Origin of the sequence: Legionella impletisoli, assembly GCF_900639875.1 — a bacterium.
Lineage (GTDB): Bacteria > Pseudomonadota > Gammaproteobacteria > Legionellales > Legionellaceae > Legionella_A > Legionella_A impletisoli.
In genome coordinates this window covers 1-55367 of sequence record NZ_CAAAIA010000008.1, presented here as the reverse complement: position 1 = coordinate 55367, position 55367 = coordinate 1, and the positions used below count along the sequence as shown (strand labels likewise).

The following is a 55367-nucleotide window of genomic DNA, read 5'->3' as shown; positions in this document are numbered from 1 at the left end:
GCAGGAATAGACTTCCTTGCCAATTCTAGCGTCTTATATAAACGGATTTTTTTAGCAATTATCGTAATTTTTGCTCTCGCCTACTTCCTTTACCAGTATTGTAAACAAAAGCGATCTAAGAGCTCATGAAACGGTTTGTATCCGAGGTGATAAGCAATCTTAGCTTCTGAATAGTGGGATGATTCACGTCATAAGATTGACCGCCCCATGTTCGAACAGGTATTAATCGCCTTAATGCATTGGTTACAAATAAGGCATTTGCGCTCAGGAGTAACGAATGAGAAATGAATCCCTCAATGAGCCCCATATTGCAGTCTAACGCTAAATCGATGATTCTAGCTCTGATGATGCCTGGCATGAGACCACATTGAATGGAAGGCGTGTATAAGATGTTGTTATGTATCATAAAGAGATTGGCCACGGTTGTTTCTGTTGCATACCCTTGTGTATTAAAAAACAAAACATCGTCCACCCTCTCGGCTTTTGCTAAGCGTTGTGCTTGGATGGACTCCAAATAATTAATGGACTTGAATTGATAGATGGGATTATGTGCATCTCTCACCCAAGGAGCGGACATAAGCGTGAGCGCATTGGGCTTAGCACTTAAAGAAAAGGCATGAAAAATTAAGCTTGAGTCCGTTGCTTCTGCACTTAATTCTCTTGCTCCCCTACCACTCATTAAGACGACTTTAATACCACCATCCTCTAAATCAGCTTCTAAAATAGAACGATGAAGATGCTCATTCCAAGTATCCTGTGACATTTCAAAAGGGATTTTAAGCACGCTAGCTGTTTGGTGCATTCGTTGCCAATGTGAAGACGCATAACACGGTTTACTTTGTTCAATTCGGATAGTTTCAAATAACCCTTCCCCAAGCATCATCCGATGCATAGCCGCTTTAGAATGTTTATGAATAATTTTAGTGGGCATGAACGTTTGAAGTGTGTCGGCTAAATGTCTCTTGCTCATCCAAAGCTTAAGACATTTAGCCAGAGAACTAACTAGTAATCAAGAAAATCATCGAGTTCTTCGCGCAGTCGTTTTTCATCTAAAAGATTTTCCAATCGCCTGCGAGCATCCGATGTTGAGTCAAGACGACTATCCAGAATGATTTCATCGGCGTCGACAAACTCATCTTCTGTCATTAACTCTTTTTCTTCTTCATCATCGTATAAATTACTCATGCTATCCTCTCGAAAGTTAAAATAGCAATATACATCGCTCCTGATCTTGTCCTGGTTAAGGATGGGTGATTCAAAAAGCGAAACCTTAAACTAACTCTGTGTTCCTATAAACGGACCGTGTTTACAGACGAAGCGGTATATACCTCAATTTTTGTAGTTTGCCTAGTTATTTTTTAAAAAATTTTACTCTTAGACTCATAAAAACTGCTTCTATACTTCGCGCGGTCACAATCGCGCAAGGTTTATACCCATGGGAATTGAGCAGACTGGTTTGTAGACCATTTGATTTTTGCCACTTCAAGGATAAGTAATACCAAAGCTTTATTCTAATCTTTGAAGTGAAAATCAGCTGAAAAACAAATGCATAAAACCGTTAACTTCATTTCCAATGCGTATATTGCAATATGAAATACATCTTTGTGATAATCAAGAAAAATAATGAGTAAATCGCAATCCTTTTTTAAGATCTTGCTAACAAGGCCGTCATGAGCAATCAATCAAAAGTCTTACTTAGAAAAAAATTAAAACAAATACGTAATGCATTATCTCAAGAAGAGCAAATGCAACAGTCTCATCGTATTTGCAGCCATATTAAAAATCTAGAACCCTTTAAATTTGCAAAGAAAATTGCATTGTACAGTGCCCTTCCCGGAGAGGTTAACTTAGATGAGCTTTGGCAAATCGCCCTTCATCAAGATAAAATTTGTTATTTTCCAGTACTGCAACCTGATTTAACCTTAGCCTTTCTACCAGTGGATACAAATACAGAATGGACAAAAAACCGTTTTAATATTAACGAGCCTGTTGTTGACTTAGTCCATGAGGTAAAACCAGAGAATTTGGATATTATTTTTATGCCCTTACTAGGATTTGATGAACAAGGCACTCGTCTTGGCATGGGTGCAGGATATTATGATCGAACCCTATCCAACCATATTTTTCCCTTATTAGCAGGAGTCGCTTTTGAGGTACAAAAATTAGATTACATTAAACCTGACACTTGGGATATCCCAATGGCTGTTACAATCACTGAACGCGCGATTTATTGGAGTAAGTCATGACACAATATTGGCTAATGAAATCAGAACCTTCTTGCTTTAGCATTGATGATTTAAAAGCATCTCCTAATCAAACCTCACCTTGGGATGGTGTTCGGAATTATCAGGCACGTAATTTTATGCGGGATAAGATGCAAATAGGTGATCTGGTCTTTTTTTATCATTCAAATTGCAATCCACCAGGAATTGCAGGAATTGCTGAAATCGTTAGTGAAGCCTACCCAGATTATACAGCCTTTGATCCAAACAGCGACCATCCCGACGTCAACAGCACCCCCGATAATCCACGATGGTTTATGGTGGATGTGCAATTTAAAGAAAAATTTTCTGAACTCATCTCGTTAAATGAGTTAAAAACACATCCCGAACTTCAAGGTATGCCATTACTTCGTAAGGGAAACCGATTGTCCGTGATGCCAGTCGGTCAAAAAGAATGGGATTTTATTATGCAGAAACTACGCTAAACGTTAGCTTAACGCATCTTCGTCAACCTCACCGGTTCGAACTCTGACCACGTGTTGTAGATCGTAGACAAAGATTTTACCATCACCGATTTTACCGGTATAGGCCGATTTACAAATTGCATCAATAGCGGCTTCAACCATATCATCGGGCAAAGCCAATTCAATTTTAATTTTAGGTAAAAAATCAACCACATATTCTGCCCCACGATATAACTCGGTATGCCCTTTTTGACGACCAAATCCCCTGGTTTCTGAGATGGTAATTCCAGGGATACCAATTTCCATCAACGCTTCATGCACATCGTCAAGCTTAAAAGGTTTTATGATGGCTGTAATCATTTTCATATTTGCTCCTTAATTTACGTTGCCATCTTATAAAGAATTTGATTGAAATCCCATAGCCGATGTCACTGAACTTTGCTAGACTTTTATCATAACCGCGATAAGGCAGAGGGAGTCGTCATGTTTGAGCCAAAAGATTTTGATGAATTAGCAAAAAAATTGTACGCAGCGTTACCAAGCAGCTTACAAGAAGTTGAAAAAGATATTCAACAGAAATTTCAAGACATTTTAAAATCCGCCTTTAAAAGAATGGATCTAGTAACACGTGAAGAATTCGATGTGCAAGTTAAAGTATTATTACGTACCCGTGAAAAAGTAGAAGCATTACAAAAACAAATTGATGCGCTTTCGAAAAAAAAATCTAAACCGCACTAATCTAAATTCGACAAATGAATCGATTTACATTCAATTACCAAATTTAGGTTAATTAAACATCGACTCCAATCCTTCGATTCGTTAAAATGGCTTGGTCCAATCAGGGAAGTAGAGAATTATCATGAACCTAGCCATTACCAAAACTCGTAGCGCATTAGGGATTGAAGCGCAATCAGTCTCTGTAGAAGTTCATCTATCGAATGGCCTACCCTCTTTTACTATTGTGGGTCTCGCTGAAACGGCTGTGAAAGAAAGCAAAGATCGTGTTCGAAGCGCCATACTGACCAGCCACTTTGAATTTCCTTATCGTAAAATCACGGTCAACCTTGCCCCTGCTGACTTGCCCAAAAGCGGAAGTGGGTTTGATCTCCCCATTGCCATTGGCATATTGGCCGCCTCAGGACAAATACCTCCTGATAAGTTAGATTCGCACGAATTTATTGCTGAGCTAGCACTCAATGGCTGCCTTAGAGGTATTTCGGGCATTATTCCGATCGTTTTAGCCAGTAAACGTGAGAATCAACAATTAATTATTGCTGAGTCCAATGCAAAAGAAGCTTCTTTGGCCAATCAACAAGACGTATTAGCCGCTAATACGCTTCGCGAAGTTTGTAGTTATCTTTGTCAAAACACAGCCTTGAATACGCTGCCAGCAAGACCTTTTATAACCCGCGACGATGCAGAAATTGACTGGTCTGAAATCAAAGGCCAAGCGCATGCCAAAAACGCGTTAGAAATCGCGGCTTGTGGAGGACACAGTGTTTTATTAAGTGGGCCGCCTGGGAGTGGAAAAACCATGCTGGCTTCAAGATTCAGTACCCTATTACCTGAGCTTTCAGAAGAAGAGGCTTTAGAATGTGCGGCCATTCGCTCGATTCGTGGCAAGATCTCTAATTTTAAACATTGGCGTCAACCGCCATTTCGAGCGCCTCATCATACAGCTTCGCCAGTTGCGCTTGTAGGCGGTGGAAACCCACCAAAGCCAGGAGAAATTTCTTTGGCCCATCGTGGTGTTTTGTTTCTCGATGAGCTGCCTGAATATCATCGTCATGTTTTGGAAACCTTAAGAGAACCCTTAGAATCAGGCCATATTTGTATATCAAGAGCTGCATGCCAAATGGAATTTCCTGCTCAGTTTCAACTGATTGCAGCGATGAACCCATGTCCATGCGGCCATTGGGGAAATTCTAAAGGAAATTGCCTATGCAGTCCTGAACGCATTAATCGCTATTTAGCTAAACTTTCCGGCCCTTTACTTGATCGGATCGATATGCAACTCACGGTCCAAGCTTTAAGTGAAGAGGAACTCATTAAACCCAATCAGGCTCCAGCTGGCGAAAGCACAAAAATACGCGAAAAAGTAGCCCTGATACGCGAACGGCAACTCAAACGACAAGGATGTATTAATGCTAAGTTGTCTGCCAAAGACTGTGAACTTGTTTGTGATCTAGGCGAGAATGAACAAACGTTTTTAACTCAAGCGATGAGCCAGTTAAAACTCTCTGCTCGAGCATTTCACCGTTTATTGAAAGTTGCAAGAACCATTGCCGATCGGCGTGATGCAGATACGGTTCATCTTCAAGACTTGCAATTAGCTTTATCGTTTAAACAAACCTTACGAGCCTCTTAATGTTCAAACTTTCTTCAATAATTCCTGCCCCGAAAGTTCAGTGCAGGCAAGGTCTACCTGCTAATTATATCTTAGAGTTGGGCGGGAATTGTTAAACTTTCTTCACAAAGGGTTAGATTGAGAGCGTTTAGTATAACAGCGCTTGCAAAATGGCCATGCGAGCGAACACCCCGTTTTTAACTTGTTGTAAAATAACCGATTGTGAGCCATCAGCCACTTCACTATCTATTTCCACCCCTCGGTTCATTGGTCCTGGGTGTAGGACAATTGCATTAGATTTTGCGATGCCTAAGGTTTCTGACGTCAATGCAAACATATTGCGATATTCATCTAAGTCTAGGCTTTCTTCTTCGTTTAATCGTTCGCGCTGTACCCGAAGGCACATCACAACATCTGCGTCTTGTAAGCCTTCTTTAAGGGATGTGGTCACCTGTCCATAATGAATTGTTTTAGGTTGCCAAACCTTAGGCGCAATCAGTGACAACTCACCCACTCCCATCAGCGAACAAAGGCTTTGAAATGAGTTGGCTACTCGCGAATGAAGTAGATCTCCGATGACTGCGATCTTTAATTGGCTTAAATTGGGTTTATGTTCAATAATGGTCATCATATCCAAAATAGCTTGACTTGGATGGGCATACTGGCCTGATCCAGCATTAATGATGTGAACATCTTTTGGCATTTCTGATGCGACCTCATGTGGTAACCGGTCGTGAGAATGACGAATAATAAACACTGAAATTCCCATCGCAGATAATGTTTTCACTGTGTCTGCAATCACTTCGCCTTTTTGCTCAGAAGAACGTTGTAAATCTAAGTTAATGAACGGGAGCTTTAAGTGGTGAGCCGCTAACTGAAAACTCACTTGTGTGCGAGTGCTGTTTTCATAAAATAAATTGGCTGCAGTAAATTGCGAATAGGAGGGATAGTTAAGGCTTGTTTTAAAACTTAAAGCGGTGTGAATTAAAGACTCTGCTTCTTGCTGAGATAACTGACTGATTTCAAGAAAATGTTGCATTCGCTTACTCTCGGCAGAAAATTTAGGGGTATTGTATGCGATGAATTAAATTTGTCTACTGCCACTTTAATGCACATTATCCCAGTTAAGCGTGCTGCAACCACTGTTCTAAAATAATACAAGCAGCAATGCTATCAATTTCAGCTTGGCTTAGCTTACGATACCCCCCCTTTTCAAAGAGAAAAGCGCGAGCCTCTTTAGTTGAGAGTCGCTCATCTTCGAGATAAACAGGCAAGGAAAAGCGTTTGTTTAATTGATTGGCAAATCGGCGACTAGCAGCCGTTGTGTATAATTCAGCGTTATCGATTGTTTTTGGTAATCCGACAATTAAGGCACTTGGTCGCCATTGATTAATGAGTGATTCAATGTTTAGCCAATCAGGCACGCCTTGTTTGGCAGGTAAGGTGGGTAATGGGGAAGCACTTCCTGTTAATCGCTGACCCACGGCTACCCCAATACGTTTATATCCAAAATCAAACCCCAGGAAAACGCCTTCAGGCATGTCCAGAACCTGATGTCAATTGTCTCATATCAACCCCAATGCTTGCACCCGCATAGAGCCAGCGATCTTCAAACGGTACGTCATACATAATTTCCGAGTTAAAAGGGCATACTAGCCAGACATTATCGAGCATTTCCTGTTCCAATTGATTCTCACTCCACAAGGTATAACCTAGAGTTACTAATACATCTTTAGGGCCATGGTCTTCGGCAATAGCCCGAATAATATCATTCGAAGTCGTTACCGTCACGTCATCTCGTAAAGCAAGGCTTGAACGCCAGCTCCCAAAAGGTCTATGAATAACAAATCCTCTATCCGGTTGAATTGGTCCACCATAAAGCAAAGGCATATTATTTTGCTCACGTTTCGTCACCTCGATCTGTAGTTGATCAAAGACAAACCCTAAAGGGAACTCTAGTGGGCGATTGATAATTAGACCTACCGATCCTTGAACATGATGCTCACAAACATACACGACTGACTTTTTGAAGCTTGGATCATTTAAGGAAGGCATAGCAATCAGCAAGTGATTTGCTAATGATGTATTAATAGCCATGACTATGCCTCCTTAATCTTTTTCCTCTACTATAAGTATATACCACTGAGAGAAATCGATTTTTGTAGGGAAAAAGATTTATACGCTTTGAAGATAGAGGCGCGGTCAACTTAGACCTTACTAACACCGTGATTTCAATACAGGCTAAGTCTGTATTTATCATCAAGCTAACGGTAAGATAGATAGATGAAAGCCTCCATGCCCATAAGCAATGAACATGCGAGATTTTAGGCTTCTTGATTTTCTGTTTTAAATTAAAAACGAGTAATAGCAAGCCCTTATTGGAAGTTTTTAATTAAAAGAGAAGCGGCAAAAGTAAACCATAAAAACGTATTTTCATTGACCATGGGTATATAAATAAGGATAGAAAGTGGATTCTATTGAACTAAAGCCAAGTGATATTTTTATTTTACGGGCCTGGGAATTCGATGAGCTACTGTGGTTAATTATTGGCATCAGCCTAATAATATTTTTGTTTACTTTATACATTTGGGATAGAACTCAAAAGCGTCACACGATTCTTAGAAATTACCCCTTAATTGGACATTTTCGATACATTGGTGAATTTTTAGGCGAATATTTAAGACAATATTTTTTCGCTAATGACCGTGAAGAATTACCATTTAATCGCGCTGAACGAAGCTGGGTTTACCGCGCAGCCAAGAATGTCGACACCACTATCGGCTTCGGCTCCACAAGGCCTTTACATAATACCGGAACGGTTTATTTCGTAAGCGCCCCTTTTCCCCCCCTTGCACGCGATGAAGCTGCCATTCGTCCAGTCACCATTGGACCCTTTTGTGAAAAGCCATATACCTCAAATCATATCTTCAATATTTCAGCTATGAGTTATGGGTCGATTTCAAAACCTGCAATTCTTGCATTATCTAAAGGCGCCAAGATGGCTGGTTGCTGGTTAAATACAGGTGAAGGTGGCGTATCTCCCTATCATCTTGAATATGGATGCGATTTAGTTGCTCAAATCGGAACGGCAAAATACGGTTTCAGAGACGTCAACGGCCAATTATCAGATGAGCAATTAAAGCGCTTAGCTGAAAAAGAATCTATCAAAATGTTTGAAATTAAATTAAGTCAAGGCGCCAAACCAGGAAAAGGCGGGATATTGCCTGCGATTAAAGTCACCAAAGAAGTTGCCGAGATTCGAGGAATTCCTGTAGGGGTAGACTCGATTAGTCCAAACCGACACGTTGATATTAGTAATGTGGAAGAGCTATTAGATCAAATTCAGCATATTCGAGACATCACTGGAAAACCAGTAGGATGCAAGTTTGTTTTAGGAAGTTATGACTGGGTTCATGATTTGTGTTTGTCGATACACAGACGCGGGATCATTCATGCTCCTGATTTCATCTCACTGGATAGTGCTGATGGAGGAACGGGGGCATCGCCTCAAGGGCTAATGGATTACATGGGCATTCCAATCCAAGAAGCCTTACCCAGGCTTGTGGATATTTTAGTTTTATACAATCTTCGAGACCGAATTAAAATTATTGCCAGTGGCAAATTAATCACACCCGCTGATGTCGCCTGGGCATTGTGTGCTGGAGCAGATTTTGTTAATTCTGCGCGAGGTTTCATGTTTGCCTTAGGATGCATTCAAGCGATGAAATGTCATAATAATACTTGTCCAACTGGCATTACCACACATGATCCTCGTCTACAACGCGGCTTAGTCAGCGAAGACAAGGCGATGCGAGTTTATAATTATGCCAACAACATGGCGCACGAAGTTGCGATTCTTTGTCATTCTTGTGGGGTAGATGAACCACGTCAGCTTCAGCGATCACACGCTAGAATCGTCCGTGAAGATGGCTTTTCCGTTTCATTGGCTGAAATATTTCCAGATCAAGAACCACTAGAAGAATATAAATAACATTCAATAGAAATCATATGTAGGAATAGGGTAAATACGTTTAAGTAAGAAAAATTGCGGGAAATAAGGAATTGTTAATGAAAATCAAAGGAAAGATGTCCTCAATATTTTGGAAAGGCTTATTTACCCTGCTTCCGTTGTATTTAACGCTTTATTTTCTATTTTGGTTATTAAAAAACATCGAAAATACGTTTGGAGGGACACTGAAATTAATCCTTGGAAATTTTTATTTTCCTGGAATGGGTTTAATCGCTGCCTTGATTTTGGTATTTACCTTTGGCATTTTGCTTCAAATCTATATTACTCGCTACATTAATGACTTAATCAATCGTTTTATTAGTAATTTACCCGTCATCGGGGAAATCTATGATTCCTTACGATCAATCATAAAATATTTAACTAAACCCTCTACACCTGGTGGTGAAGAAGTAGTCATGGTCGAGTTTAAAGAAAATAATTTTAAAATGCTTGGTATTGTAACACGTAAAGATTTTGAACATGCACCCAAGGGTATTGGAGAAGAAGGTTGGATTTCAGTGTATCTTCCCATGAGTTATCAAATTGGTGGGTTTACCGTTTATGTTCCAGAAAAATGCGTAACCAAAGTTAATTTAAACTCCAAACAAGCGCTTAAATGGGCATTAATTGGAGGAATTAAAGATAACCATTCCTAATGTTCATGCGTATTGGCATGACAAAACATAATCTTAGTTTTTCAGCTAAAATTAAATTAAATAGGTTATCTAAAGGGAAATGAAATGATTTCAGCAAAGGACAAAATTGCAAATCCACTAAAGTTTTATACCACGCCAAGCGAAGTGGAATTAGATAGTGAGCTTAGTGTTGATGAGAAAGTAAAATTGCTAATTAACTGGTTGGATGATATCAATTTAAGAATTATCGCTGAAAGTGAAAATATGCCTGCAAGAGAAGAAGAAACGCGTTTCTACATGGCGGAAGTCGAGCGCTTACTGCATAAATATCAACATGAACAGGCTCAACAAAAACGCTAGTCAAATGCTTGTTTCGAACATGCAAAAGGGATAAGTTAAGAACCCCATGATTCATTTAGGTTTTATCGGAAGAGGAACGTTTTAATAAGTTTTTCTCCTGATCGACACGTTCTATTCGACGACCTTGTTCTTGAAGTTCTTCTTTATCACTTCCAAGTCCCCCTTCCGCATTCGTCACAATGTTTGAAGACTCTTTTTCTTCAATCTTTACTTTTTCACGTTCTTTTCTCGTGTGTTTCTCGGGCAATAAAACCGAAACTTCATCCAGCATACTTAATTCAATAATCTGTCCAGGCATTGAGATATTAGCCTTCTGGAAAGCACCTTTTATTAAGCGAATAACAGATGAGCGGACTTTTCTCCAATGATACTCTGTCCCATCGAGCCAAAAATAGATTCGTAAATTAACGGTAGAAGCGGCTAATTCATCCACTAAAATCCAAGGCTCTGGGTCTTTTAGAACGGCGGGATGCTTTTCGAGCACTTGAAAAGCGACTTCTTGGGCATGAGAAATTGCCTCTTCATACCCAATACCCACTACAAAGCTTTCACGACGCTTAGGATTACTTGTAAAATTACAAATATTATTTTTATAAACCGTAGCATTCGGTATTTGAACCTCATGCCCATCTAAAGTGATTAAAATTGTACTGCGAATCGTCAGTGCCTGGACATAGCCAATAATATTGTCTACTTCAATCAAATCCTCGTTATTAAAAGGCTTTTGGACGCTTAATAAGATGCTGGCGAGTAAGTTTTCTGTGATATCGCGAAACGCAATCCCAAGAATAATACCTAATACCCCAGTACCACCAAGAATAGTCAATGCGATGGTCGTTAAGCCAAGAACTTGTAGAACAATGTATAACCCGAATAAAATACACAATAAAGCCACTCCACGGGAGATCACATCCGCCAGTAAAGGATGTAGGTCTCGATTTAAAAGTGATTGGTGTGCATATTTGGAAGATAAACGAGCAATAAGCCAAGCCAACACAATAATTAGAATGGAAACACCTACAAAAGGCAGAATTCTTAAAAAACTTTGCCAGTGATCTTTAACTCCTGTCTTAAATTCCGTTATATACCATGACGCGGGGCTAACAATCTTAATTTCATTCACAACAGCAACCACACCTTCAGTTTTATTGGCAAGAACCTCCGCCCATTCTTTATGTTTTGCCGTTTTTGTTTCTCCGCGCAAGAATACTACGCCATCATTGACTTTAATGTACGTTTTTTCATACCAGTCGGTGGCTTGCATAATGCTTTCTAGACGCTTTTTTATTTCCTTATCTTGCGCAGATGGTTTGATTTCAACTGGTTTTGTGATTTCTGGTGCATCTTTCTCATCCGCTAAGACTTTATTATTATCACTGGGTATTGCCTGAGCGCCATAAGCGCTCAGAGTTAAACAGAAACCCAGGATGAATGTTATGACGAATTGTAACAGACGATGCATGGCCAAACCTTGAGCGTTAATAGCGATAAATAGCTGCTAAACCACTATCGGTTGGCATTTTATCGCTGGGAACAACAATCACATCGCCTTGGCTTTTTAAAACGAGCTCCCCTAAATCATCCAGTAGATCATCCACTTCTGGATTCAGCATTTCATCCAACTTATATTCACCCGTTTCATGATCGATTTGACCTGGTATTCTGCGATCCGCATCAATAAGCAAGGTCTCAATACGTCCTGATACAGCGGCTCTCGCCACATCTTCTAATTCATCGGATCCTTTATTGTTTGAACTGAGATCACCAAAACGCTCAACGAGTGCATTTAATTTAGCGAGATAATAAGGCTCGATCACCTTCCAAGCGCGCTTTCGAATCTCATCAACCGTTAACTCTTCTGGATTTGCTCTGATGTCATCCGGTAAAAGATAAGGATTTTGGCTGATTTCATGAAACATATGATGATATTCAGGCAAAGCTGCAAGCAATAAAGGTAATTTAGATGTTTGGGAGTGATGCTTCGTAATTGCTTCATCGACTCGTCTGAAATATCGTTCAGCGTCCACGTCTATTTCATCTTTTCGGCCTCCATGCCCATGATGCATGGGCGGACCCTCTGTGCCTTTCCCATAAGCCGAAACCGTAAGACGAGGCTCGGTTACTTCATGCCCAAGGGCCTCGGTCAATGTTTTAGGCACTTCTTTATGCAAGGTTACTTCTTCTAGTGCATCACGCGTTCCTTCATATAATTTCACTTGTCGACGAGTTAAGGCTAATACTTGAAAGTGCCCTGCTGATTGCATGATGCGAATCAAAGGCTTTATGTGAAAATTATCCGCCACAACAGCTAGTTCAGGAACTTCACGCGGAAGTTTATATAGTTTAAAAAGATCTTCATTCGCCAATATGGCTAATCCATTTTGAACGTGGGTCCAAAACGTATGATTATTCATCAAGTCATAAAAGGGTTTCATTAAATGGGTCGTTTCGCGACTGGAATAATTCTTTTCTAATGAAGATTCGATTTTCTTCACTAAGTTTTTAAACCGAATCACATCTTGCTCCCTATCGGGATGAGCAGGATGTGTTGGTTGATAGAGGGAAATACAGGGTGTTTTGGATGAGTTTAGAAACAGTTCTGGATAGTCTTCAGTCAGTACACTCATTATTCTTGCTCCTTCCTTAAGCTTTTTAGGAAATTCCTTGGTATTTTTCACAGTTCTTTTAATATTATAGAACAGCTTGAGCATAACCTGGGTTTTTTTAAAACTTAAATTCGGCCGTTGAATCTACTTCGAATAGCTCCTACACCGAATCTAGGTTAAACATTATTCCAGATACACAAATTAATAATAAGGATTTTTATGTTAGAAGCCCTACAACCTTTTTTTCTTTCTTTTATGATTGGATTACTCATTGGTATTGAGCGTGAAAGAAGCCAAGCTGAAGGTGTAAAAGCTATTGGGATGCGCACATTTATCTTATTTGCCTTACTGGGGACTTTAAGCGCTGAAATTCATAAACCTTTATTAACCCTTGCAGTCGGGTGTTTTATTTTTGCTGCTTTATTATTAAGTTATTTGCGCGCCACCCGAATGAGCCGAAGAACTGCTGATATTGGAATTACAACAGAAATGGCCGCCGGTACCGTGTTTCTTCTTGGGTATTTAGTCATGGAGCAGCGTTTAATGGCAGTATGCATTGCAACGGCCGTATTGCTCATTTTACATGGTCGTCGAAGTTTGCATCGCTTTGCAAAAGAACGGATTAGCGCGAAAGAAATTGAAGCCGCCATGACGATTCTTATCATTTCCGTAGGAATTGTATCTTTTTTACCTGATAAAACCGTTGATGCATGGGGGTTATTTAATCCACAACAATTTGGCATCATTGTGTTGATTTTGGCCGGACTACAGTTTGGTGGTTATATTATGATCCGGGTATTTGGCGAAAGGCTGGGGATGATTTTAGTTGGATTTTTTGGTGGATTTGTCTCTTCAACCGCTGTATTTGCCTCCTTAGCGCAGGCTAAAAAGTCTACTAAGCAATCCACAGCGTCAGGAGTAATAGCTGGAATCTTTGCTACCATTGCAACACTCACAGCGTTTCTAATAGTGGTTGCTGTCGTTGCTCCAGGCTTACTTCAGTACATTGCCTGGCCGGTTTTAGCTGCAATTTCTTTAGGAGGAATTTCTTCCTGGTTATTTATTAAATCCAATGGCCACAAGGATATTGCTATTACGTATCAAAACCCTTTAGATATAAAAGCCGTTGTGAAACTAGCGCTTCTCATTATGGGAATCTTGTTGTTTGTTGGGGCAATTAAGCAATATGTGGGCATTAAAGCGTTACCTATTGCAACCTTTATTACCGGCTTATTTGAAATTCATGCCGTTGCATTTGCCATCGCCTCTTTGTATAAAGAGCAGGGACTCACATTAATGCAAGCTTCTCATTTACTCGGGATTGTGGCTGTAGCGAGCTTCATTTCCAAATTTGCCTTAGTATGGATTATTGCTCATAATCGCTTTGCCGTCGTTATTAGCTTTTATTTGGCCGCAATGCTGGCCGCAGGATGTGGAATTTATTTTTTAATCCTTCCCCAAACCTAGAACATATTACGTTTTTGTAATTACACCATAAGCTCACCGCCGTTTGGATGAAGAATTTGTCCTGTAATAAACTGGCTGTCTTTGCTCGCTAGAAAAATATAGGTTGGTGCAATATCGGCAGGCTGAGCTGGTTTATTCATAGGTGATTGCGAGCCAAACGCCGCTACTTCTTCTTCCGAAAAGCTAGCTGGGATCAAAGGAGTCCAAACCGGGCCGGGAGCAACACCATTTACACGAATTCCCTTTTTAATTAACAATGTTGCTAAAGAACGAGTTAAGGAGACAATCGCTCCTTTAGTCGCTGAATAATCAATTAAATGTTCGCTGCCACGAAATGCTGTAATCGATGTGGTGTTTAAAATAACGTCGTCTTTTTTTAAATGGGGTAATAGTTCTTGAATCATAAAGAAGTAAGAAAAAACATTGGTGGCAAATACTTTTTCTAAATCGGTAGGTGAAATGCCTTCTACATTCGTTGTTGGATATTGAACGGCGATGTTATTGATTAAAACATTAACTTCTCCAAAACGATTCAAACATGCTTTAACAGCGTTTTTACATCCTGAATGAGAGCTTAAATCCTGTTTTATAGCGACGGCTTCACCGCCCATTTCATTGATTTCATTTAAGGTTGTATCTGCATCTGCTGACTCATCAAGATAAATAAACGCCACTTTAGCGCCTTCTTTAACAGAATGATAAGCCACGGCTCGCCCAATTCCACTATCGCCGCCAGTAATGACGACCACTTTATTTTTAAGTTTTTCAGCCGCTTTATAATCATCGTAAATGGAAATAGGCTTAGGATGCATTTTATTTTGCAACCCAGGTTGCCTCTTTTGATGTTGTGGAGGGTTTATTTTAGACTCATCTTCCTCAATAAGATCACAGATATTTTTTATCGATTTAATCTCAGGATGTAATTTCTTCTTGCGGCTCATTTATGACTCCATTCATAGCTGTTTTAAAAGTTATAGCAAATAATATTTGATCCTGCCTGAACTAAGTTCGCCCCCTAAAGAGCAGCTCGATAATTAGCGATTCATCTTAAACAGTTGATTGAATTGGAAAAAAATAGTGTTTACAACTACCTTTGACTTATACCCAATAAGCCTATCTGATATACTTTCGAAGAATAGCCAATGCGGTTTAGGGAGCGGTGATGGGAATTAATAAGAAAAATTTACCCGAAAAGGAATTGTCGCGACTTCTTTCCGAAGCCAGTGTGAACTCAATCGTAAAAGAGGTTGATCACTCATCGCCTGAACGCCGTTATCAGATATTTAATTTATTATCTCCTCAAAAAGCAGATAAGGTTTTTAGTTACTTAGAGCCTGTTAGCCAAGCGGATATCATTAATGAAATTGATAAGAAAAAAGCGCTTTCTATTCTTGAACAAATGGAGCCGGATGACAGAGCGCGTCTTTTCGATGAACTTCCGAGTGAAATAGCCCATCGATTTTTAAAACGGTTAAGTGCTAAAGAACGCCGTGCTACCTCGCTGTTATTGCAATACCCTCCTGAAACAGCCGGGCGAATTATGAGCCCTTTTTTTATCCCATTATACCCCGACATGACGGTTGAGAAAGCACTGCAAATCGTTCGCAAAGATGGCAATGAAGCGGAAACGATCTACGTGCTTCCGGTAGTCGATGAGGATATGATTTTAAAAGGCGTAGTAGAACTTGAAAAATTGGTAATGGCTTCTCCCTCTACTAAGATTAGTGAGCTGATGTATAAAGAGATGAAATCTTTTTCAGTCAATGATGACCAGGAAAAAGTTGCCCGCTACATCCAATCAACCGACTGGCTTGCCGTTCCAATTGTTGAAGAAGGAAAGCGACTGGTGGGGATTGTCACTATTGATGATGCTATGGATATCATGGAGGAAGAAGAAACGGAAGATATTTTCCGTGCAGGTGCATCGGGACCACTTGGAAAACCTTATCTATCCGTTCCCATCTTTAGATTATTACAAATTCGTGTGGTTTGGCTTGCTTTGCTTGCATTTGCCGGAACATTAACGGTTAATGTTTTAAATATGTTTGAATCAACTTTAAATGAGGTCATTGTATTGACCTTATTTATTCCCTTGCTCATTGGGATTGGCGGTAATACTGGATCTCAATCCTCCACAACCATCGTTCGTGCTTTAGCCGTTGAAGACGTCCGGGTCAGTGATTTTTTTATCATCGCTCTTCGGGAAACCAGTGTCGGAATTTTGTTAGGAATGACGTTAGGCGCCGCGGCTTATCTCGTGGTATGGTTTATTTTTAGGCAAAACATTGCGTTGATCGTCTCCTTGAGTTTGGTTGCAATTTGCACCATGGCGGCTCTCACTGGATCAATTATGCCTATACTTGCTCGAGTTTTAAAACTTGACCCAGCCGTAGTCAGTGCGCCCTTTGTTTCCACTGTTATTGATGCAAGTGGACTTTTAATTTATTTTATGATCGCACGCACTGTATTAAATTTTTAAACTTATACAACCCCAGTTCGGAGTTTATACAATAAACTTATCCCATCGACCGTAAGAGCATCGAATGGTTCCTTTAGGAATGGATAAGATAAATAACAATCCGCCAGCAATAAAGCTTGCCATCATAGAAATGAAATTCGCATCATACATAAACGGTGTAACGAACAAGGCAAGAGCAAATAGTAAATTTAAAAGACGTAATACACGTACTGATTCGGCTAGAGCTGTGACTGTAACCGTCACCACGAGCGAGCCAATGAGATGATCGGCATTAGCCATCCCGCCTGAAGCATCCAAGGTGAGTCGGGTGAACATTAACCATATCCCAATAACCAGACATAACATTAAATTCCATGGTAATGTTATCCCACCACTGAGCATTTCTTTCACAATTGCTCGAGGCGACTGTTCAAAATTATCTTCAGCAACCTTTTCATTAGGCTCATCACTATCTCCAACGAACAGGATAAGCAACAAAGGACGTCCTGCTTTCCATCTTCGCCATAAAAACGTACTGGTCGCAACTAATTCGTCAAACGAATAGGGGACCTGAATTAACATGGCGACGGCTGCAATAAGACATAAGGTACACCAGGTATTCAATAAAATCGGTTGAATCACTATGAACGTGATAGATACCACCCCTAAAGGGACGATCATAATGCCAAATAATAACACCAACCAAGGCATAGTTCGCCAACGACTGGAGCCTCCAATAATTCCTGTTAAAATTTCAAGAACGTAGACCGTTGCACCTAAACCCGCATCGGGCACTGGCCAAGCTTCGGAGACATATGAAGTAATAATTTCTTCTGTTCCATTTTTAGCATCTGGTAAATAGCCTGCAAAAAATGGATCCCAAACATTATCAATATGTCCTAGTTGGTAGGCCGCCATATAACGAGAGATAAATAAGCCAATAAAGGCCAAAATGATAATCGGCAATCGCTGGAACCAGCTTGAAGGGGAGAAATCCCATCCAGGCGGAACATCAGGTCCATGCATCGCTGCATTCGGAGCTACCCCTACAGACGGCCTCACCAGAATAGCAAAGCCCATCACTAAAGAACCAACCAATGTATCATTTAAATAAGCCGCCGCTGTTGGCGCCCAATAAATTAATGGTGCAAAAATCAACCATAACCCGATCAATGCACATCCGAAGCGTGCTGGAGCTAAACGCCAAGATAAACTCAAATAGGCCAAACAAACCAATAAGACCCCACTTACAATATCACTGATGATTAATGGGTAAGACTCATATCCTAACGTTGCGGGTGAAGTAATTAGCCAAAATCCTAACCCGATATTTAGAAAATGAGCCCATAAGTTTTGCTGGTGCTGTTTTCTAAATTTACGTTCATACGCTAAGCGGGTTTCTTCTGGATTGTTATCCGAGATGGCTGCCATCCAATCAGGTTGGGTAATTCTATGTGTATCATACCAACCATCTGGATCCTTTTTTAAAGCGCCAATTATCGAGGGTAAGGTTTCGTCAATTCTATGTTTAGGTTCCCAATTAAGTTTTTTTTTCGCTTTGCTTATATCAAGCGCATAATGATCGGAAGCCATATCAATCATAAAGGGCCTAATAAAAGGTGCTTCCCCCTGATCAAAATCATCGGGGATGATAGGTTCGGACTGCTCTTCTAACCAAGACCCGGCTTTCGCGAGGCTTGGAGGAATCGTTGTTATCTCTGCTTCTTCGCCATGAATTAATTGCGTGATCTCGTCTTGAAGATTTTTATAGCTAATGGCTCGCGGCTCACCAGCTAAGATCACTTCCTCTTCGGGCAGATCATTACGATGCTTTAAGGCTTGTTTAAATAAATCCATTAAATCATCTTTATGAATAAACGATTGACCTGCATTTAAATTTCCCGCATAAAAATGACTTTTAAAATCCCGTTCATAAACACGTGCAATTTGGTTCGCCAACGTTGGAACACAACTTTCATCATCATACATTCCTGCAAGACGAAGAATTAGGTAGGGAATATGACCATGGTGCAAAGCAATGATTTCTTCCGTTTCGGCCTTTGAGATTGGATAAGCCCATTTAGGTTCTATGGGCGAGTGTTCATGAATCGTTTCACCTGGTTGACAAGGTTGATGTACGAGCATCGTGCTTGTATAAATAAATCGTTCAACCTCAAAGTTTTGCAGAATTTTTAATAGTTTTTTAGTTCCCTTTACATTTACGGCATCATAAAGAGGAGACTCTTTCCCCGTAAAATCAAAATAAGCGGCCAGATGAATCACTGCAGCTATTTTTTTACCGTAACGCTCTTTAAATAATTCAAATGCAGTGGCTAGGGAAACGTCTGACGTGATATCAAAGGGAATATCGCATGCGCCTGGTACTTGATCAAAGCCTACGATCGTATAGGTATCCCGTAAAGACGCTGCAAGGGCTCTTCCCATCTTGCCAGAGGAACCGGTAATGATCACAATTGGTTTGGCATTTCCCTTAGCCATATTATTCTCTCTTTTTATTCTTAATTGATTGGATTATCGAGAGTTCATGAAATCATTCACTGCTTTTTTAGCTTCTTCTTTCGTATACCCATAATGCTTTTGTAATTTACCAAGAAGCTCTTCTTGATTACCTTTAATTTGTTGCAAATCATCGTCAGTCAGCTTTCCCCAAAATTGTCTTAATTCACCTTTGATTTGCTCCCAGTTGCCTTCAAAAATATCCTTATTCATGATGTCCTTCTCCTTTTAATATCGCTTTCATCTTAAGCTTAGTCTAAAAATTTTGAAAAAAAAAAGACTTTGCCAGCTCATGTCGAATAGGCACGACAGCATACGTAAGGATTAAGCTGCCTGAACCCAGGATTTAGTCACGGTAATCGTCTTTAAATTTCAGACCGCCTTTATATTTTTATTCCCATGCTTGACTGATATCTAAAGGAGTCACCGCAGTAGAATGATCAAAGTGGATAATGCCGTCGAATTGATAGGGCAGCTTAGTAAAAAAATAATGGCTCATACGCTCTGTTTCAGGACGATAGATAACGCCAATTGCTCGCTCTAGTCGAGGAATTTTCAGATAATGTTCAATATCTTTATTATCGATTAATTTCAGAAAAAATTGATCGTATTTCAGATCATGAAACAGGGCCTCGTAGCTGCCTTCCATACCAGGAACAACCTTTTTTCGTTCAACCGGCGCATCCCAATTGGATGCCGCAGCGACAGTTCCCTCATACGTTGAAAATCCTATGATGTAAGCATCAGAACCGTGCTCTTCACGAATTAGCTGACCGATATTCCACTCGCCACGCTCTCCCATTTCCGTTGCACGGGCATCACCCACATGTGAATTATGTGCCCAAATGATCAACTTGGCCGGTGAATTAAACCGCTTCTCCAGATGAGAGGCAATTCCATTCACCGCATCTGCCATATGCCTGTCACGAACATTCCATGAAGAAACACGTTCTTCAAACATCGTACGGTAATAAAGCTCAGCGTCTCGAATAAGCTCAGCATTCTGTTTAGCCATAAAGTATTCTTCTTCGACTTGAAGACCATCTTTTCCTAAATATTGATGGGCATCATGCTGCAGTTCGAGGAGTTGCTCCAACGCTTCTTTGATACAAGCTTTTTTTATTCCCGCATTAATTAGATACCCATAAGCCTGTGGGTCCACACCCATATGATTAAAGCAGTCGTAACGTTTTATTGCCCGCTCGGCTGCATCCGGATCATTTTTTTTCAAATAATCAATTACTGCCTGCATGGATGAATTTAAACTATATAGATCTAACCCATAAAATCCGACTTTTCTTCGAGGAGCGTCAAGGGTGTCATTAAACGTTCGAAGCCAACTTAAAAAAGGGGGCATGGTGGTATTTCGCCACATCCAAGTTGGAAACCGCTTAAAGTCATTTAAGGCTTCATGGGCATTATCATCACTACCTAATCTCATGACGTAGCGATGAATACGATAAGCATCTGGCCAATCCCCTTCGATGGCGATAGCCATAAATCCTTTTTTTTCTATCAATAATTTAGTTAATTCGATACGAGCTTGATAAAACTCATGCGTCCCATGCGTGGCTTCACCCATTAAAACAAAACGGGCCTCGCCGATGTCGTCTAAAATGGTTTCGTAATGTTCATTGCTCGGCATTGGAACGGCTGCTTCATTTAATAAATGAATTAACTTACCGTATACTTCCTTGACCATTCTTTTCTCCCAGAGCTTTAAAATCCTTGTTCATTTGAAACAGTTTAGTTCTTGCATGAACCATTTGCCAAAATGTCATAAGAAACGATCCGTATCGAGCAGGAATTTCTGGCACCTTGCTTAAAAAATTACTATTCATTTTTTAGGTTTTGCGGTTTTTTCTAAAAAGATCTTGAGATTTAATTCAATTTTAGGTTATGTTGGATTGAACCATTAAAAAAATGGTGTTTTCAATTGTCATTTATGGAGAAATGCAATTGCTCAGCTGGCAAGCTGTAACCTGATATCGCCAGTCGACGATTGATAGCTTTAGCAAAAAGGAGGAAGCATGGCTACAGGCGAAGTAAAATGGTTTAACAATGCCAAAGGATGGGGTTTTATCGTTCCTGAAGGCGGCGGCGATGATATTTTTGTTCATTTTTCCGCGATTCAAGGAACAGGTTATAAAACTCTCGTAGCCGGCCAAACGGTAAATTTTGATGTAGAACGTGGCGAACGAGGCTTACATGCAGCCAATGTTACAGCGCTAGCTGAAGAAGCCGAATTAGCCTGATAATGCCCTTAGGTGGTTCCGCCTGAATGGACTGAGTCGATGACATGACGACTATAAGTCGTCGTGTCGCCTATTTTTTCCCAAATTAATCATAAAATCATATATAATCACACCCTAGTTTCTCGCCAATAGACTTGGCTTCACCAAGTTTTAAACCAGGCATTACGGATTATTGATATCTCATAATGAAAAAAGGCTTATTACTCATTAACATTGGTACCCCTAAAGCGCCTAAACCTTCAGACGTTAGGCTGTATTTGCGGGAGTTCTTATCTGATAAGCGCGTGGTTCATTTACCTGCTCTTTTGCGCTATATCTTGCTCTATGGAATTATTCTGCCTACGCGACCAAAGCGCTCTGCGAAAGCTTATCAAGCCATTTGGACGAAAGAAGGCTCGCCGTTACTCATGCATTGCGAAACATTAACCAGAAAACTACAAGAAACACTGAGCGATACAAACATTGTGCTCGGCATGCGATATGGAAAACCTAGCCTCGAATCAGCACTGGATGAACTCGCGGATTGTGAGCATATCATTATTCTCCCACTTTACCCGCAATACTCTTCTGCCGCAACAGGAAGCAGCCTCGAAAAAGCCTTACAATTAATCCAGCGTAATGCAATTATTCCCTCTTTAACCATCATTCGAGATTTTCATCAGCATCCAGCCTTTATTAAAGCGCAAGCAGAATTAATTAAGCCTTATATCGATGATCAGGATATGATTCTTTTTAGTTACCATGGCGTACCAGAAAATCATCTTCTCAGAGGATCTTGTAAATCTTTATGCAGCCAGGGTTGCTCCATCGATTCCTCACAAAATCCAAGCTGCTACCGTGCTCAATGTTTACGTACAACCGAGGCTATCGCCAAACAACTTGAATTATCAAGCACGACCTATCTCACCTCCTTTCAGTCTCGTCTTGGCAAAACACGATGGATTGAGCCTTATACGGACAAAGTTCTGGTAGAGCTTGCTGAGCAAGGGGTTAAGAAATTAGCCGTTACTTGCCCCTCGTTTGTTGCAGATTGCTTAGAAACATTAGAGGAAATTGGAATTCAAGCCCAAGCTCAATGGCAGAAGCTGGGAGGCGAGACGTTCACATTAATACCTTGCCTGAATGCAAATGAAGCCTGGGTTGAAGCGATCACACAGATCATACAATCCCCCACCTCAATATCACCTAATGGTTGATAACAACCAGACTTTAGTACAAATTACCATCTAATTGATTGTTTATTGCAAATAATAAAATATGTGCTATACCCACATAAAGTACTTGTATCCGTTACACCCAAATGAGGATATGACGCGATTCATGCTCAAGATCACACGGGGAGGCATCATGGGCAATAGACAATTTTCTGAACGACTCAACAAAGAATTGGATGAGATTGGTGTTCCTCAAAATCGAGAAGAACGCGTAGAAGTCTTTGCCAAACTATTAAAAGTTCCTAAATTTAAAGCAGAAGCCATTCTTAATGGTAATACCAGCGTCTCAGAACCCCTATTAGATATCTTATCCGATGAGTTGGAAGTCAGCTCTGATTGGTTGCTTGGGAAAAGTGATAAAAGACACAATTAATTTAGCTTAAATTTAACCTATGCACCCTGAGCACAACATGATATTTTTATACATCTTTCAACAAACGATTTGCCGGATGGTCAATTCTCAAAGGAATGGCTTTGAATCAAATAAAATTCATCAGAAACTTCCAGATACCCAAAATTTGTTATATTTTTTTTCTTCCGGTCTTATTGAGTATGTTTGTGATGCGATCGACTTTGGCTTTTTCTTCTCCTCCTACCACAGCACACGTCGTCATGGTGCCACCAGTAGGCTTTGAATATAACCATCAAACTGCCAAAACAAATGCTTATCAGCAAAAAATTCATGATGAGAATTATCATGAGAACGTGTTGCGAGAGTTTAACAATATGGTGCAACGCCTCGAAGAGCATGACGTTATGGTCATGTTGTTAAATGAAAACGCCCAATTTGCCGATGCTGTATTCCCGAATAACTGGTTTTCAACGCATATTGATGAAGAAGGAAAGCTTACGGTTTTGCTCTATCCGATGTTAACGGAAAATCGCAAGAAAGAAGTCAATCCTGAAGGCTTAAAAGCGCTGTTGGAAAAGCATCAGATCCAGATTAATCAATTCGTGGATTTGCGAATTGAACAGGAAGGAGTATTAGAAAGCACAGGAAGCATGATCTTCGACCGAGAACATAAGCTAATTTATGCTTCTTTATCTCCCAGAACGGATAAAGCCTTGGTTAATACAGTAGCCAAGCTTTTAAATTATCAAACCATAATATTTACCAGTTACGGAGTGAATAGCCAACCGATATATCATACTAACGTGATGATGGGGTTAACAAAGCACTGCGCTGTGGTTTGCCTTGAATGCATCCATGACCCAAAAGAACGAGAAAATGTTAGGCAATCACTCATGACCACACATAAAAACATTATAGCCATTACGAGCGAGCAAGTTAGCCATCTCTGTGGCAATATTATAGAACTGACAAATCGTCAAAACCAAAGCTTACTGATTCTGTCACAGCAAGCTTATGATCATTTTACCCCAGAACAACGCTCGCTCTTGAAGCAATATTCAACACTTTTGCCTATGGAGTTGACTACCATAGAAACGATTGGTGGTGGAAGCGCACGATGTATGATTGCTGAAATATTTCCACCACTTGTTTAGAAAGACCCAATGCCTTAGCCTTGGAATCGCTTGTTACTCCCTAGGGGTTTAGCATGCTTTTCAATGTAATGAATAATTTCACCTGCTATATTCACGCCCGTTGTTTTTTCAATCGCTTCTAATCCCGGAGAAGAATTGATTTCTAACACCAGGGGACCATGGTTTGAACGAAGAATATCAACGCCAGCTACTTTTAAACCCATTGTTTTGGTGGCTGCAATAGCTAAAGCTCGTTCTTGTGAGGATAATTTTATTTTAAATGCATTCCCACCTTGGTGAACATTGGCACGAAACTCCCCCTCTTTCGCTTGGCGCTTGATTGCTGCGACTACTTTTTCACCTACCACTAAGCATCGAATATCTGTTCCATGAGATTCAGCAATAAATTCTTGAACGAGTATATTGACATGCATACCCTTAAACGCGTTGATAATACTTACCGCTGATTTATGACTATCTGCTAGAATAACGCCTTTTCCCTGAGTTCCCTCAAGTAATTTAATAACTAAAGGAGGGCCTCCAACCATCTGAATCAAACTATCCGTATCGTCTGGGGACTGCGCAAAGCCTGTTAAAGGCATTGGGAGGCCTTTTCGGGCTAATAATTGGAGAGAGCGAAATTTATCGCGAGATCTAGAGATAGCAATGGACTCATTTAGGGTGTAAATACCCATCGTTTCAAGATGACGTAATACAGCTGTACCGTAAAAAGTATTCGAAGCGCCAATACGAGGAATCACTGCATCAAATTTTGGTAATGGAGCGCCGCCACGATAATACACTTTGGGATTGGATGCTGCGACGTTCATATAACAAGATAAAAAATTAATGATTTTAATCTCATGTCCTGCAGCTTCCCCTGCTTCTTTTAATCGCTGATGGGAATACAAATTAGGATTTGTCGCTAATATAGCAATTTTCATGACTACTAAGTTCCTTTAATTGCAAAGCCAAACCACTCCCCGACTGTTCAGTATTGACTTGATACACCAAGACGGCTCATTTGATGGATACAATGAGGACGCTGTTTCCTTATGGTATACATACAGTTTAGATCAGGTTTATATGGCTCGCAGATATTTTGAGAAGAATATTTATAGCCCAGGAGCTTCAAGAAGAAGGTCCTGGGGAAATTATTTCGCTTGTTCTGTCACTGGTCCAAAGAAGTTTATTATCAAGACGTTAACATAAGATAATCTTCAGCCAAGTTATTTGCGTTTTGAGGGGAAGTAAAAAACGCACTTAATTCACCTTTCGGATTAAACAACAAGACCGTTCCGGTATGCTCTATATCGTAATGCTCTGGATCAATATTATTATTTAAAGCCACTTTCGCATAAGCAATTCCTAATTCACGAGTCATCGCTTTAATCGCTTCTTTATCGCCTCGAGCACCCTGAAAATCAGGATGAAATGCCTTAACATAGTTGCTCAAGATGTCTAAGCTATCTCGATCGGGGTCGATGGAAATCATGACGACTTTAGGTAACGTTTTCACACCTTGACTCTCAAGAACACGATAAAATTTACCGAGCTCTGCCATGGTGGTTGGACAAAGATAACCACAGCGAGTAAATCCAAAAAACATCATGGTCCACTGATTATTTAAACGAGCATTATTAAATGGGCGTTGATCCGTTCCTGTTAAATCAAACGGATTAACATCACGTGGCTTACTCAATAAAGTGCCGTGAAAGTGACTTAGATCAGGCTTTGATTCCTTAAAGAAGTATTGTGAAACAAATACTCCCAATACAAGTGCTGCAAATGCTATCAATGCAATTACAGTCAAGGTTATACGATTTGATTTGTCAGGCATATGAACCCCTTAAATATAATGATCAAGCAATAAAAAAAGAAACAACAACATTAAGTAAACAATCGAGTAACGAAACGTACGCATAGCAACTACGGGTTTATTCGAACGATACAACACAATCGCCCAATATAAAAATCGGCCGCCTAACACTAAAGCGCCTGTTAAATACAGCCAGCCGCTCATCTCGACAAGAAAAGGCAGGCAGGTCACAACAATCAGTAAGATGGTATATAACAAGACGTTTAATTTAGTGAATCGAATTCCATGGGTAACGGGTAACATAGGAATTTCAGCGTCCTTATAATCTTCAAAGCGATAAATCGCTAAAGCCCAAAAATGCGGCGGAGTCCAAGTGAAAATGATGAGCACTAATAATAAAGCATGAGGATCCAACTGATTGGTTACCGCCGTCCAACCTAACAAAGGAGGAGCAGCCCCAGCAAGCCCACCAATCACAATATTTTGTGGTGTAGCACGTTTTAAATACCCAGTATAAATTCCAGCGTAACCAATTAAGGTAATAAATGTGAGTATCGCTGTAAGCGTATTAACAAAAAGACTAAGAATAATTAAGCCTACACTACCTAATGCCATAGCAAACCAAAGTCCTTGTTTTTCTGACAACCGCCCTCGCGCAATGGGTCTTTTTCGTGTCCGAGCCATGATGGCATCGATTCGCTTATCGACCAAATGATTTATAGCGGCTGCACTGCCAGCACAAAGCCCAATTCCTGTAAGAGAAGCCACCAAGGTTTCTACAGCAACCCAACCCGGTACAGCAAGATACATCCCCACTAAGACCGTCAAAAGCATGAGTGCTACAACTTTTGGTTTACAAAGTTCTAAATAATCCCGCCAGGATGCGGTTAGTGGCAAATTAAGTTTGAGGTGCATTCGATTTGCCTCCTCTTGACCGGTAAAACAAACTCAACATAGTAGCAAACAGTAAGGCCGCAACCCCATTATGAGCCACTGCTACCCATAAGGGCAGCAAATAAACCACATTTACTATGCCGAGGATAAATTGGATAGATATAAGTACTAAGGCAAGGCCAGCTATTAATTTTATCGAAGTGTCTCGCACCCGCGCAATCAATAGGGTGGATAAAATAACAACGAACCCTGCAGTAATGAAAGCACCCAATCGATGAATAAAATGAATAGTGATTCGAACATCAATATCTAACAGCCCACCTTGATAATTCGCTCCAATGGGGGATAAGAAATTAAATGCTTTTTTAAGATATAATTGTGGCCAAAATAAACCATTACAAGTGGGAAAACCAACACAGGCAATACCGGCATAGTTAGAACTCACCCACCCACCAAGCGCTATCTGTAGAAATACAACCATCACAGCACAACCAATCCATTTATGCCACACGCTTAAGTTCTGAATAAGGTTTCTTTCGTCATGACTGATCTTTGTTGACAAAGGTAGCTGGCTAACAGGTCGTAAGCAATCTCGAGTGTTTATGTGACTGAGCTGCCACCGAAAATAGCATAGAGTTGTAAAAATCAACATGCCACCCAAAAGATGCCCCATAACAACCGGTGGAAATAACTTCAACGTCACAGTCCACATGCCTAACATCGCTTGAAAAAAGACAAACCCCACTAACATAGTGGGCGCCGTTTTAGGAAGGTTACATGATTTACGACGAAGCCATATCGTTTGAAAAAAGATTGCTGCAATCAGTAACCCTAAGCTTCCGGCAGCATAACGGTGAGCCATTTCCGTCCAAGCTTTTCGCTCTTCTAATTGGAGAGCGGGAAAATTGGCTTGTGCTTTTGTCAATCCATTAACAGCGGTTGGCAAAACCATATGACCGTAGCATCCTGGCCAATCAGGACATCCTAAGCCTGCATCGGTTAATCGCGTGTAAGCGCCGAGCATAACCACCATTAAAGCCAAAACTAATGCCATTGAGGTAAGGCGTCGTAAAAAGTTTACATTCATCGATTACTTACTCTTTCACGTTTAATAAATGCTTTAAATCTTTATGAATAGGTTCTGGCTTCGTTTGGGAGGAATAAGCCAGTACTAAATAACCCGTAGGATTTTCAATATATAATTGAGAATAATGAGGTAAATTCGCCCCAGATTGACTATGAGACTCATTCAGTCGAGCAATTAAAATATCATGGTCTTTTAACTTAGAAATTAAATTACTCGATAAGGCTTCTGCCTGAGGACCTAACAACAGTTGCACGTTCACTTCATAAAGCCGTCGCCCTAAAGCCAAGCGAATTCGAGCTAATGCCTCCAGTTGATGCTCACACGTCTTATCACAAACGCTTGGAGCCCAAAGTACCAGCTGCCATTTGGAAGGATGAGGAGCATTCTTGATAGCAATTGGCGGCTGTAGCAGGATCCCATGATTAAGCTTTGTTCCAGCTAACCACTGCGGGTGATGATAGAACACATAGGCTGCAATTCCGGGGGAAGCAAACAGAAATACCAAGATAATTGGCACAAGATAGCGACGGTTGTAATTCATGGTTTTTTCTTAAGATTTAACCCAATAAATAAAATCAATATGACAAAAGCCATAGCAAACCATTGAAATGCATAAGCATAATGGCGCTCTGGCGACATAGAAACGATAGGCCATTTCCTTATAAAACCGTGCGCTTCATGTTCATCAAGGCGAATAATAAACGGATAGACCGATTTATGCAAAAAATGACTGATATCTTGTGTATCTATCCATTCTATGATCGATGCGCGATCTGTTTTTTTTTCGACCATATCGCCTAAAACAATACGCTTTTGGGAAGGGAAATAAGCAACCCCTATAATTTCCTGAGTTTCTCGAGGAATATTAATGTTCGGAAGCTCGTCACGCCCGCGCTCATTCGGGATCCATCCTCTATCAATTAAAACCAATGCTCCATTTGCTAAACTTAAAGGAGAGAGAACATGGTAGCCTACACGGTGGTTGTGATGTTGATTATCCAAGAATAATAGATCGGGAAGATAATAACCGGTTAGTTTTACTCGCTGGTAATTTAGAGGATATCGTTCGCCTGGAACCCAGGATATGGGGGCAATCGACGCGTATTTTTTTTCATTCGCCAACATCGCTTTTTTTTCACTACCGCGAGCAATCTGCCAAAAACCTAAACGTAAAAATAAGGTCAAAACCAAAAGCGCGATGATCGTCATCCACAAGCTTGGGGTGAAACGGCGGTTAAAAACAGTTAAACTAGGCATCTTTTGTCAATTCATTGAATGAAACATCTCAGGTTGTGGAGTATAACAAATGTTCACTAAAGCATTCATCTTAATTATCATGTTCATGATATTAGTTTCTCTAGGAAGCGGGATTGTGTTTCTTGTTCGAGATGAAGGTAAAACCAAACGAACGGTCAAAGCATTAACTTGGCGAATTGGATTATCTCTCGGACTATTTGTCTTTTTAGTCTTGGGATTTTTATTTGGATTTATCTCGCCTCATCCCCTTTAATAGAACTTAAATCCCCTCGGTCTCCGTAAGAACGGTGCTGTTTTAAAATCGATTTAATTTTTCGTAACAATGTAGTATCGTTATCAATGGACATTTAACCTTTTCTCATAAGGATCCAAGGATGATCGCTTTGATCTTTTTCTTTTATTTTATTCTTGGCGTGCAAATTATCTTTTGGCCTAATCGATTCATCAAATTGCAGCTTCTATTTTGTCTTTTTCTTAGCATGATTAGTTTCAACATTCACAGTCACTTGTTGGGATATTTATGACCGAAAATAAATTTCATGTGGTGGGTAATTATTTTGGCGTAGTGATCGTCTGCTACATCTTAATAGTTGCTTTTTTGGACCAGATTTTAAAACATGATGTCCCTTGTCCACTTTGTCTTTTGCAACGAACCGCGTTCATTGGTATTGGTCTTTGTGCCTTTCTGAATATTAAAGTAGGCATTAAAATTTCTCATTATGGCTTTATGCTATTAACCTCGATACTTGGGTTTATGATTGCCTTACGTCAGGTTTTTTTACATATCGCGCCTGATGACCCAGGATATGGCCCTGTTTTTTTTGGTTTGCATTATTACGTTTGGTCTGCCATTTCTTTTGTATTCGCTGTTGGTTTGATTGGAGTCGCCTTACTTTTGGAAAGGGGTTTCATCCCCAAAGCCCGTCCAATAGGAAAGCCTACCTATGCCTTAGGCGTTATTTTTTTAGGCTTGATTCTCGCTAATGGAATCAGTACATTGCTTGAATGCGGATTGATTATTTGTCCGGATAACCCAGTTGAATACCATTTATTGAGTGAGCAAGAAACCTTGCCTATTGGATAACCTGCAATTGATCATTTAGAGAGCGAAGCTATGTATCGTTTTATTTGTTTGATGTGCTTACTGATCCCCATTGCCAAAGCCGACACAATCGATCATTTTATGAACATTGCAAGTAATATTCCTAAAATGGAGATGAAAGCCGATCCTCAATCACAAGCCTGGGCGCGTTCAGCAAGGAATATTTTAACGTTAACCAGTGAGTGCATCGCCGAATCATTAATGCTGGCCAACGAATCCGCCACAGCCAGAGGTGAGCCGTTATTTTGTTTACCTTCCGGTGGAAAAATTGACGCTGAAAAATTAACCTCTCTCATTCAACAAACCTATCAAAACCTCTCTGGACTTCAGAGTGATAAAGATAAATTAACGGTTTCACAGATTGCGTTAATGGGGTTAAAAAAAGAATATCCTTGTCAATCACAGCCACAAGCCGCTTCATCCAACCCGTTTCAGCAGAGCAATCCTCAAACGAGCCAAGCCAATCAAAATCCATTTTATAGGCCTCCTAGCCCGATGCAACATCAAGATGGCTTACCAGCGCTTGGATAAAAAGCTTAGGCTCTATTTTACCCACCATTTTAAGGACTGTCTCTGTTACCAAGGTCAAAAACGACCCAGCCTACTTCTGGGGAGTAGCTCATATTGACCATCGTTATTTATGCTCTCGTTACGATCAAGGTAATTGGCCATTGGCACTCAATTATCTTAGGTAAAGTCAATTGCTCCAGTTGAGGCTTAAGCTCCGTATCAATTAAAGACAAACCTGTCTCTTTGGTGAACGTATTAACCGCTGACCATGTTGAAACATAGGCAATCAAATCTTCTTTGCTTAGATATTTTTTAATGTTAAATGATGGCGTTTTTAGTTTTGTAAATGGAATGGGTATATCTTCGTATTTATTATCAATATATTGACGCTCGGGCTCCCAGTAAGGTGCCGTTATCTCGGTGTAAAATGTATGTATGATTTGATTGAGTTCGCTGTTATTTGTTCGCACTAAACCATAGCACCATACGGCTAAAATGCCCCTTGGTTTCAGCACTCGTTTAACCTCTTTATTAAACCGAGTATGATCAAACCAATGTAAAGCCTGCGCAACAGTAATTAGATCAATACTCTTATTGGGAAGATCTGTTTGCTCTGAAGGTGTTTGCTTATAAATAATTTTGGGGTGATGACTTGCATGAGCTAATTGAGCGGCATTCACATCAGTAGCTATAACCTGATCAAACTTATCTGCTAAAGCAAAAGCAACCTGTCCAGTGCCTGTGCCACAATCCCATAAAGATTTATGCTCATAGCATTGCTTGACAATCCAATCTAGCATTTCTCTAGGATAATTGGGGCGAAATTGTGCATATAATGCTGCCTGCTGAGTAAATAAATCGTGTATTTTTTTCATCGGATTCTAATAGGAGTAATACCTATAAATTATAGCATCGTAATTTTACTTGCGATCGATCAATTTTTTGCAGAGCAAAGAGATTACTTGGGATTTTGGAATAAAAAAGAGTGGTATCGAATGCCAGGCTAGCCACCCCGTCATGAGGGGTCAAGAAAATATTCTCTTCGATGCGATTCTTTTGCCCAGGGCTGCCTATCTTCGAAGACAGGCAACCCACCATCACTCGTAATGGGTTCATTTGCATAACGACATATCTATTTGATAAATAGCATTATCACCATCTCTTGAGCGAAATGAACGCGATGTTTATCAGCTACTCACTTTTACAAAACTACCACGCACCCTTTTAATTTGATTTAGTTTGGTGGCGAATCAATACGAAAAATCCGTTGTGCTCAGGGTGATAAACATTCAGCGATTCTATTGTTATGCTTCTAATCTTTTTTAAATTCTTCAAAGGCTTCTAATGCTTCAGCAGCATACATCAGAGAAGGGCCTCCTCCCATGTAAATAGCCATGGCGAGGGTCTCTAAGAGTTCCTCACGGCTGGTATTAAGCTTTACTAAAGCTTGGGAATGAAACCCGATACACCCAGGGCAATGATTGGCTACTGCTAACGCCATAGCAATCAATTCTTTTGTTTTTTTATCCAAAGCGCCTTCTTTGGTGGCTGCCTTTGACATCGCTGAAAATCCCGCCATTAAATCGGGCATCTCTTTGTGAAACTTCCCTAGCTGTGCACTGATGTCTTTCGTAATTTGAGCGTATTTATTATCGGACATATGAATTTCCTTTTATGATGAAAAGTCTTAGAATTTTTGTTCTAATGACTGGTGAAATCATGGAGGATCTATCCCGTAAAATCAAAGATCCGTGGCATCCTCAGCCGGTGAATGGATCACCGTTGGCTAAGAGTAGCAAAATAATTTCTTTTCTAAAAATATGATTAATTATTAATCAAATTGACTTTATTTTATTTTATGGTATACTATTTTTTTCGAATTTCGTAGGATTTTTTATAGATGTCTACTCCCATGCGTCGTCCCTATGGTAATTGGATAACCATTCAGGGTGAAGTTGCCGAGACTCTGACCCCCTCTCAACAAAGAACGGTGGAGGCACCTAGCTTTAAGCTTCATTTAGCTTTATATAAATCAGCTTATGAGAAAGGATTTCAGACTGCAACGAGACTCCGAGAAACATTAAATGAAATGCTACAAAAAGCGTTTGAGGAAGATGAGCATACAAACTCAACTCAAATGGTTTTAGCGTGAAGGTCTAGGACTAGAATCTGGCGTTGGCTCCTCGGGCGCTTTTTCTCCTGTGGTTAATTCTTGTTTATAATAATCGTAAAACTCTTTCCCCATTTCACCAAGCTCTTTGGGCTTAATTTGCTGCAAACCTTTTACTTGTAAGTTCGCGTCGGCTTCTATGGTGAAACATCTACTTTTTCCTTCTTTATTGAAGGCGACTAAATCATAGGCTTCCCACTTTTCTCCTGTTTCCTCCTTGCGACGAATATCGACAAGATAAAGTTTCACGGTAGGATCTTGATAACACTGCTTGAGTTTTTCGGCAGCCGGCGCGTTTGAGGTTTCCGTAAAATAATTAAACAATGCCAAATTCAAAAGCCTGGCTTCTCCACCTTCTTTTCCACCAGATACGATGACTTTGCCCATAAAGAACCTTGATTAAATGACTCTATTCAAACTATAGCACACGCAGCATGGGCAATATATGAATGGATAATCGACAAAAATTTGAACGCGTTTTTAAAAGCGTTCATTTAAAATTTAGCTTAATCTGTTAAACGGCGCTCTGTTTGCTTAAACCAGCGCTCAGCACACCAGAAGGCTGCGATTAAATAAGGAAGGGCTCCAGCTACCCACATGATTAATCCAGCCAATTGCTGACTCTGAAGCGAGCGATGATGACCATATAATGAAACCTGAGCAAAGGTGAGTAAAGCGCCTAAAAATCCCGTGTGCATTAAGGTAAACAACAAGGCTAAAAAGGCCCTAGCTGTTGTAAAATACGTACTGCGCAATACGGCCCACCAAAAAAATCCTGCAGTAACGATAAAGCAAGCATGCTCAACCACATGCCACCACGGATTTTCCAATGCAAGCAGATACAATCTAGGAGAATGCCAAAGCCAAATCATTGTGGCGTGCAAAAACGCCGCCAACATGGGATAACGAACGATACGAAAAAAAGGTAAAAAAAACCAAACCAACCATCCACCACTTGCTGCGGATAATTGGGGTAAAGGCTGAGATAACACCCAAAGCGGGGCAATAATAACCATCATAGACATGTGTTGAGTCATGTGCGCGGCCGTATTCGTTTCCGCCCATTCATCTAAAGGGCCAAACACGCTGGCTACGAGCAAAAGGGTAGTTATTTGAAATAACCCCCATTTTTTTATTCCCGGCCAAACCTTCCAAGAACCAATGCAATATAAAAGCCATAAGACAAACACTAAAATGGCACTGAGAATAATAGGCAAATTTGATTGTTCTGTGGTTGCAAAAGGATCATGCGCAAGCCCAAGAGAGGGCATGAATACCAAAAGCCATAAAGAGAATCTTAGTTTCATGCGTTTTATTCCTTTAAAGGCATGGGGGAAAAAATAAAGACATCAATCCAATGCTGCCAGTTGTCCCCATTGCAACCAGATAAACTCCAAAACTTAACCAAAAAATAAACCGTGCAGAAGCGGTTTTCTTCTTTAAATCCTGACGATTTTTAATCCAGATCCGGTAAGCTAAACCAATTAGAACAGCTAATGTGACGAGCGTAAATCCAAACAATAAAAGATTGATCCAATTAAAAGAGCCGGTTAGGTCGACAGACGCTTCACAGGATATCGATAAAGCAGCATAAAGTATAACAAACCATACAGCCCATATGACCAACCCAAATACCATGTGTATCGGATGTTTCATAACCATTTAACTAGTCCATGACATTGGAAATAATACCACCGCCACATACGTCACCCAGTAGATCACTAAGGTATAAAACCACCATTGTTCCACGACAACGGGTTCATATAAAGCCTCTTTCCCGATATAGCCATAATAAACCCGCAACGCAAGAACTACTGTCATTAGGATGGCTAATGCGCTATGAATTAATTGATACCCTAACATCACCGAAATCACCGCATCATGAGAGAATTGCGAAGCATGCAGGTTAGCATTCAATAAGATCCATAAGGTCACGCAAAAGTGAATCAAACCTAGAACACTTACACCCCAGAAATTAATTTGGAGGTACTTAATATGATGGTTTCGTACTCGCTTGATTAAGTACTTAAACCAAACTGTAGCTAAGGTTAACCATATGCCACTTACAATCCAGAGCATATTAGAAAAGACGAGATGTTTAGGGATTTGCCAATTGGGTGATGCGGTCCATAAGTAAAACCATCCAAACAACAACGCCATATACAAAGCTGCATTGGCGAGTAAGCTCACCCCCATCCCCCATAACCCCGGCCCATCAAATGTGCGTGAATGCAAAGGAGGATCGCCTGGTTGCGTTTCAGCATCTGGAGCAGCTTTAGGATGGGCTCCATTTTCCCAAGACCAACGCAAAGATAAGGCCATAAATAAAATAAAAGCGGCTCCTGTAATGACATACACACGTATCAGAAGCGTTACAAACATTAGCGCGAGAAATAGCGATGCGAAAAATGGTAACCATGTATTTCCAGGCAAATGAATAATCTCGCGAACCTTACCAGAAACAGGATCGGTTCCCCATGTTTCACGACGACCATGATTTGCCACAGCCAAGGCATGCTTTCCTTCTGCAATCGTTTGTTGTAGGTTGGGATGTTCCCACATAGGATGCCTGGTAGAACATTCCGGTAAACTAATAAAATTATAAGGATTCGGTGGCGTGCCAGTAGCCCATTCTAACGTATCAGCATTCCAAGGATTCGTTGAGCAGGGGCGTCCATAGCGAAAATGAATCACGAAATCTGTGATGATCATCGCAATACCTGCAGCCATCAGAAATGATCCCACCGAAGAAATTAAGTTTGGTAAATCCCAACCAAGACCTGCATCATAGGTATAAATTCGACGAGGCATGCCCAGTAATCCGGTCCAATGCATGATTAAAAACGTCGTATTAAAACCAAGAAACGTGAGCCAGAATCCCCATTTAGCAAGTCCTTCGGAAGGCATTCGCCCTGAAAAATGCGGTAACCAGTAATACATTCCAGCAACCAAAGGAAACAGTAGGCTGCCAATCATCACATAATGAAGATGAGCCACCACAAAGTGAGTATCATGTACTTGCCAGTCAAAAGGCACCAACGCAAGCATAACGCCTGTTAACCCTCCTGCAACAAAAATAATTAAAAAACCGGTGATCCAAAGCATAGGTATTCGAAATATAGGCCTACCGGATAAAAGGGTTGCAAACCAGGCGAATAGTTGAATACCTGTTGGAATGGCAATTAACATACTCGCCACAGAAAAAAATGCTTGAGCTAATTTAGGTATACCCACCGTAAACATATGATGAACCCAAACACCAAAACTTATAAATCCCGTTGTAATGATGGCTAAGACTATCCAGCGATACCCCACCATTGCTCTTTGTGCAAATACGGGAATAATCGTAGAAACAATCCCTGCAGCGGGTAGAAAAATAATATAAACATCAGGATGGCCAAATAGCCAAAATAAGTGTTGCCAAAGAATTGGATCCCCGCCGCGATGAACATCAAAAAAAGGGAAATTAACGGCGCGTTCTAATTCTAATAAAATACTCCCAAGAATGAGAGGTGGAAATCCAAAAACAATCATTAAAGCCATAGCCAAAACATACCAACAATATAGCGGCATTTGATGAAGTGCCATTTTGGATGTTCGAGTTCGAGCAATCGAAACCACTAATTCAATGCCGGTCACAATGGCAGATATTTCAACAAACGTGACGCCTAGAAGCCAAAAATCAACGTTTCTTCCAGGAGAATAAACTGAGTTCGTTAAAGGGGTATACATAAACCACCCTGTATCGGGGGCAATGCCTAAAAAGAAGCTGCTGATAATAATAAGGCCACCAAATAAAAAGCAAAAATAGCCTAAAACACTGACCCGAGGAAACACGAGATCGCGCGCGCCAATCATTTTAGGAACAAGATAAATGGCAAGTCCTTCCATCATAGGCACGGCGAAAAGAAACATCATAATTGTGCCATGTAATGTAAACAGCTGATTATAAACTCCCGCAGTAACTAGGGTCTGTTCCGGCAATGCCAACTGTGTTCGAATAACCATGGATAACAGCCCACCGATGATGAAAAAAAACGCGGCAGTTACCATAAATCGAATGCCAATGGTGGTGTGATTCACAATGGTTAGGGCCCGAAATCCTCTTGGATTCCCCCAGACTTTATTAAACTCATCGTGTTTTACTTGATGATGTTCGATGTTTTGATTATTCATATGCCATTAACATCCTGTAATGAATTGATAAAGCGATCATCACGCATTTGATTCACTCATATTCTGAGGGTTTGGGAAGCGTTATCTTAGAGGGCATGTTTTTATTAGTTTCTAGCCAGGATGAAAAATCATCCTTGGGGTGAACCACAACGTTGAGTATCATTTTTGCATGCCATTTCCCACAAAATTCCGCACATTGTCCACGAAAACGACCAGACTTTGTGGCTTTGAGCCGAATAATATTCGTATATCCAGGAATCATATCGATTTTGCCATTTAATCTTGGTACCCAAAAAGAATGGATCACATCGTAAGTCGTTGCATAAATATCCACGGGTTGGTTAAGCGGTAAATGCAGCTCATTGATGAGCGTGACATTACGATCAGGATAATTTACTTTCCAAAACCATTGATGGCCAATCACATTGATACGCAAAATAGGTTCGTTTGATTCAGGAGATGGCAACATGCTTTGCCCAATAGGGATCCCAAATGAAAGGAGTACGATAATACTTACTGTAGGTAAAGCAATTCCTCCCCACACAATTAAATAATCTCCTAACTTCTTATGCTTAAATGCTTTTTTGCGTGGCTTGATGGCATAAAACCAGATCCCTGCAATAGCTAAAAAGACGAGAGTAAAATAGATAAGCATCCCCCACCAGAGCCTTGCCACAGACAAAGCCGCAGGTCCTGCGGGATCAAGAATTGATTGAGGGCCTTTACAACCTGCTAATGGCAAGGCTAGGTATAGTGGCAAAAGCCATGCTACCCTTTTATTATTTAAACTCATGATCAGGGAATTAAGATGACCTTTGAACCCATTATCAGTCGCATGTCCATAGCGGGACACCCTATCCACCCTATGTTGATTCATTTTCCTGTGGCAGCCCTGCTTGGCCTGATTGCCACCGATTTGACCTTTTTGTTTACCCACCAATTTTTTTGGGCTAAAGCAGGGTTTTGGTTGCTTGTGGTTGGAACTCTGGGCGGTGCTCTCTCGAGCTTGATTGGTCTCATTGATTTGTTGACTGTCACTCGCATCCGTCGCTTGATAACCGGGTGGTGCCATGCCATATTTGCAGTCATGATGCTCTCCTTGGCGACCTTCAATTGGATGCTTCGAATCCCAGACCCTGCGATGTACATCGTTCCCGCAGGAATTTATATGACCTTCTTGACGGCTTTTTTGATCTTTTTGACGAGTATTATGGGTGGTCACCTGGTTTATGAATATGGTGTTGGGGTTGATATTAAATCCTAATGACTCTAACTCTTTTTTCATGCCAACTGTCCTATATCAGGCTTTAACAGCACCAAAGAAATAATCGCTGTGATGAATAGGAACGTAACGATTCCTGTCAAAAGGCATAAACGATTTAAATTTTTTTGCGATTTTGATTCCATTTTCAGGATTAACCAACCATTGAATGCATGAATCATGACAAGAACCGACACCAGGCTAAGCTTGGCCATTAACCACATTGCGATGGTATTTTGTTGCACAAAAATGAAGGTTCCAGAAATAATCGCGATTAAGGCTATAGGAGTGAGGATATGAGTAAAAAAAAGACGTGGCAAGATCACCTGCTCCTTGGCCTCAAATGGTATGCCTTGTCCTGCAGAAATGGATATTAAAGCTGGCATATACAGTAAAAACCCACACCAACCAATCATTGTTGCAATATGCAACAATAATAACCAACGCATAGAACGTCCTTACTCTACGGTATCGATACATCGCGATACGTTTTGTCCTAAAGTCATGAAATTTAACACTTTAACAGGTATAATTCAAAACAACTACTCGGAAGCGATTCTAAAATAGCCCCCTATCTGACCCGATTGATTTGGATCATCTAAGAGATGGCCTGAACAAGTCAGGCCAGGTAGATGGGGGCTAAGTGGTTAGGTCAGTGTTGGACTCACCCCCCTACCTGACCCGATTGATTCGGGTCAGCTCAGGAGATGGCCTGAACAAGCCAGGCCAGGTAGGTGGGGGCTAAGTGGTTAGGTCAGTGTTGGACTCACCCCCCTACCTGACCCGATTGATTCGGGTCAGCTCAGGAGATGGCCTGAACAAGCCAGGCCAGGTAGGTGGGGGGCTAAGTGGTTAGGTCAGTGTTGGACTCAATCCCTCCTACCTGACCCGATTGATTCGGGTCAGCTCAGGAGATGCCTGAACAAGTCAGGCCAGGTAGATGGGGGCTAAGTGGTTAGGTCAGTGATGGACTCACCCCCCTACCTGACCCGATTGATTCGGGTCAGCTCAGGAGATGGCCTGAACAAGTCAGGCCAGGTAGGTGGGGGCTAAGTGGCTAGGTCAGTGTTGGACTCAATCCCTCCTACCTGACCCGATTGGTTCGGGTCATCTCAGGAGATGGCCTGAACAAGTCAGGCCAGGTAGGTGGGGGGCTAAGTGGTTAGGTCAGTGTTGGACTCAATCCCCCCTACCTGACCCGATTGATTCGGGTCATCGAAGAGATGGCCTGAACAAGTCAGGCCAGGTAGGTGGGGCTGAGCTGGACATGAAATGGCAACAGCCCCTAAAATAAACTCAAATTAATACTAAGACAGAGGATGTCAATCTTGAATCTCAACGTTTATCTTTACTTCTCTCAGCGATGATTATTATAAGTCTTATGCTGCTGCCTTTTTTGACTGCTTTGGTTTCGCTATATCTCTTTAAGCAAATAAAGGGCAATTGGTTGGGTTGGTTATTAGGAATTATCCCCTTATTGATGCTTATGCTCTTGCTATCGCAAAGCTCATATATTGCTGAAGGTGGGGTCATTTCTCTGCAATTTCTTTGGTTTAAGGCATTAGGAATTTCTTTCTCATTTCGCATCGATGGGTTAAGTCAATTACTTCTCGTTTTAATTTGTGGAATAGGTTTTCCCATTGTCATTTATAGTAAACCGTATTTTAAGCAACATCCTTATTTAAATCGTTACTATTGTTTGTTGTTTCTCTTTATGGTGTCAATGATAGGTGCTGTCAGTGCCGATGATTTAATCACTTTATATGTATTTTGGGAGTTGACGTCGATTTGTTCCTTTTTATTAATTGGACTTAATCATCAACAACGTAAAGCCAGAAAAGCTGCCATTGAAGCCTTATTTATTACGACTTTAGGAGGCTTAGCCTTATTGGCTTCTTTTATTTTATTGGCAGAGGCAGCAGGAACCCAGGCCATTAGCGCTTTAATTAGAAATCCAGCGACAATCCTTGAACACCCTTATTTTCCTTGGATGTTGTCATTGTTTTTAATTGGCGCGTTTACGAAATCAGCCCAATTTCCTTTTAGTTTCTGGCTACCAGGAGCTATGGTGGCCCCAACTCCCGTAAGCGCATATCTTCATTCCGCCACCATGGTGCAGTTGGGGATTTACCTCTTGGCACGTTTTCATCCCCTCTTTGCCGAATCAAACCTATGGTTTATCAGCCTCACCACCATCGGCAGCATCACCATGTTAAGCAGTGTGATGGCAGCCTTTAAGCATTTAGACATGAAATTAATTTTAGCTTATACCACGATCACTGCTTTAGGCTCCCTTGTATTTATACTGGCTGGGAATGATCCCGTCGTCATCAAAGCCTCTGTATCATTTTTATTGGTCCACGCATTATATAAAGCGAATTTATTCATGGCTATTGGCGACATCCAACATCAAACCGGGACTCGTCATTTAAAATATGTTGGTGGCTTGCATCGTGTCATGCCCATTACATTTTTGGCAGTATTCGTCGCTGGCTGTTCTATGGCAGGGCTTCCTCCTCTTCTGGGATTTTATGTAAAAGAACTGGTTTACGAGGCCAGTTTAGCTGCGCCAAGTGCAACCTATCTACTTACCTTTATTGTCGTTCTCGCGAATATGGTGATGGCTGCGATTGCATTTACTCTCGTGTTAAAACCTTTTTGGGGAGCACAATATCCTTCTCGAGTTCGAGAGGCGAATTACAATATGTCTGTAAATGCCTTGTTGTTGGCAATCATTACCTTGTTTTTTAGTATCTTTACGCAAACGATGAACGTGTACATTCTTTCCCCTGCGGCCAAGGCAATTTTAGGCCAAAGTGAACCTTTTCGAATCGTTTCCCGAGGAGAGGCAATGTGGCCATCGCTTATACTCAGTGCCATTACTCTGAGTGGTGCGGCCCTCTTGTATATTGGGCGACGTCCGCTTCGATTTACTCTGCTCAAAACGAACAAGCTACGTTGGATATTCCCGTATCATATCTTGCAAGTCCTATTAATCGGGAGTGTCAATATTGCAAATAATTGGACGAATAGGCTACAAACTCCAAATTACAACCGTTACTTCATCATTACCTTTTTAACGCTTTGTTTAATATTTGGGTTTTCACTGTTGCCTCACGCATTCCCCTTGGCGTTTAGTAAACCGACTTATCTTCTATGGTTATTGCTTTTTTGGTTACTGGGCTCTGCTACCTCTTTACTGTGGGTTAAACAATTTATCACAGGACTAATTGGACTCAGTGTATTTGGCTTAATCCTTGCGCTCTTTTTTGTGATCCAAGGCGCGCCGGATCTGGCAATGACTCAAATCTTAATTGAAACCTTAATGGTCATTTTAATTGTATTTAGTTTATCAGGATTAAAAAAATGGCCCAGGATACAGCAAGAAACCTTTTGGCATCGCGTAATAAGTGGAGGGATTGCCATTTGTTTTGGAGCTTTTATTTCGTTGACTTTAGATGCGTTATTGGTAAGCCCATTTAATGACAAGGTGGGTCGTTATTATATTGAACATAGTTTGCCTCTGGGTAATGGCCTCAACGTGGTGAATGTGGTATTAGTAGATTTTAGGGCCTTAGACACGTTAGGAGAAAGTGTTGTTCTTTTGATCGCTGCTTTTGGAATAAAAATATTATTGAATCGTCGTTCGGGAAGAAGATGATGCAATCTTTAATTTTACAAACCATCGCCCGCTTATTGTTAGGATGGATGTTTTTGTTTTCTTTATGGGTATTATTTCGTGGCCATAACGCGCCCGGGGGCGGTTTTCCTGGTGGGTTAATTGCTGCTTCATCCCTTTCTTTATATTTATTAGCCTATGGCGTGCCAAGATTGCTAACCATTATAAAGTTTTCTCCTACGGTCTGGCTTTGTGCAGGACTAATACTTATGGTGTCTAGCAGTTTGTGGGGACTATTGGTCCATGCCATCTTTTTAAGCCATGTTTGGCTTAAAACTTGGGATGGATTGATTAATTCTGTGTTGTTTTTTGATGTTGGCGTCTATCTTGTTGTGTCTTCTTCCGTTTTGATGATGATCATCGCTTTGGAGGAAACTTCATGAGTTCCATGGCCTTAACCATTGGTATACTCATGGCTCTTTCGCTTTATTTGCTTATGAGCCAGCAACTAAGTCGTTGGCTTTATGGGTTAATTCTATTTTCATCCACCATCAATCTTTGTCTTTTAATTGCGGGTCGCGTTTTTTTAACGGATCCAGCATTTATCAACGGTAATCAACTGGTTAAGATGGGTAACCCGTTACCCCAAGCTATGGTACTTACAGCGATTGTGATTTCATTTGCGCTGATTGCCTTTTCGTTGATTATCGTTCGAGAATTGCATAAAGAAAATTACAAGAACCCTGAAATAGACTCCCCTACCTTACCTTCAAACACACAAGGTGATGATGAATAACCTAGCTTGTACGCCCATATTGGTTAGTTTGTTAATTGGGTTAATGTGTTTGTTAGTGCAGTCTAACGAACGTTTACAGCGAACGACCCATTATTTTGGTGCTGCCAGCTATTTACTCATTGCGATCATTTTAAACTGGCAAGTTCAACGTTTAAATCTTCTTTCCCTAAATGTAGGGGGATATCCTTCAGGCATTGCCATTACTCTGAGACTAGATACCTTTTCAAGTTTGATGATTTTAGTTACAGCCATCACCGTTCTTGCGGTATCTATATATAGTGTTGCGGATACAACCATCCGTAACATCACTTCTTTTTATCCCGCGTTCTGGTTTTTAGTGACTGGCGTCACGGGAATATTTTCTACTGGTGATTTGTTTAATCTATATGTTTGGTTTGAGATAATGCTCATTGCGTCGTTTGTTTTGATGACCTTATCCTATGAACAAGACCGGTTAAAAGGGACTTTACATTACATTTCTTTAAACCTGTTAGCAACCTTAATTTTATTATTATCAATTAGTTTCTTATATGGCGTCAGCGGTACACTGGATATGACCCAGTTAGCACGATGGGCGCAACAATCGCCTTCATACCACCAGTTCTATCCATGTTTTGTCATGCTCATGGTTGCTTTCGCCATTAAAGCCGCCTTATTTCCCTATTATTTTTGGTTGCCTGCGTCTTATCACTTAACCAGTGTATCAGCCGGGAGTATTTTTGCGGGTTTGCTCACTAAAACTGGAGTGTATGCGTTAATACGCATGGGAACTTTATTTTTTTCGCCAGAGTCTCAATTTCTACATCTTCTTTTAATTATTTCTTGTTTGACCATGTTAAGCGGGGTCTTTGGCGCGATGAGTGATTTTCATATCCGTCGCATTTTATCCTTCCATATTATTTCTCAAGTCGGTTATATGACCTTAGCATTGGCTCTAGGCACAACCGTAGCACTCAGCGCGGGAGTTTTTTACATCATTCACCACATCTTGGTCAAAACAAATTTGTTTTTTGTCGCAGGTATCGTAAGTCGTTATAATCAACAGGTTGATATTCGGCAAATGGGCGGGATTTTTAAACAAAAACCACTCTTAACGTTCTTATTTACCATTCCCGCGTTTTCTCTAGCAGGTCTTCCTCCTTTTTCAGGATTTTGGGCAAAATATCTGCTATTACAGGCAGCTTTAGTTGAAAATTTTTGGATAACGGCGTTTATTATTGTGGCCGTTGGGTTTTTCACCTTATTTTCCATGATAAAAATATGGCGATATGTATTCTTACAACCCACGACTAGTTCAATTTTTTGTCTAAGCGTAAAAGAGAAAGTCTTCCTATACTTGCCCGTTATATTTTTAGGCTCTTTAACTTTGCTCATTGGATTTTTCCCACAATGGTTGTATGAAGCTTCGGAGCAATCTGCATACGCGATACTACACCCCTACGCTCACCTAGGGGCTTCTAGTGGAGGATTGTAAGTGAAGAGTTTTCAACTGATATATCGAATAGGGTATTTCATTTTATTTTCTTTTTTTGTTTTATATGAAATCGTCTTGGCAAATCTTCGAGTTGCTTATGCCGTTATTATGCCAAGCTTTCGAGGGAAACCGGCATTAATCGATTATCCTTTAAGTTGCACCAATGATATACAAATTACAGCGCTAGCCAATATTATCTCATTGACTCCTGGAACGTTAACATTAGAAATTTCTAAGGACAAAAAACACATGCTTCTACATGTGATGTTTTTTTCAGATAAGCAACGCCTTATAAATCAGTTGCATACAAAATTTGAACGCCCCATTATGGAGATTTGGCCGTGAGTATATTATTCTGGCTTGCTTGCTTATTGATTATCTTGGCAGCCATCTTTTGTTTTACTCGCCTAGTTCTTGGCCCAGGGATCCCTGACAGAGTGGTCGCACTGGATTTAGTGGCCAATGTAATCATGGCATCGATAGCCTTATATAGCGTCTACACCCACCAAGCCATCTATTTAGATATCGTGGTTGCTTTGGCGCTGGTGATGTTTTTAAGCAGCACCATGTATGCTTATTATTTAGAAAGAAAACGCAATGTAGGGAAAGAGGATGATAAATTTTTTGAGTGACTGCTTTTTGTTTATTGGATCCATATTTATTTTTATTGCTTCCTTAGGAATTGTGCGAATGCCTGATCTATTTCTTCGTATGCATGCCTCAGCCAAAGCCGGTACATTAGGAGCAGGATTAATCTTATCTGGCGCAGTTATTTATTTTTCATCCTGGGCGGTGGCACTTGAAGTGCTCATAGCGATACTATTTCTCTTATTGACCGCACCTGTCGCCTTTCATCTGATTGGAAGAGCGGCTTTTCGCCATGAAGTGAGACTCTATCCCAAAACCCAAAAGGAAACGGATTTAGTTTATTTTTACGGGCGAAACAAAACCTGATGGTTTAAGTGCTAATAAAGAGCAATCAATTTTTTGCAAAACGTTTTCGGCCGTATTTCCGATGATAAAACCAGAAATTCCCGTTCGAGCCAGAGTCCCCATAACTAAAATATCAATGTGTTGCTCATCGATAAAAGATGGGATCTCAACTTCAGGACGCCCTTTTAAATGATTAATTTTATAGTTTGTCCCGTTGTTTTTAACTTGGTCTAGCAAGCTTTTTAACGCATTTTCACTGGTATTTTTTGCTTCTTGCAGCATCTCATTTAATTCATTACTAGAAGTTTTATCGAACACACTATTGCGAAAATAATTTTCAAATGCAAAATGCCAACATGCAATGACATTAAGCTGTCCTGAATACTGTTTTGCGAGGGATTGTGAGATTTCTAATAAATTAAGCGAAAGCTGCTGAGCTTGTGGTTCTTCTTCCATTGGATCAACGGCTACGGCAACCTTAACTTTTGGATATTCGTGTTTAAATGGTCTACTGATAAATAAGGCACAAGGGCATTTATGTAATAATTCCATTTCTAATGCATCAAACCCTTTATTTTCACTCTGTTGGGCATGCTTAATCACAAGATCATAGTGATGTTTTAACACATGGCGAACCACACGAATGTCCAACATATCCCCGCTTTCTAATTCAATGTTAATTGATAATTTATTTTCTGGGATATCTAAATCCACCCTTGCCTCTTTAAGCATTTTCTCAATGCACTTCAATAATGATTCTTTATAACAGTCTTTATAGTCATTTAAATTCTCTGGAAAAGAAGGTGAAATAATAAGAACGCTAAGGGTGGCTTGATTATATAAAGCCAATTCCATAGCTTGGCTTGCCACTGTCTTTTCAGTATCATCGCCTTGCATAACGAGTAAAATATTTTGAAATCGTTCCATTTCACGTCCTTAAAATGTTCTACCCATAACAATCAATTAGTCATTCCTCTTTCTTAGGGTCTTGCCAAAAAAACTTCTTAGAGCCTTAGGCAGACAAACCTTTTTTGATTAAAACGTTTGAAGCAGGAATTTCTAAAGTAAGTGGCCCTAGTTTCCTATCTTTTATCTATCTTCTAAACTTAACCTTAGCACATGGATTGCAATAGAAGGAATATTATGGTGCGTCTTAAAGTTTGGCTTGCCATTTTGGGAGTCGTTATCATCCTGGCTGGGCTGGCTTATTACTATGGCCAAAAAATTATCCCTTATTTTTTTCAACCCACGATCACCAGTGTAAAAGCTGGAACCACCCTAAATTCAACTAAACCTGAAACGGTTGTAGAGGGACTAACAGTCCCCTGGGAGTTGGTTTTTTTGCCTAATGGAGATCTCTTAATTACCGAGCGCCCTGGACAACTAACCCAAGTAGGTAAAATGACTAAAACTCAGACTATCCCAAGGGTAGCCCAAGTTGGAGAAGGAGGATTGCTAGGCATGGCACTTGATCCAGAATTCTCACAAAACCGATTGTTGTATTTGTACAGAACCACGCGTAAACAGGGTGAGCTTTTGAATGAGATCGTGCGCTATCGATACGATAGTCATGGTGTGTTGAGCGACGAAACCATTCTCCTCACCAATATTCCCGCTGCTCGATTTCATAATGGTGGGCGTATTGCATTTGGTCCTGATGGCTATTTGTACGTTACCACGGGCGATGCGTTATCCAAGAACTCAGCGCAGAATAAACATTCCTTAGCAGGCAAAATTTTGCGCTTAACAAAAGACGGCCAACCCGCACCTAAAAATCCTTTTAATTCACCTGTCTATTCCTATGGTCATCGAAATCCACAAGGATTAGCGTGGGATAACCAGGGCCAGTTATGGGAAACCGAGCATGGGGAAAGCGCGCATGATGAGATTAATTTAATAAAGCCCGGCAAAAACTATGGCTGGCCTGTGATTCAAGGGGATGAAACGAAACCCAACATGGTCACACCGGTTCTTAACTCAGGCAAAAATGAAACCTGGGCTCCTGGTGGAGCAATTATCATGAATGATGATTTATTTTTTGGTGGATTAAGAGGACAAACGCTCTATCAAGCCACATTGAACCCCAATAAGCAAACCATTCAAACGTTAATCGGCCACTATCGAAAACAGTTTGGGCGCATTAGACATGTGGTAAAAGGCCCTGATGGCTATCTATATTTCATGACGTCAAACCGTGATGGTCGAGGCTGGCCCCAAAAAAAGGATGACCGAATTTTAAAAGTCAATCCTGAAGCGTTCAAAGACTACTGAATACATCAATTTGGGTATATACTCTTTTTCTTAGAGTTGATCTCAATAAAGAATTTCCAGAATAGCTAATAAGGACGTACACTATGAAATTTTTTTCTCCATCAGAAAATCTACTTGATTGCCCCATATGTTTTGAAACTCAAGATAAAAAAGAAAATATAATGTTTTTAGTAGAAAACAGCACATACTTTTTTGGGTGCGTTGGATGTTATTCCAATCTTGATGAAAATCCTTTTACACGAACTAAACTTTTTAAAAAAATACCATTTAATGAGTTAACTCCCGAAGAAAAAATCCAATTTAAAATAGCATTTTCACTTGCTGCCCAATCCAAGATAGAAACTAAACAGATAAATAAAATTACAGATATTGAGCATGATCAGCACTGCTGTAAATTAATGTAAATAGGTTGGTTGCAGGGGGAAACAGTTATTCGAGATGTTCTTTCGTCTTGTACAGAGGAGCTGAGTCCAGATTATTAACCTAAAGTTTAGTGGATGCTCGTGGTAGCTTGAGTGGCCAACTGGCAACTTTTTCATAGTGTGTGGTATTTGAAGCCGTACTGGATTTGATGAGACAAAATTCCTCTACAGGCCATAGAATGGCTTGAATTGTCTGAGGCTTAACTGGCTTATCCCATTTACGTGCGATCGTTACATGTGGGGTAAATGGGGATTTTTCTGGCCTAAACCCTGCTGAAATTAATTGTCGATTCAGTCTCAGCACTAAGTTTGTTAATTCTTCTGGTAAAGAGTCGGTCCCAAGCCAAAGCACTTTTGAGCGTAACCAAGCATCCATCACATTGATTTTTAAATCAAACCGTTTTGCTTTTATTAGTGCAGCGATTCTCATGGCCTCTTGCAAAAAATCGGGAGGGACATTGCCTAAATAAGCCAAGGTAAGATGTAACTTGGATTTAGGAATGATTGGATAGGACTCCGAATGAATGAGCTTTTTTGCTTGCTTATGTAAATGCTCAGCCGTATTCTCATCAGGGTATAAAGCAAAAAAATAGGTTTCTTTACTTCTTTTGGTAAGCTTAGGATGTAATTTTGGATTGCATCGTTTAATTAAACCCTCTAACGCAGTTTGCACCGCTTGATGCCGTATAGCAGGACGATTACCCACAAAATGATAACACTGGCTATAGGTAGGCTGCATATCGCCCGCCCAAGCAATCCAAACAGTTCCTATCGGTTTATCTTGACTTCCTCCTCCAGGACCTGCAATTCCTGTAATGGCAGCACTGACATGAACATCGCTTTGAGAAATAACCCCTTCAGCCATGGCACGTGCAGTTTCTTCACTTACAGCTCCATGAGCGCGCAGAATTTTCCCAGGGACCCCAAGCATTTGCACTTTAGAGGAGTTGCTATAGGTAATATATCCTCGATCAAACCATTCAGAGCTGCCAGGGATAGAAGTAATCGTTCCAGCCAAACTGCCTCCTGTGCAAGATTCAGCTACGGCGCAGCGAATGTTTCGAGAGGTTAAAACCTCACCAAGCTCTTCTGCTAGTTCATAAATAACGGAACCATAGGTCATGATGGTTCCTTACTTATGCAAAAATTTCGTTTAAGAAGTCTTTCATTGCTTGCCAAGCACGGTGTTCAGCTTGTTCGTTATAGACCGTTCCTAATTCTTGATCATGAGCCTTGGGATTAGTAAACGCGTGCTTGGTATTACCATAAATATAAACTTGCCAATCTACCTTGGCATTTGTCATTTCTTGGCAAAATGCATCGACTTGTTCAGGAGGAACCATGGGATCATCATAGCCATGCAATGCCAAGATTTTTGCGTGAATCGGCTGCTCTGGTAACCCTTCGGGGTTGTTTAATAAACCATGAAAACTTACTGCCCCTTTGAGGTTAGCTCCACTTCGAGCCAAATCAAGCGCACATAATCCACCGAAACAAAAACCAATCGCGGCTATTCGTTGATTATCAACCTCCCCCATTTGAACCACGGCATCAAGCCCCGCCTGTAACCGCTTCAACAACAATCGGCGGTCGTTGGTATACGGGGACATCAACGCTTTCTTTTCCTCTAAGGTTTCCCCCAGTCTTCCCTCGCCATACACATCAACCGCAAAGCCAAGATAACCCATTTCAGCCAATTTTTCTGCTTTTTTACAAGCAAACTCATTTCTTCCGGACCAATCGTGCATGACCAACACTACGGGCCTAGCTTTTTTTACCGCTTCATCATAGGCCAAATACCCATGTAACTCCTGCTCACCATCATGATAAAGGTAGTTTGTTGCGTGCATCAGGTTCATCCTTGTGTGTTTTTATTTTATTAATCAACAGTCTAATCGCCTTTTATGAAAAGTCCAGTCTGCCTGGAGGGTAAACCGCATCTAATCGAGTCAAATAAAATCAAAATGTCTACGTTCAGCACTTTATGGGCGGAATTAGGCTTTGAACTTCATTCAAGAACGATTGAATGCCCTGCATAAAGCAGGGCAAGTAGGCAAAAAAAAAGCGTGCCATGTTCAAAAATGAGATGCGTTTGCCCCGAGACTCTGAAGAAATTTCAGCTTCTATAAGTCCATCAGACAAGAAAATAATTTACTTTCTTGCGATCATGGTTGCACCAGCTTGAGCAGTGGGCATAATCAGAATCTCACTGATATTGATGTGTTCTGGTCGTGATGCGCAATATAAAATTGCATCCGCTATATCTTCTGGCATTAATGGTTGAAAGCCCTTATAAACCGCTTTTGCTCTTTTCTCGTCGCCTTTAAATCGCACTAGGCTGAAATTCGTTTCTACAGCGCCTGGATCAACACTGCTGACTCGGATTTTTGTGCCGGATAAATCCAATCGTAATCCTTGAGATAATGCATCGACTGCATGTTTTGTCGCGCAATAAACCGCACCCTTTGGATAAACTTGATGACCGGCTATGGATCCAATATTGATGATGTGGCCAGAGTCTCGTTCAATCATGTTCGGCAAGACCGCGCGGGTCATATAGAGTAGACCTTTGATATTCGTATCAATCATTGCATCCCAATCTGCGCTATCACCCTCTTGTATGGTGTCTAGCCCTGCGGCAAGTCCTGCATTATTGACTAAGACATCGATGGATTTCCAGGCCTCCGGTAGACTCTGGATTGCATGATTCACCTGCTGCTCTTTCTGAACATCCAACTCAAAGGTATGGATTGGTATGTCATATTGTGCTTGAAGCTCATCTGCTAACTCCTGAATAACGGAAAGACGACGAGCACACAGTAGAAGCCTGGCTTTCGCTTCAGCAAACTGTTTTGCAGATGCTTTTCCTATACCACTGGAAGCACCGGTAATCAAGACTACTTTACCACTTAATCGTTTCACTTTATTTCATCCTTAAATAGGGTAAGATGTGGGAATGAACTTAGTTTGTATAGAATTGTAATGAAACTTTTTGAGAAAATAAAAAAACTTGAGGAAGAAGCCCAGGCTCTTGGTTTCTGTTGGCAATGTCCGGAACAAATTCTACAACAAATACAAAGTGAAATTCAGGAAATCCAAGTGCATTTTAATCCTGTTGATCCCCTTCATCGTTCAGGGTTACAAGAAGAAATTGGCGATTTGATGCATGCTGTGATTTCACTCGCCCTATTTTGTGGATTCGATCCAGGGCAAACGTTAGATAAAGCGACGACGAAGTTTGAACAACGATTTCATCATGTGAAACGAATTGCTCATGAATCGGGATTTACGAATTTAAAAAATTGCTCAGACGAAGAATTATTGCATATTTGGCAGCAAGCAAAGCAAGCCATCGAGACATCTAGCACCTAATCTAACGTTTGGCGGTATCGTTTAAATCCAATAACCATAACCACTACCATGAATATTAATATGGGTATTATTTCTTTCCATACATCAAAAAATCCATTACCTTTTAAGAGAATTCCGCGAACAATAATCAAAAAATGTTTTAAAGGTAATATATTTCCTAAATATTGCGCCCAGATTGGCATGCCTCGAAAAGGAAACATGAAACCAGAGAGTAAAATAGAGGGTAAAAAGAAAAACATGGCACTTTGCACGGCTTGAAGCTGATTGCTCGCTAACGTTGAAAACGTTAATCCCATGCTTAAATTAGCTGCAATAAAGGGTAAACACATAAAAAGCAATAAGAATATACTTCCCTCCATCGGCACATTAAATAATACTTTAGCCATCAATAAGATTAATATCACTTGAATATATCCCACGATAATGTAGGGCAAAATTTTACCAATCATGACTTCTAACGGTTTTAGTGGAGTCGCCAGCAAATTTTCCATCGTTCCTCGTTCATATTCACGTGTAATAGCAAGTGCTGTGATAACAACCATCGTCATGGTGAGTACCACACCTAATAAACCTGGAACAATATTAAACGCTGTGATAGCTAGGGGATTGTAAACTTCATGAACCATAGGTTGGTAAGGTGGAGGTGAGGGATTGAGGTAAGATAACAATCCGGTCAATTCTTCTTGTAAAGACAAGCTGGCTAGTTCAGCAAATACCGAAACGGCGCGGCTTGTTGCTGCTGGATCGGTTGCATCAGCCTGTAACAACAATTGCGGTTTAAGTCCTTTTATCAAATCCTGTGAAAAATTTGGCGGAAAATTCACAATAAATTGAACTTTTCCTGCTTTTAGGAGATGCTGCGCTTCTCTTTCGGTCATGGCCGGGCTAATAAAATTAAAATAAGTAGAATTCTCCATGCTTTTAAGAATTCTACGAGCAACCATGCTCTCATCATCACCAACGATTGCCGTAGGTAAATGGCGAGGGTTCAAATTGATTGCATAGCCAAATAATATAAGCTGAATAAGTGGAATGCCAATAATCATGGCAAACGTAGTCCTGTCGCGACGCATTTGGATAAATTCTTTAATAATCACTGCGAGAAGATGAGAATTTGTCCAAGATTTCAACTCTCGACTCCTTTTGTTTCTTTAACAAGACGTAAAAATGCATCTTCTAACGTAGAATCAATTTCATGCCAACGGATGTTAAAGTCCATGCGAAGTGACTCTAGTCCTTCTTTAATTGCATCTTCCTTAAACCCACACACATGAATTTGTCTGCCAAAAAGGGCAGCTTGTGTAACCCCATCTATCTTTTTAATTTCATGCAACAATTTTGGTGTAATATCTCCCCGAATTTCCCAGGTTTTTAACCCCGTACTTTGAATAACTTCATCCACTGTGCCTGTTATAATTAATTTGGCATTGGCAATATAAGCTAAACGCGTACAACGCTCCGCCTCATCCATATAGTGTGTCGTCATTAAGGTGGTTATTCCTTGTTCACTTAACGCATGGATTCTATCCCAAAAATCTCGACGCGCAATCGGATCGATGCCTGCGGTTGGTTCATCCAGGAGCAATAAATCCGGATCATGTAACATACAAGCAGCCAGCGCCATTCGCTGTTTCCAACCTCCTGAGAGCTCCCCGGCTAACTGATTGCTTTTATCGGTTAGTCCAAAATCCTCCATGATCTTTTTGATTCGGTTTTTAGCATTCTTGATGCCATAAACACTAGCAATAAACGATAAATTTTCTTTGACGCTCAAATCCGTATAAAAACTAAAACGCTGTGTCATATAGCCAACACGGGCTTTAATTTTTTCTGATTCTTTGACAATATCAAAACCAAGGCAGGTACCTTCGCCAGAATCTGGTGTTAATAAACCGCATATCATTCTTAAGGTCGTCGTCTTGCCACTGCCATTAGGTCCTAAAAATCCAAACACCTCACCCTTTTTGACTTGCAAATCAACCTGATCTACCACGACTCGGTTATCAAATGATTTAGTAAGCTTTTGAACGTCAATTACGTTTTTGCTTGTCATGATCAATCGCCGTTATCCAAATCGGTTGTCCTGGTTTAAATCGTGTTGAATTGGTTATTGCAGCGTTCACTCGAAAAACTAAATGCTCACGATTTTCATGACTGTAGACTAAGGGTGGAATAAATTCAGCCTCGGGTGATATATAACTGATACGTGCTTTGTAATCTTGCTGACATCCTTCACAAGTAAAACTAACCGTTTGATCCAAATGAATAGACGGTAGTTGCTGTACGGGAACAAAAAATTCAATTCGAACGTCTTTGGGTGCTAATAAAGCTAATACAGGTTGCTGACTTCCAACAAATTCTCCTTCTTGATAATAAGTATCCTGAATAACACCATCCTCTGGTGCAAACATGATTTTTTGTGATAGTTGCCACGTAGCTACTTCAAGTTTCGCTTCCATAGCTTCTATCTTTGCTGCTTGTGCGTTAATTTGCTCTTCTCGGCTACCAAGCTTTGCTAATTGTAAATTAGAAAGCAGCTCGGCTTTGCGGTGTTTGAGCTGCTCTTGTCTCGCTAATGCTTCATCAAGATTGTCTTTATTTGTTGCCTTTCTGTCATATAACGTTTGATAGCGAGTAACACGAATCGCAGCGAGTTCTAGCTCCGCATCCACTTGTTCAATCTGAGCTTTAATCGATTCAATTTCAGGTGTGCGTTTAGGATTTAAAAGATCTTGATAGATCTTTTTAGCCTGCTCTAACTCTGCTTTTTGAGCTTTAATCTCTAAGGCCTCGGGATTACCAGCCAAGCGAAACAATTGTTCTCCTTTTTTAACCGTTTGTCCGCGACGAACAAAAAGATCAGTTAATTTCCCAGAAAAAGGCGAAGCTAAGTAAATAGCCTCACCCTCCACATAACCTTGATAGAGGATCTCCGAAGGATTACCGCAGCTCGAAAGAAGCAGTATGGTAGTGAACACCACCAGAAGCTGGAATAAACTTAAATGCTCGATATGTCCTTTTATCATTGAAACCCTTAGATCAAAAATTTTCCCTACATTCCATGCTATTTGAAGTGGCTATTTGCCCCGGTCTAGTTAAAATAAGATTCAACACTTGTCAAAACGTGTCGTAAAATAAAAAATATACGCTTATTAAATTTACCTAACAATGCAGAGCATACTCCAAAGGATACTATTTAACTATGAGCAATCCAACACGACCATTTGAAGATTTTTCGCCGACTATATGCGACGGCGTATATATTGACCCTAGTGCCGCGGTAATTGGCAATGTTCACTTAGCTGAACATGTTTCCGTCTGGCCAATGGCTGTTATTCGTGGGGATGTGAACCGCATTGAAATAGGGTCTTCAACCAATATTCAAGATGCAGCGATTCTTCATGTAACTCATGATGGCCCTTACACTCCAGGTGGAGAACCACTCATTATTGGCAATGGCGTGACGATTGGTCATAAAGCGGTATTACATGCTTGCTTCATTGGCAATTTTTGCCTTATAGGCATTGGCGCCATCATACTGGATAAAGTGGTGGTTGGCGATCACGTGCTAATAGCTGCTGGAAGCCTCGTTCCGCCTGGAAAAGAACTTCGTTCTGGTTATCTATATATGGGAAATCCCATACAAGAGGTTAGAGCGCTGACCCAGAAAGAAAAAGATAATTTAGAATACTCTTCAGCACATTATGTTCGCTTAAAGAATAAATATTTACAGCCGTAACTAAATTAAGCACTAACTACGAAGTCTTTTGGGGCTTTAGAATATTAAAACGATCACAGCCTTCGCGATTTAGTTCATCCACAACCGAGTCGCGACCGTAAGGATCGAAAATAAACTTAGTGAACTTCCTGAACGTTTGCTAACGCGCGCGGATGCTGTGCTTAAATCACAGCCAGTAGGGGCGTGCGTTGCCGCATCAAGTCCGGTACAAGCTTTTTTGTCTGGCGGCATCCATAGACTCCGCGGACATATAAGTTGCGGGGCGTAGGGCATGAAGTGAATTGTCAACAGGCCCTAATTTCAGGCAAAAAAAAAGCCAGCGATTAAGCTGGCTTTGGAATAAAACCCTGGCGATGACCTACTTTCGCATGGGGAAGCCCCACACTATCATCGGCGTACGTCTGTTTCACTTCTGAGTTCGGGATG

At 40.6% G+C, this 55367-nt stretch carries 63 protein-coding genes and 1 rRNA gene (1 of these 64 running past the window's edge); 30 read left to right on the top strand and 34 right to left on the bottom strand.

Features of this window, described 5'->3' with window-relative positions; translation table 11 throughout:
• On the top strand, nt 1-129 hold the end of the coding sequence (locus E1O41_RS09435; protein WP_131777079.1) for a TVP38/TMEM64 family protein. It extends 510 nt beyond the left edge of the window; the window shows 129 of its 639 coding nt (coding positions 511-639); the start codon falls outside the window, past its left edge; the stop codon is at nt 127-129.
• Here the strand turns inward: E1O41_RS09435 and E1O41_RS09430 are convergent.
• The gene (locus tag E1O41_RS09430; protein ID WP_131777078.1) at nt 116-970 is read right to left on the bottom strand and encodes an aminotransferase class IV; all 855 of its coding nucleotides are present in this window, start codon (nt 968-970) and stop codon (nt 116-118) included. The two genes, E1O41_RS09435 and E1O41_RS09430, sit on opposite strands and share 14 nt — an antisense overlap.
• A 32-nt stretch (nt 971-1002) precedes the next feature.
• Entirely contained in the window at nt 1003-1185 is a 183-nt protein-coding gene (locus E1O41_RS09425) for a PA3496 family putative envelope integrity protein (protein WP_131777077.1), read from the bottom strand.
• Nucleotides 1186-1670: 485 nt separating this feature from the next.
• On the opposite strand from E1O41_RS09425, the gene E1O41_RS09420 reads away from it, so the two are divergent.
• Both E1O41_RS09420 and E1O41_RS09415 read left to right on the top strand, forming a co-directional pair.
• Entirely contained in the window at nt 1671-2246 is a 576-nt protein-coding gene (locus tag E1O41_RS09420) for a 5-formyltetrahydrofolate cyclo-ligase (RefSeq protein ID WP_131777076.1), read from the top strand.
• Entirely contained in the window at nt 2243-2707 is a 465-nt protein-coding gene (locus E1O41_RS09415) for an EVE domain-containing protein (RefSeq protein ID WP_131777075.1), read from the top strand. The genes E1O41_RS09420 and E1O41_RS09415 overlap by 4 nt, the downstream gene beginning before the upstream one ends.
• 3 nt (nt 2708-2710) lie before the next feature.
• Here the strand turns inward: E1O41_RS09415 and E1O41_RS09410 are convergent, their stop codons facing one another.
• Entirely contained in the window at nt 2711-3052 is a 342-nt protein-coding gene (locus tag E1O41_RS09410) for a P-II family nitrogen regulator (protein WP_131777074.1), read from the bottom strand.
• A gap of 117 nt (nt 3053-3169) precedes the next feature.
• Between E1O41_RS09410 and E1O41_RS09405 the strand changes: the two genes are divergently transcribed.
• The gene (locus E1O41_RS09405) at nt 3170-3424 is read left to right on the top strand and encodes an accessory factor UbiK family protein (RefSeq protein WP_131777073.1); all 255 of its coding nucleotides are present in this window, start codon (nt 3170-3172) and stop codon (nt 3422-3424) included.
• 121 nt (nt 3425-3545) lie between these two features.
• Nucleotides 3546-5054: a YifB family Mg chelatase-like AAA ATPase gene (locus E1O41_RS09400; protein WP_131777072.1), complete on the top strand. Its 1509-nt coding sequence runs from the start codon at nt 3546-3548 to the stop codon at nt 5052-5054.
• A gap of 127 nt (nt 5055-5181) precedes the next feature.
• Here E1O41_RS09400 and E1O41_RS09395 read toward each other — a convergent pair whose 3' ends face one another.
• The 3 genes from E1O41_RS09395 to E1O41_RS09385 form a co-directional block, all read right to left on the bottom strand.
• On the bottom strand, nt 5182-6072 hold the full coding sequence (locus E1O41_RS09395) for an aspartate carbamoyltransferase catalytic subunit (protein WP_131777071.1): 891 nt from the start codon (nt 6070-6072) through the stop codon (nt 5182-5184).
• Nucleotides 6073-6157: 85 nt separating this feature from the next.
• Nucleotides 6158-6574 (bottom strand): Holliday junction resolvase RuvX, encoded by a 417-nt coding sequence (gene ruvX, locus E1O41_RS09390; RefSeq protein WP_131777070.1) that lies wholly within the window; start codon nt 6572-6574, stop codon nt 6158-6160.
• Nucleotides 6567-7130 (bottom strand): YqgE/AlgH family protein, encoded by a 564-nt coding sequence (locus tag E1O41_RS09385; RefSeq protein WP_131777069.1) that lies wholly within the window; start codon nt 7128-7130, stop codon nt 6567-6569. Before E1O41_RS09385 ends, ruvX begins: the two co-directional genes overlap by 8 nt.
• Nucleotides 7131-7500: 370 nt before the next feature.
• On the opposite strand from E1O41_RS09385, the gene E1O41_RS09380 reads away from it, so the two are divergent.
• The 3 genes from E1O41_RS09380 to E1O41_RS09370 all read left to right on the top strand — a co-directional run bounded on the left by E1O41_RS09380 (nt 7501) and on the right by E1O41_RS09370 (nt 10037).
• Entirely contained in the window at nt 7501-9024 is a 1524-nt protein-coding gene (locus tag E1O41_RS09380; RefSeq protein ID WP_229669372.1) for an FMN-binding glutamate synthase family protein, read from the top strand.
• Nucleotides 9025-9101: 77 nt separating this feature from the next.
• Nucleotides 9102-9698 carry a DUF502 domain-containing protein gene (locus tag E1O41_RS09375; RefSeq protein WP_131777068.1) on the top strand — a complete coding sequence of 199 codons (597 nt, stop codon included), beginning with the start codon at nt 9102-9104 and terminating at the stop codon, nt 9696-9698.
• An 84-nt stretch (nt 9699-9782) separates the two neighbouring features.
• Nucleotides 9783-10037, top strand: coding sequence for a hypothetical protein (locus E1O41_RS09370; protein ID WP_131777067.1), 255 nt, complete (start codon nt 9783-9785; stop codon nt 10035-10037).
• A gap of 55 nt (nt 10038-10092) precedes the next feature.
• Here the strand turns inward: E1O41_RS09370 and E1O41_RS09365 are convergent, their stop codons facing one another.
• Nucleotides 10093-11499, bottom strand: a complete 1407-nt coding sequence (locus tag E1O41_RS09365; protein WP_131777066.1) for a mechanosensitive ion channel family protein — start codon at nt 11497-11499, stop codon at nt 10093-10095.
• 16 nt (nt 11500-11515) lie between these two features.
• The gene (locus tag E1O41_RS09360) at nt 11516-12664 is read right to left on the bottom strand and encodes a baeRF3 domain-containing protein (protein ID WP_131777065.1); all 1149 of its coding nucleotides are present in this window, start codon (nt 12662-12664) and stop codon (nt 11516-11518) included.
• 198 nt (nt 12665-12862) lie between these two features.
• Between E1O41_RS09360 and E1O41_RS09355 the strand changes: the two genes are divergently transcribed.
• Nucleotides 12863-14110, top strand: a complete 1248-nt coding sequence (locus E1O41_RS09355; RefSeq protein ID WP_131777064.1) for an MgtC/SapB family protein — start codon at nt 12863-12865, stop codon at nt 14108-14110.
• Nucleotides 14111-14130: 20 nt separating this feature from the next.
• Here E1O41_RS09355 and E1O41_RS09350 read toward each other — a convergent pair whose 3' ends face one another.
• A complete protein-coding gene (locus tag E1O41_RS09350; protein ID WP_131777063.1) occupies nt 14131-15051 on the bottom strand; it encodes an SDR family oxidoreductase in 921 nt (306 codons plus the stop codon).
• Nucleotides 15052-15272: 221 nt separating this feature from the next.
• Here E1O41_RS09350 and mgtE point away from each other — a divergent pair, with 221 nt between their 5' ends.
• On the top strand, nt 15273-16589 hold the full coding sequence (mgtE, locus tag E1O41_RS09345; RefSeq protein WP_131777062.1) for a magnesium transporter: 1317 nt from the start codon (nt 15273-15275) through the stop codon (nt 16587-16589).
• A 24-nt stretch (nt 16590-16613) separates the two neighbouring features.
• Here the strand turns inward: mgtE and E1O41_RS09340 are convergent, their stop codons facing one another.
• The 3 genes from E1O41_RS09340 to E1O41_RS09330 all read right to left on the bottom strand — a co-directional run bounded on the left by E1O41_RS09340 (nt 16614) and on the right by E1O41_RS09330 (nt 20787).
• Nucleotides 16614-19067 carry a vitamin K epoxide reductase family protein gene (locus E1O41_RS09340; protein WP_131777061.1) on the bottom strand — a complete coding sequence of 818 codons (2454 nt, stop codon included), beginning with the start codon at nt 19065-19067 and terminating at the stop codon, nt 16614-16616.
• A 33-nt stretch (nt 19068-19100) separates the two neighbouring features.
• Nucleotides 19101-19298, bottom strand: coding sequence for a CsbD family protein (locus E1O41_RS09335; protein ID WP_131777060.1), 198 nt, complete (start codon nt 19296-19298; stop codon nt 19101-19103).
• A gap of 178 nt (nt 19299-19476) precedes the next feature.
• On the bottom strand, nt 19477-20787 hold the full coding sequence (locus E1O41_RS09330; protein WP_131777059.1) for an erythromycin esterase family protein: 1311 nt from the start codon (nt 20785-20787) through the stop codon (nt 19477-19479).
• Between the two features lie 328 nt (nt 20788-21115).
• Between E1O41_RS09330 and E1O41_RS09325 the strand changes: the two genes are divergently transcribed.
• The 4 genes from E1O41_RS09325 (at nt 21116) to E1O41_RS09310 (ending at nt 24060) form a co-directional block, all read left to right on the top strand.
• The gene (locus E1O41_RS09325; protein WP_131777058.1) at nt 21116-21340 is read left to right on the top strand and encodes a cold-shock protein; all 225 of its coding nucleotides are present in this window, start codon (nt 21116-21118) and stop codon (nt 21338-21340) included.
• Nucleotides 21341-21525: 185 nt separating this feature from the next.
• The gene (gene hemH / locus E1O41_RS09320) at nt 21526-22536 is read left to right on the top strand and encodes a ferrochelatase (protein ID WP_131777057.1); all 1011 of its coding nucleotides are present in this window, start codon (nt 21526-21528) and stop codon (nt 22534-22536) included.
• A gap of 151 nt (nt 22537-22687) precedes the next feature.
• The gene (locus E1O41_RS09315; RefSeq protein WP_131777056.1) at nt 22688-22927 is read left to right on the top strand and encodes a hypothetical protein; all 240 of its coding nucleotides are present in this window, start codon (nt 22688-22690) and stop codon (nt 22925-22927) included.
• A gap of 188 nt (nt 22928-23115) precedes the next feature.
• Nucleotides 23116-24060, top strand: a complete 945-nt coding sequence (locus tag E1O41_RS09310; protein WP_229669375.1) for an arginine deiminase-related protein — start codon at nt 23116-23118, stop codon at nt 24058-24060.
• Between the two features lie 14 nt (nt 24061-24074).
• Here E1O41_RS09310 and rimK read toward each other — a convergent pair whose 3' ends face one another.
• The 6 genes from rimK to E1O41_RS09280 all read right to left on the bottom strand — a co-directional run bounded on the left by rimK (nt 24075) and on the right by E1O41_RS09280 (nt 29096).
• On the bottom strand, nt 24075-24983 hold the full coding sequence (gene rimK, locus E1O41_RS09305; protein ID WP_131777054.1) for a 30S ribosomal protein S6--L-glutamate ligase: 909 nt from the start codon (nt 24981-24983) through the stop codon (nt 24075-24077).
• 251 nt (nt 24984-25234) lie between these two features.
• Complete coding sequence (locus E1O41_RS09300) at nt 25235-25879, bottom strand: SCO family protein (protein ID WP_131777053.1); 645 nt, start codon at nt 25877-25879, stop codon at nt 25235-25237.
• Nucleotides 25880-25888: 9 nt separating this feature from the next.
• On the bottom strand, nt 25889-26773 hold the full coding sequence (gene cyoE / locus E1O41_RS09295; protein ID WP_131777052.1) for a heme o synthase: 885 nt from the start codon (nt 26771-26773) through the stop codon (nt 25889-25891).
• Nucleotides 26757-27839 (bottom strand): COX15/CtaA family protein, encoded by a 1083-nt coding sequence (locus tag E1O41_RS09290; protein ID WP_131777051.1) that lies wholly within the window; start codon nt 27837-27839, stop codon nt 26757-26759. The genes cyoE and E1O41_RS09290 overlap by 17 nt, the downstream gene beginning before the upstream one ends.
• A 7-nt stretch (nt 27840-27846) precedes the next feature.
• The gene (locus E1O41_RS09285; protein WP_131777050.1) at nt 27847-28380 is read right to left on the bottom strand and encodes a hypothetical protein; all 534 of its coding nucleotides are present in this window, start codon (nt 28378-28380) and stop codon (nt 27847-27849) included.
• Complete coding sequence (locus tag E1O41_RS09280; protein ID WP_131777049.1) at nt 28377-29096, bottom strand: SURF1 family protein; 720 nt, start codon at nt 29094-29096, stop codon at nt 28377-28379. Before E1O41_RS09280 ends, E1O41_RS09285 begins: the two co-directional genes overlap by 4 nt.
• A 49-nt stretch (nt 29097-29145) precedes the next feature.
• Between E1O41_RS09280 and E1O41_RS09275 the strand changes: the two genes are divergently transcribed.
• The 3 genes from E1O41_RS09275 (at nt 29146) to E1O41_RS09265 (ending at nt 30729) form a co-directional block, all read left to right on the top strand.
• Entirely contained in the window at nt 29146-29349 is a 204-nt protein-coding gene (locus E1O41_RS09275) for a twin transmembrane helix small protein (protein ID WP_131777048.1), read from the top strand.
• A 267-nt stretch (nt 29350-29616) separates the two neighbouring features.
• Nucleotides 29617-30180, top strand: a complete 564-nt coding sequence (locus E1O41_RS09270; RefSeq protein ID WP_131777047.1) for a disulfide bond formation protein B — start codon at nt 29617-29619, stop codon at nt 30178-30180.
• Between the two features lie 30 nt (nt 30181-30210).
• Complete coding sequence (locus E1O41_RS09265; RefSeq protein ID WP_229669373.1) at nt 30211-30729, top strand: phosphatase; 519 nt, start codon at nt 30211-30213, stop codon at nt 30727-30729.
• Nucleotides 30730-30836: 107 nt separating this feature from the next.
• On the opposite strand, the gene E1O41_RS09260 is transcribed toward E1O41_RS09265, so the two are convergent.
• Nucleotides 30837-31583 (bottom strand): class I SAM-dependent methyltransferase, encoded by a 747-nt coding sequence (locus tag E1O41_RS09260; RefSeq protein ID WP_131777046.1) that lies wholly within the window; start codon nt 31581-31583, stop codon nt 30837-30839.
• A gap of 437 nt (nt 31584-32020) precedes the next feature.
• Nucleotides 32021-32368 carry a carboxymuconolactone decarboxylase family protein gene (locus E1O41_RS09255; protein ID WP_131777045.1) on the bottom strand — a complete coding sequence of 116 codons (348 nt, stop codon included), beginning with the start codon at nt 32366-32368 and terminating at the stop codon, nt 32021-32023.
• A gap of 240 nt (nt 32369-32608) precedes the next feature.
• Here E1O41_RS09255 and E1O41_RS09250 point away from each other — a divergent pair, with 240 nt between their 5' ends.
• Nucleotides 32609-32860 carry a hypothetical protein gene (locus tag E1O41_RS09250; protein WP_131777044.1) on the top strand — a complete coding sequence of 84 codons (252 nt, stop codon included), beginning with the start codon at nt 32609-32611 and terminating at the stop codon, nt 32858-32860.
• Here E1O41_RS09250 and E1O41_RS09245 read toward each other — a convergent pair.
• From E1O41_RS09245 to coxB, 5 genes are all read right to left on the bottom strand, one after another.
• Nucleotides 32852-33265 carry a hypothetical protein gene (locus tag E1O41_RS09245; protein WP_131777043.1) on the bottom strand — a complete coding sequence of 138 codons (414 nt, stop codon included), beginning with the start codon at nt 33263-33265 and terminating at the stop codon, nt 32852-32854. The genes E1O41_RS09250 and E1O41_RS09245 overlap by 9 nt on opposite strands.
• A 119-nt stretch (nt 33266-33384) precedes the next feature.
• On the bottom strand, nt 33385-34185 hold the full coding sequence (locus E1O41_RS09240) for a cytochrome c oxidase assembly protein (protein WP_131777042.1): 801 nt from the start codon (nt 34183-34185) through the stop codon (nt 33385-33387).
• Nucleotides 34186-34198: 13 nt separating this feature from the next.
• Nucleotides 34199-34540, bottom strand: coding sequence for a hypothetical protein (locus E1O41_RS09235; RefSeq protein WP_165481163.1), 342 nt, complete (start codon nt 34538-34540; stop codon nt 34199-34201).
• Nucleotides 34541-37054 carry a cytochrome c oxidase subunit I gene (gene ctaD, locus E1O41_RS09230; protein WP_131777040.1) on the bottom strand — a complete coding sequence of 838 codons (2514 nt, stop codon included), beginning with the start codon at nt 37052-37054 and terminating at the stop codon, nt 34541-34543.
• A gap of 52 nt (nt 37055-37106) precedes the next feature.
• On the bottom strand, nt 37107-37847 hold the full coding sequence (gene coxB, locus E1O41_RS09225; RefSeq protein WP_207384519.1) for a cytochrome c oxidase subunit II: 741 nt from the start codon (nt 37845-37847) through the stop codon (nt 37107-37109).
• A 15-nt stretch (nt 37848-37862) separates the two neighbouring features.
• Here coxB and E1O41_RS09220 point away from each other — a divergent pair, with 15 nt between their 5' ends.
• Nucleotides 37863-38318 carry a DUF2231 domain-containing protein gene (locus E1O41_RS09220; RefSeq protein ID WP_131777038.1) on the top strand — a complete coding sequence of 152 codons (456 nt, stop codon included), beginning with the start codon at nt 37863-37865 and terminating at the stop codon, nt 38316-38318.
• Between the two features lie 17 nt (nt 38319-38335).
• Here the strand turns inward: E1O41_RS09220 and E1O41_RS09215 are convergent, their stop codons facing one another.
• Nucleotides 38336-38764, bottom strand: a complete 429-nt coding sequence (locus E1O41_RS09215; protein ID WP_131777037.1) for a CopD family protein — start codon at nt 38762-38764, stop codon at nt 38336-38338.
• A 932-nt stretch (nt 38765-39696) separates the two neighbouring features.
• On the opposite strand from E1O41_RS09215, the gene mbhE reads away from it, so the two are divergent.
• The 7 genes from mbhE to mnhG are packed head-to-tail and all read left to right on the top strand — an operon-like array spanning nt 39697 to nt 45158.
• On the top strand, nt 39697-41976 hold the full coding sequence (gene mbhE / locus E1O41_RS09210; RefSeq protein ID WP_242603904.1) for a hydrogen gas-evolving membrane-bound hydrogenase subunit E: 2280 nt from the start codon (nt 39697-39699) through the stop codon (nt 41974-41976).
• Nucleotides 41973-42377, top strand: coding sequence for an MnhB domain-containing protein (locus E1O41_RS09205; RefSeq protein WP_229669374.1), 405 nt, complete (start codon nt 41973-41975; stop codon nt 42375-42377). Before mbhE ends, E1O41_RS09205 begins: the two co-directional genes overlap by 4 nt.
• Nucleotides 42374-42730 carry a sodium:proton antiporter gene (locus E1O41_RS09200; protein WP_131777035.1) on the top strand — a complete coding sequence of 119 codons (357 nt, stop codon included), beginning with the start codon at nt 42374-42376 and terminating at the stop codon, nt 42728-42730. Before E1O41_RS09205 ends, E1O41_RS09200 begins: the two co-directional genes overlap by 4 nt.
• Nucleotides 42720-44204: a proton-conducting transporter transmembrane domain-containing protein gene (locus tag E1O41_RS09195; RefSeq protein WP_131777034.1), complete on the top strand. Its 1485-nt coding sequence runs from the start codon at nt 42720-42722 to the stop codon at nt 44202-44204. Before E1O41_RS09200 ends, E1O41_RS09195 begins: the two co-directional genes overlap by 11 nt.
• The gene (locus E1O41_RS09190) at nt 44205-44549 is read left to right on the top strand and encodes a Na+/H+ antiporter subunit E (RefSeq protein WP_131777033.1); all 345 of its coding nucleotides are present in this window, start codon (nt 44205-44207) and stop codon (nt 44547-44549) included.
• Nucleotides 44546-44836 carry an MrpF/PhaF family protein gene (locus tag E1O41_RS09185; RefSeq protein ID WP_131777032.1) on the top strand — a complete coding sequence of 97 codons (291 nt, stop codon included), beginning with the start codon at nt 44546-44548 and terminating at the stop codon, nt 44834-44836. The genes E1O41_RS09190 and E1O41_RS09185 overlap by 4 nt, the downstream gene beginning before the upstream one ends.
• Complete coding sequence (mnhG, locus tag E1O41_RS09180; RefSeq protein ID WP_131777031.1) at nt 44817-45158, top strand: monovalent cation/H(+) antiporter subunit G; 342 nt, start codon at nt 44817-44819, stop codon at nt 45156-45158. Before E1O41_RS09185 ends, mnhG begins: the two co-directional genes overlap by 20 nt.
• Here mnhG and E1O41_RS09175 read toward each other — a convergent pair.
• The gene (locus tag E1O41_RS09175; protein ID WP_131777030.1) at nt 45126-46064 is read right to left on the bottom strand and encodes a universal stress protein; all 939 of its coding nucleotides are present in this window, start codon (nt 46062-46064) and stop codon (nt 45126-45128) included. The genes mnhG and E1O41_RS09175 overlap by 33 nt on opposite strands.
• 216 nt (nt 46065-46280) lie before the next feature.
• Between E1O41_RS09175 and E1O41_RS09170 the strand changes: the two genes are divergently transcribed.
• Together E1O41_RS09170 and E1O41_RS09165 are read left to right on the top strand one after the other, a co-directional pair.
• Complete coding sequence (locus tag E1O41_RS09170; protein ID WP_165481162.1) at nt 46281-47408, top strand: PQQ-dependent sugar dehydrogenase; 1128 nt, start codon at nt 46281-46283, stop codon at nt 47406-47408.
• A gap of 83 nt (nt 47409-47491) precedes the next feature.
• Complete coding sequence (locus E1O41_RS09165) at nt 47492-47812, top strand: hypothetical protein (RefSeq protein WP_131777028.1); 321 nt, start codon at nt 47492-47494, stop codon at nt 47810-47812.
• Between the two features lie 79 nt (nt 47813-47891).
• Here the strand turns inward: E1O41_RS09165 and thpR are convergent, their stop codons facing one another.
• The 3 genes from thpR to E1O41_RS09150 all read right to left on the bottom strand — a co-directional run bounded on the left by thpR (nt 47892) and on the right by E1O41_RS09150 (nt 50752).
• A complete protein-coding gene (gene thpR, locus E1O41_RS11785; RefSeq protein ID WP_165481161.1) occupies nt 47892-48953 on the bottom strand; it encodes an RNA 2',3'-cyclic phosphodiesterase in 1062 nt (353 codons plus the stop codon).
• Between the two features lie 13 nt (nt 48954-48966).
• Entirely contained in the window at nt 48967-49680 is a 714-nt protein-coding gene (locus E1O41_RS09155) for a dienelactone hydrolase family protein (protein ID WP_131777027.1), read from the bottom strand.
• A 301-nt stretch (nt 49681-49981) separates the two neighbouring features.
• Nucleotides 49982-50752, bottom strand: coding sequence for an SDR family oxidoreductase (locus E1O41_RS09150; protein WP_131777026.1), 771 nt, complete (start codon nt 50750-50752; stop codon nt 49982-49984).
• A gap of 60 nt (nt 50753-50812) precedes the next feature.
• Here E1O41_RS09150 and E1O41_RS09145 point away from each other — a divergent pair, with 60 nt between their 5' ends.
• On the top strand, nt 50813-51202 hold the full coding sequence (locus E1O41_RS09145) for a MazG nucleotide pyrophosphohydrolase domain-containing protein (protein WP_131777025.1): 390 nt from the start codon (nt 50813-50815) through the stop codon (nt 51200-51202).
• Here E1O41_RS09145 and E1O41_RS09140 read toward each other — a convergent pair.
• The 3 genes from E1O41_RS09140 to E1O41_RS09130 are packed head-to-tail and all read right to left on the bottom strand — an operon-like array spanning nt 51199 to nt 54228.
• On the bottom strand, nt 51199-52332 hold the full coding sequence (locus E1O41_RS09140; protein ID WP_131777024.1) for an ABC transporter permease: 1134 nt from the start codon (nt 52330-52332) through the stop codon (nt 51199-51201). The two genes, E1O41_RS09145 and E1O41_RS09140, sit on opposite strands and share 4 nt — an antisense overlap.
• The gene (locus E1O41_RS09135) at nt 52329-53255 is read right to left on the bottom strand and encodes an ABC transporter ATP-binding protein (protein WP_131777023.1); all 927 of its coding nucleotides are present in this window, start codon (nt 53253-53255) and stop codon (nt 52329-52331) included. Before E1O41_RS09135 ends, E1O41_RS09140 begins: the two co-directional genes overlap by 4 nt.
• Nucleotides 53233-54228, bottom strand: coding sequence for an HlyD family secretion protein (locus E1O41_RS09130; protein ID WP_131777022.1), 996 nt, complete (start codon nt 54226-54228; stop codon nt 53233-53235). The genes E1O41_RS09135 and E1O41_RS09130 overlap by 23 nt, the downstream gene beginning before the upstream one ends.
• Before the next feature lie 176 nt (nt 54229-54404).
• On the opposite strand from E1O41_RS09130, the gene E1O41_RS09125 reads away from it, so the two are divergent.
• Nucleotides 54405-54941 carry a gamma carbonic anhydrase family protein gene (locus tag E1O41_RS09125; protein WP_131777021.1) on the top strand — a complete coding sequence of 179 codons (537 nt, stop codon included), beginning with the start codon at nt 54405-54407 and terminating at the stop codon, nt 54939-54941.
• A 345-nt stretch (nt 54942-55286) separates the two neighbouring features.
• On the opposite strand, the gene rrf is transcribed toward E1O41_RS09125, so the two are convergent.
• A 5S ribosomal RNA gene (gene rrf, locus E1O41_RS12025) occupies nt 55287-55367 on the bottom strand; the annotation flags it as partial.

What these genes read in the sequence shown, in the direction of transcription:
- E1O41_RS09415 (WP_131777075.1), top strand. Translation starts at nt 2,243, where the DNA reads ATGACACAATATTGGCTAATGAAATCAGAACCTTCTTGCTTTAGCATT.
- E1O41_RS09170 (WP_165481162.1), top strand. Translation starts at nt 46,281, where the DNA reads ATGGTGCGTCTTAAAGTTTGGCTTGCCATTTTGGGAGTCGTTATCATC.
- cyoE (WP_131777052.1), bottom strand. Translation starts at nt 26,773, where the DNA reads ATGCACCTCAAACTTAATTTGCCACTAACCGCATCCTGGCGGGATTAT.
- E1O41_RS09285 (WP_131777050.1), bottom strand. Translation starts at nt 28,380, where the DNA reads ATGAATTACAACCGTCGCTATCTTGTGCCAATTATCTTGGTATTTCTG.
- E1O41_RS09375 (WP_131777068.1), top strand. Translation starts at nt 9,102, where the DNA reads ATGAAAATCAAAGGAAAGATGTCCTCAATATTTTGGAAAGGCTTATTT.
- E1O41_RS09130 (WP_131777022.1), bottom strand. Translation starts at nt 54,228, where the DNA reads ATGATAAAAGGACATATCGAGCATTTAAGTTTATTCCAGCTTCTGGTG.
- coxB (WP_207384519.1), bottom strand. Translation starts at nt 37,847, where the DNA reads ATGAGTTTAAATAATAAAAGGGTAGCATGGCTTTTGCCACTATACCTA.
- E1O41_RS09270 (WP_131777047.1), top strand. Translation starts at nt 29,617, where the DNA reads ATGACCGAAAATAAATTTCATGTGGTGGGTAATTATTTTGGCGTAGTG.
- E1O41_RS09255 (WP_131777045.1), bottom strand. Translation starts at nt 32,368, where the DNA reads ATGTCCGATAATAAATACGCTCAAATTACGAAAGACATCAGTGCACAG.
- E1O41_RS09135 (WP_131777023.1), bottom strand. Translation starts at nt 53,255, where the DNA reads ATGACAAGCAAAAACGTAATTGACGTTCAAAAGCTTACTAAATCATTT.
- E1O41_RS09330 (WP_131777059.1), bottom strand. Translation starts at nt 20,787, where the DNA reads ATGGTCAAGGAAGTATACGGTAAGTTAATTCATTTATTAAATGAAGCA.
- E1O41_RS09310 (WP_229669375.1), top strand. Translation starts at nt 23,116, where the DNA reads ATGCGATCGACTTTGGCTTTTTCTTCTCCTCCTACCACAGCACACGTC.
- E1O41_RS09205 (WP_229669374.1), top strand. Translation starts at nt 41,973, where the DNA reads ATGATGCAATCTTTAATTTTACAAACCATCGCCCGCTTATTGTTAGGA.
- E1O41_RS09155 (WP_131777027.1), bottom strand. Translation starts at nt 49,680, where the DNA reads ATGCACGCAACAAACTACCTTTATCATGATGGTGAGCAGGAGTTACAT.
- E1O41_RS09335 (WP_131777060.1), bottom strand. Translation starts at nt 19,298, where the DNA reads ATGAATAAGGATATTTTTGAAGGCAACTGGGAGCAAATCAAAGGTGAA.
- E1O41_RS09385 (WP_131777069.1), bottom strand. Translation starts at nt 7,130, where the DNA reads ATGGCTATTAATACATCATTAGCAAATCACTTGCTGATTGCTATGCCT.
- mbhE (WP_242603904.1), top strand. Translation starts at nt 39,697, where the DNA reads ATGCTGCTGCCTTTTTTGACTGCTTTGGTTTCGCTATATCTCTTTAAG.
- mnhG (WP_131777031.1), top strand. Translation starts at nt 44,817, where the DNA reads ATGATAAATTTTTTGAGTGACTGCTTTTTGTTTATTGGATCCATATTT.
- E1O41_RS09350 (WP_131777063.1), bottom strand. Translation starts at nt 15,051, where the DNA reads ATGAGCCGCAAGAAGAAATTACATCCTGAGATTAAATCGATAAAAAAT.
- E1O41_RS09265 (WP_229669373.1), top strand. Translation starts at nt 30,211, where the DNA reads ATGTATCGTTTTATTTGTTTGATGTGCTTACTGATCCCCATTGCCAAA.
- E1O41_RS09175 (WP_131777030.1), bottom strand. Translation starts at nt 46,064, where the DNA reads ATGGAACGATTTCAAAATATTTTACTCGTTATGCAAGGCGATGATACT.
- E1O41_RS09275 (WP_131777048.1), top strand. Translation starts at nt 29,146, where the DNA reads ATGTTCACTAAAGCATTCATCTTAATTATCATGTTCATGATATTAGTT.
- E1O41_RS09235 (WP_165481163.1), bottom strand. Translation starts at nt 34,540, where the DNA reads ATGGTTATGAAACATCCGATACACATGGTATTTGGGTTGGTCATATGG.
- E1O41_RS09325 (WP_131777058.1), top strand. Translation starts at nt 21,116, where the DNA reads ATGGCTACAGGCGAAGTAAAATGGTTTAACAATGCCAAAGGATGGGGT.
- E1O41_RS09125 (WP_131777021.1), top strand. Translation starts at nt 54,405, where the DNA reads ATGAGCAATCCAACACGACCATTTGAAGATTTTTCGCCGACTATATGC.
- E1O41_RS09215 (WP_131777037.1), bottom strand. Translation starts at nt 38,764, where the DNA reads ATGCGTTGGTTATTATTGTTGCATATTGCAACAATGATTGGTTGGTGT.
- E1O41_RS09425 (WP_131777077.1), bottom strand. Translation starts at nt 1,185, where the DNA reads ATGAGTAATTTATACGATGATGAAGAAGAAAAAGAGTTAATGACAGAA.
- E1O41_RS09280 (WP_131777049.1), bottom strand. Translation starts at nt 29,096, where the DNA reads ATGCCTAGTTTAACTGTTTTTAACCGCCGTTTCACCCCAAGCTTGTGG.
- E1O41_RS09400 (WP_131777072.1), top strand. Translation starts at nt 3,546, where the DNA reads ATGAACCTAGCCATTACCAAAACTCGTAGCGCATTAGGGATTGAAGCG.
- E1O41_RS09245 (WP_131777043.1), bottom strand. Translation starts at nt 33,265, where the DNA reads ATGGGCAAAGTCATCGTATCTGGTGGAAAAGAAGGTGGAGAAGCCAGG.
- rimK (WP_131777054.1), bottom strand. Translation starts at nt 24,983, where the DNA reads ATGAAAATTGCTATATTAGCGACAAATCCTAATTTGTATTCCCATCAG.
- E1O41_RS09260 (WP_131777046.1), bottom strand. Translation starts at nt 31,583, where the DNA reads ATGAAAAAAATACACGATTTATTTACTCAGCAGGCAGCATTATATGCA.
- E1O41_RS09420 (WP_131777076.1), top strand. Translation starts at nt 1,671, where the DNA reads ATGAGCAATCAATCAAAAGTCTTACTTAGAAAAAAATTAAAACAAATA.
- thpR (WP_165481161.1), bottom strand. Translation starts at nt 48,953, where the DNA reads ATGACCTATGGTTCCGTTATTTATGAACTAGCAGAAGAGCTTGGTGAG.
- E1O41_RS09240 (WP_131777042.1), bottom strand. Translation starts at nt 34,185, where the DNA reads ATGAAACTAAGATTCTCTTTATGGCTTTTGGTATTCATGCCCTCTCTT.
- E1O41_RS09220 (WP_131777038.1), top strand. Translation starts at nt 37,863, where the DNA reads ATGACCTTTGAACCCATTATCAGTCGCATGTCCATAGCGGGACACCCT.
- E1O41_RS09365 (WP_131777066.1), bottom strand. Translation starts at nt 11,499, where the DNA reads ATGCATCGTCTGTTACAATTCGTCATAACATTCATCCTGGGTTTCTGT.
- E1O41_RS09410 (WP_131777074.1), bottom strand. Translation starts at nt 3,052, where the DNA reads ATGAAAATGATTACAGCCATCATAAAACCTTTTAAGCTTGACGATGTG.
- E1O41_RS09145 (WP_131777025.1), top strand. Translation starts at nt 50,813, where the DNA reads ATGAAACTTTTTGAGAAAATAAAAAAACTTGAGGAAGAAGCCCAGGCT.
- E1O41_RS09290 (WP_131777051.1), bottom strand. Translation starts at nt 27,839, where the DNA reads ATGAATGTAAACTTTTTACGACGCCTTACCTCAATGGCATTAGTTTTG.
- E1O41_RS09405 (WP_131777073.1), top strand. Translation starts at nt 3,170, where the DNA reads ATGTTTGAGCCAAAAGATTTTGATGAATTAGCAAAAAAATTGTACGCA.
- mgtE (WP_131777062.1), top strand. Translation starts at nt 15,273, where the DNA reads ATGGGAATTAATAAGAAAAATTTACCCGAAAAGGAATTGTCGCGACTT.
- E1O41_RS09370 (WP_131777067.1), top strand. Translation starts at nt 9,783, where the DNA reads ATGATTTCAGCAAAGGACAAAATTGCAAATCCACTAAAGTTTTATACC.
- E1O41_RS09250 (WP_131777044.1), top strand. Translation starts at nt 32,609, where the DNA reads ATGTCTACTCCCATGCGTCGTCCCTATGGTAATTGGATAACCATTCAG.
- E1O41_RS09395 (WP_131777071.1), bottom strand. Translation starts at nt 6,072, where the DNA reads ATGCAACATTTTCTTGAAATCAGTCAGTTATCTCAGCAAGAAGCAGAG.
- ctaD (WP_131777040.1), bottom strand. Translation starts at nt 37,054, where the DNA reads ATGAATAATCAAAACATCGAACATCATCAAGTAAAACACGATGAGTTT.
- E1O41_RS09315 (WP_131777056.1), top strand. Translation starts at nt 22,688, where the DNA reads ATGGGCAATAGACAATTTTCTGAACGACTCAACAAAGAATTGGATGAG.
- E1O41_RS09355 (WP_131777064.1), top strand. Translation starts at nt 12,863, where the DNA reads ATGTTAGAAGCCCTACAACCTTTTTTTCTTTCTTTTATGATTGGATTA.
- E1O41_RS09300 (WP_131777053.1), bottom strand. Translation starts at nt 25,879, where the DNA reads ATGCCTGACAAATCAAATCGTATAACCTTGACTGTAATTGCATTGATA.
- ruvX (WP_131777070.1), bottom strand. Translation starts at nt 6,574, where the DNA reads ATGCCTGAAGGCGTTTTCCTGGGGTTTGATTTTGGATATAAACGTATT.
- E1O41_RS09165 (WP_131777028.1), top strand. Translation starts at nt 47,492, where the DNA reads ATGAAATTTTTTTCTCCATCAGAAAATCTACTTGATTGCCCCATATGT.
- E1O41_RS09360 (WP_131777065.1), bottom strand. Translation starts at nt 12,664, where the DNA reads ATGAGTGTACTGACTGAAGACTATCCAGAACTGTTTCTAAACTCATCC.
- hemH (WP_131777057.1), top strand. Translation starts at nt 21,526, where the DNA reads ATGAAAAAAGGCTTATTACTCATTAACATTGGTACCCCTAAAGCGCCT.
- E1O41_RS09195 (WP_131777034.1), top strand. Translation starts at nt 42,720, where the DNA reads ATGATGAATAACCTAGCTTGTACGCCCATATTGGTTAGTTTGTTAATT.
- E1O41_RS09430 (WP_131777078.1), bottom strand. Translation starts at nt 970, where the DNA reads ATGAGCAAGAGACATTTAGCCGACACACTTCAAACGTTCATGCCCACT.
- E1O41_RS09340 (WP_131777061.1), bottom strand. Translation starts at nt 19,067, where the DNA reads ATGGCTAAGGGAAATGCCAAACCAATTGTGATCATTACCGGTTCCTCT.
- E1O41_RS09200 (WP_131777035.1), top strand. Translation starts at nt 42,374, where the DNA reads ATGAGTTCCATGGCCTTAACCATTGGTATACTCATGGCTCTTTCGCTT.